This window comes from Eubacterium sp. AF19-12LB (genome assembly GCF_003479125.1).
In the GTDB taxonomy this organism is placed as follows: Bacteria; Bacillota; Clostridia; order Lachnospirales; family Lachnospiraceae; genus Eubacterium_U; species Eubacterium_U album.
In genome coordinates, this window is the sequence record NZ_QUGP01000001.1 from 115,343 (window position 1) to 173,013 (window position 57,671).

Below are 57,671 nucleotides of genomic sequence, written 5' to 3' on the forward strand. Positions count from 1 at the left end.
TGGTAGGACTTGCGGTACTTATGGCATTTTTGACATTTGTAATAAAAGTTGATTTTGGAGAAAATCTTTTGTTAATTATTTTACTTTCCATGGTAGGAAATCTGGCAGGAATTGCACTAGGGGTAGTAATTGCTTCAATATTCAGAGTGTCAGAAGGTGCTAAGACAGGAATAACTATTGCTGTTACAATGTTCTTTTCTGTTTTTTCAGGAATGATGGGAGTTACATTAAAATATGTAATTGATAAAAATGTGCCTATAATTAATCTGATAAATCCAAATAACTTAATAACTGATGGCTTTTATTCATTATACTATTACGATACTTTAGACAGATATTTTAGAGATATCATTTATTTGATTATATTTATTATAATTTGTCTATTGGTTTCGTTTGTTAGCTTAAGGAGGGAAAAGTATGACAGTATTTAAGACTATTTTAAAGATATTAAATAAATTAAAGGGAATGATTATTTTATATACTGCCATACTTGTTGCAATAACAGCGCTTAATCAGACATCAGGTAATAATATGACAAATTTTGAAGATTCAAAACCAAGTGTGTTAATTGTAAATAAAGACAGTGAAGATAATATTGCTAAAGGCTTTGAGGATTATATAAGTAAACATTCAGAAATAAAAGATATAGATACAAAAGACGAAGACAAAATAAATGATGCAATTTTTTACAGAGACGTAAATTATGTAATTTATATACCAAAAGATTTTGGAAAAAATTTATTAGATGGAAAGAATCCTTCGTTGGAATATAAATCATGTGGTGATGAATATTCTTCATATGCCCAAATGATGGTGGAAAAATACATAAAAACCGTGCTTATTTACAAGGATTATTATAGTGGAGTTGAGTTAATTTCAAAAGTAAATAAAGTTGTGGACAAAGATACAAAGGTTTATATGAAAACGACTTTAGATACATCAAAGTTAAGCAGCATGACACAGTATTTTAATATCCTAAATTACGCCTTGCTTGCAGGATGTGTGTATTGCATCAGTATGATTTTAGCAAGTTTAAATGATGAGACTGTAAGAAAGAGAACAATTATAAGCAGTTTCAATTACAAAAAATATAATAGAATCGTACTATTATCAAATTCCATAGTAATATTTGCAATGTGGATTTTATATATGATTTTGGCATTGATTTTGTTTAAAGACTTAATGTTTAGTTCAAATGGTTTAGGCTATGTTATAAATTCATTTGTATTTACGATATGCAGTCTGACCATAGGATTTTTAATTGGAAATATTACGCAGAATAAGAATGCTATTGGTGGAATAGTAAATGTAATAGCACTCGGCACATCATTTCTTTGTGGATGCTTTGTGCCATTTGAATACATGCCTGATTATGTATTGAAAATAGCACATATATTGCCAACATATTATTATGTAGCAAATAACCAACTGATAAAAACTATGGAAGTTTTTAATTTTGAAAGCATTAAACCATTGTTAATAAATGGGGCAGTTATAGTAATTTCCAGTTTTATATTTGTCGCAGTAACAAATTATGTAAGTAAAAGAAAACAGATAATAAATTAAGAATTTTAAAAATGCTATTTTATAGTTTTTTATCAAAAATACCCGGTTGTGAAAATGGTTCACAACCGGGTATTTGTTTTTATTATTTGCTACATTCTAAAACAAAGGCTTTAGCAGCAGCTTCGGAATTTTCATAGACACCTGCTCCTAAATAATTAGCCTCCATTATTAAAGTTTTTTAAAATTTATAGTCCTTCTTTAATACAGTTATTAAAACTGATAATATCTGTTTCATATTAATAGGCTTTGGTATATGAGCATTCATTCCGGCTTCTTTACATGCCTTTATGTCTTCAGCAAATGCATCAGCAGTCATTGCTACAATAGGAATATTTCGTATATACGCATCTTCGTTTTCCCTGATTTTACGTGTAGCTTCTTTTCCGTTCAGTACAGGCATTTGGATATCCATTAAAATTAAGTCATAAAAGCCTTTGGAAGAGGAAGTCAAAGTGTTTATGCATTCAAGACCATTTACGGCACGGTCACATGAAACTTTATATTCGGAAAGCATTGTTTTAATAATTTCCCAATTTAAATCATTGTCTTCTGCAACAAGTACATGTAATGAAGAAAAATCATAATTTTTTTCATATAATGAATCCGGATTTACTGTATCTAAATGCTTGTGTTCGTTAAGTACTGCTAAATCAAGGTAAACAGTAAATGTAGTTCCTTTCCTTAATTCACTTTTACAATCAATTGAGCCGTTCATTAAATCTACAAGCTGTTTAATAATGGCAAGGCCTAAACCGGTTCCCTGAATTTTATTAGTTCTACTGTCAAGAGCTCTGGTAAATGAATTATACATTGTTTCCTGAAATTCTTTAGTCATACCGATTCCGTTATCAGAGACAACAATTTTTAGTCGTATTTTTTCGTCATCATCCGGTAATCGTGACTGACTTATATCAAATAAAACTTTTCCACCATTGTCAGTATATTTTACGGCATTAGTTAAAAGATTAGTTATTATCTGATTAAGTCGTAAAGGATCAGCTGACAAAGTTTCGTAAATAATGTCATGCATATTAACCTCAAGCGAAATGCCTTTATATTCAGCCTGAGGGCGAATAATACTAACAACTTCATTTACACAGTCCTTAAGTGAAAAAGGTTCTATAGAAATAGCCATTTTCCCACTCTCAATTTTTGAAATATCTAAAATATCATTTATTAATGTTAAAAGATGATTTCCGGCAAGAGAAACTTTATCCAGACATTCGCCCATATATTCAGGATCATTTAAATGTTTTTTCGCAATTTGAGTCATTCCCAAAACGCCATTCATTGGAGTACGGATATCGTGGGATATAGTGGACAAAAATTGTGTTTTTGCCTGACTTGCATGTTCAGCTTCACTTGCAGCTTTTCTTAAACTATGATTAATTGATAATATGTAAAATGTATCAAGAATTGTTAAAAACAATACTGTTCCACATATAATTGCAACAATACTCCAGTTCATATTAACTGAATTAATATCCTTTACAGGAATATATCCTATGATGTATAAATCTAAATTTTTTCCAAAACTTGAATAGTACCAATAGCAATTTTCGTTACGATAGTCTTTGTATTGAAGCAAGCCACTATCGGACGATTTAATTTTGTTAGCAAGCTCGTCGACTTTATTGTAATCATTTTGAAAATTGTATCCGCGAATATAGTCATAAAAAGTTCTTGATTTCATCGAAGGAGACTGAATAACATATTCACCGTTAGAGTTAATAAGACTGATTTCTGCTGATTTATATTCAGTTGGAAATGCACATGCATTTTTTAGGTAATCAACAGGAAGCAATCTTAAAAGCAGGTAAGGCTTTGTCTTATTGTTACCAATATTTAAATAAACTCTAGTACCAACACTGATGACAGTCTGTTGTAGTCCGTCAACGCGATATTTACCAAGAACATAAACCTGACCGGATTGTGATTTAAACATATTCTGCATTTTTTTAATCATTGCATGACATGCATTGGTATCTGTATCATAAAATGTTTTGTAACAGTTAACAGAGTAATTTCCATTTTTATCTGCAATAGTAGAAATAGCTGAGAAGTCATCCATATCAACGAAGTGTGCATAGCGGTTGCCCTGTGTGTTAATATTCTGCACAAATTTTATTGCTTCATCTATAGTCATATTATTGCTGGAAATGTAGTGAGCCCAGTTATCGACATATCCTTTTTCTGCATGTAAATAGCTTTCAGTAAGCTGTTTCATAGAGTCAGTAGAGTCGCAGAAATTATCTAAACGTAAGGCGACGCTTTTGTTTTCCGTAGTAATAGAATAGGAGTAGGAAGATAAAAGTGCCACTACAATCATAATAATATTGCATAAGAGTAAAAGAAATTTTTGGATACTAGTTTTTTTAGTATACTTATTTGTATATTTATTAGCTGAGTTATCTTTTGAATTATCTTGTGCCACAATAATCTCTCCTTTCGCAAAATTTAGTAATAATTTGCTTACAAAGAAGCAATAAAAGTATTAATTTTCCGAACCAAATTACATTATCTAATTATAACATATTGAGTAAAATTTAACTATAATAATCCCTATAATGTGATACAATATTTAAGGTATGACTGAAAAAGGAAAGGATAAAAATTAATGGAAAAAAAGAGGGACGGGTTTAAGAGTAGAACAGGCTTTGTAATTGCATGCATAGGGTCAGCAGTAGGAATGGGAAATATTTGGAGATTTCCTTATATGGTGTCAGACTGGGGAGGTATGACATTTTTAATCCCATACGTTTTATTTGTTATTTTAATTGGGGCAACAGGGCTTATCGAAGAAATGGCGCTTGGAAGAGCTGCTAAAGGTGGACCTATTAAAGCATTTGGCAAATGTACTGAAGTTAGGACAGGTAATAAAAGAATCGGAGAAGTGATTGGTGCACTTCCGGTTATCGGTTCATTAGCATTAGCAATAGGATATACGGTAGTTGTAGGATGGATATTTAAATATACATATTTAGCAATTACAGGTCAGCTTTCAGATATGGGACATGATATGGATGCTATTGGCGGAATGTTTGGAAGTACAGCTACAAGCTATGGAAATAACTTATGGCTTGTAATCGCAGTAATTGTTACAGCCGTAATTATGGCATTTGGAATTGCCGGTGGTATCGAAAGGGCAAACAAATTTATGATGCCACTTCTTTTTGTATTATTTTTGGGATTAGGAATTTATGTATTTACGCTTCCGGGTGCAAGTGATGGATATAAATACATATTTACAATAAATCCTAAAGGATTGCTTGACCCGAGATTGTGGATTTATGCATTTGGACAGGCATTTTTCTCATTATCAATAGCAGGAAATGGAACAGTAATTTATGGTTCATATTTAAGTGAATCAGAAAATGTAGTAAGTTCTGCAAGAAACGTAGCAGTATTTGATACAGTAGCAGCATTACTTGCAGCATTTGTAATAATTCCGGGAATGGCTGTTGGTGGAGCAGAATTGTCTTCAGGCGGACCGGGACTTATGTTTATCTATCTTGTAAATGTATTTAATGGAATGCAGGGTGGAAAGATTGTAGGAATAATTTTCTATATTTGCGTTTTATTTGCGGGAATGAGTTCTCTTGTAAATTTATATGAGGCACCGATAGCAACATTGGAAGAAAGATTAAAATTTAAAAGACCGGTAGCTGTTTTGAGTATAGCGGTAGTTGGCTGCGCAGTTGCGCTTGTTATTCAGGGGATTGTTTCAGGATGGATGGATGCAGTATCAATTTATATTTGTCCATTAGGTGCAATGCTTGCAGCAATTATGTTCTTCTGGGTTGCAGGGAAGGATTTTGCAATTAGTGCAGTAAATAAAGGCAATAATAAGCCGATTGGCAAATGGTTTATGCCACTTGGAAAATATGTGCTTGTACCATTAGCGTTTATAGCACTTGTGGCTGGAGCAATGCTTGGAGGAATAGGCTGATAATGTTAAAAAAAGAAACAGCATATTATCATCTTCCCGGATTATTTGAATTTTACGGGTTGTATAGTGAGTTTTTACCATTATTTCGTGAGCATAGAGAATATTTTTATGACTGGTGCGATATTGGTTCTATATATGGAGCTCCGGCAGATTGTGTTTGGGGCGGAGGCCGTGTCGGATTTGGAGAAAATAATCCAAAAGAAGTTTTAGCATTAATGAAGGAATATGGCATTTCAGCAAGACTGACATTTAGTAATTCATTGTTAAGAACTGAACATCTTTCAGATAAAAAATGTAACTACCTATGCTCTATGTTTGGAGAAAAGAATGAAATACAAAATGGTGTAATAATTCATTCAGATTTGCTATTAGAGTATTTAAAAAATAAATATCCGGAATTCTATTTTGTCTCATCAACAACTAAGGTGTTAATTGATTTTGAGCAATTAAAACATGAGATGAATAGAAATGATTTTCTATATGTTGTTCTGGATTTTCGGTTAAATAAAGAATTAGATAAATTGAATAGGTTATCAGAAAAGCAGAAGGATAAAGTTGAATTTTTATGCAATGAATGCTGTTGGTTTGGTTGTGCTGACAGAAAAAAATGTTATGAAACTGTAAGTCGCAAAAATCTAGGAGAAAAATTTAAAGAGTATCGTTGCGTGGCTCCTGATGCAGAGAGTGGCTATAAATTTTCTAAAGCAATGACAAATCCCGGTTTCATTGGTATAGATGATATAAAAAATATTTATATGCCTATGGGCTTTTCAAATTTTAAAATTGAAGGACGAAGCTTAGGAAGTGCTTTGATTCTGGAATTTTTACTTTATTATATGACTAAGCCTGAGTATCAGATTCATGTCAGAGAAAGAATTTACTTGGACAACATGTTGGATTTATTTTAAAAGTAGCATAGTAGCCTGGTATTTGGTTTGTGACTTGGATTTTATCCCAAAAAGATGTTATGTATTTAAGCAAATTTTATTTATATAAATCTGAGCGAGGAAATGGATATGCACATTAAATGTTGAAATTTGTCATTAAAAATGCAAAAGAACTTAAATTAAATGGCATAGTTAATAACTATATGTTATTAGGAATAAGGAGAAGGACATGAAAATAGCTATCGTTGATGATAATGAGGATGACAGAAAGAGACTGCAAGAGGAAATTACAAAAATTTGCGATAACAAATCAAGAAAAGATTTTGAAATCACAGAATTTTTTAGTGGAGAAGATTTTATAAATTTAATAGAGAAAAATGAAAACAAAAAATATTTTGACATTGTATTCTTAGACATTTATATGAATGGAATTACAGGAATTGAAACGGCAAAGAAACTAAGAGAAACAGACAATCAGTCAAAGATAATATTTATCACAACAAGTAATGAATTTGCCAGTGAAAGCTATGAAGTTAAAGCATATGATTATCTGATAAAACCATTTAGTAAAGAGCGTATACTTAAAACTATAGAAAGAATATCTGAGGATGAAAAGAAAAATAAAAAAATATTAGATTTACCGGATGGACAGATTATACCAATTGATTCTTTATTATATACAACTTTTTCAGGGCATTATGTAACAATTTACCTTATTGATGGAAACAAAATCCAATTAAGATGCACACAGAAAAATTTTGAAGCATGTATACAAGAACATAAGGAACTTATTCAATGCTTTAAAGGAATAGTAGTTAATATTACAAAAGTAGATGGGCTTGAGGAAGACAGATTTAAACTGATAAATAAAGAATATGTTCCAATTAGCAGGAGAAAATATGCAGAAGTAAAGAAATCTTACACAGATTATCTGATAGAGAGATTAAGACAAGGGGAGGATATATAAATGTCTAATTTAAGAATATTTGAGATAATATTATATTCGTGTCTTAATTTAATTCCATACTTAGGACTTGCAATTTATCCCTTTATTGATAAACTACGTTTTTCAAAGAAAACAACAATGTTTTTTGCAATTATTCTTACAATATTTCAAAATGCGATGGGGATATATGCAACAACCTGTTCGCAAAGTCAGAAAGGACTTATTTCCCTAATAAGTACGGTAAGTTATGCAGCGTTCTATTTTATTGCCATAAAAGATTATTTTGGAAAACTTGTATTTGTGCTTCTTATAGTATCAAATTTTGCTAATTTTATTGTAATGGCAGGAAAATGCATGGAAGGTCACATATTCCCACAAATGGCCATACAGAATAACCGTTGGACATTTTCATTATGCACAACAATTGTGCAGATAATATTTGTACCAATTATATTTATATACTTTAAAAAATATATAAAAGGTCTTGCAGACATTAAAATTAATGGAAAAATGTGGAGATACCTATGGATGATACCTGCCACATTTTATTTATTCTGGTATCACGGTCTGTATTTTAACTCTAAATCTTCATTGGAACTTGCTTTAAATTATGTCAGTCTAATATTTACATTTTTAGTAAATGTAGGTGCGCTTCTGGTATATGGAGTATTAATCAGTGCAATGTTTGAATTTGAACACAATTTAAAACTGCGTGATGAAAATAAGCAGCTTGCACTTCAGAATCTTCGTTATGACGAAATGAAAAAACAGATGGATGCAACAAGAAGGGCAAGACATGACTTGAGACATCACATAAGTGTTGTACATGCAATGGCACAGAATAATGAATGCAAAAAAATAGAAGAGTATCTGGGAAAATATCTTAAGCATTCATATTTGAAAAATCCAATTGTATATTGTGGAAATTTTGCATTAAATACGGTGCTTGTATATTATGTGCAGGAGGCTGAAAAATCAGATATAAGTATAAATGTAGATGTTTCTATTCCAAATGAAGTAAATATCAGCGATTCAGATTTGACAGTGTTATTTGGAAATTTGCTCGAAAATGCTATTGATGCATGCAAAAATATAGAAATAGAAAAAAGAAAAATTGATTTAAAAATACATAAACCAAATGCAGAAGCAATAGTATTTTCAATAGATAATACATTTGACGGAAATATAAAAATGAAAGGAAACAGATTTTTGTCAACAAAAGAAAATGGTAGTGGAATAGGAATTGAATCCGTAAAATATGTTGTAAATAAATATGAAGGGGACATTAAAATAGAAATTAACGAAAAGAAATTCTGTGTTAGTGGAGTATTATTGCAACCACCTGAAATATAAAGAAAATATAGACAATAAAAAGGATACCGGCTTTATATGAGTCAGGTATCTTTTTTATTACAACCACTTGATGCCTAAAATTAACCGTTTGACGCCAGAACATAGAATTGAAATATAGTCTTATTCTATAATAAAACATGAAGTAAATTGGAAAAATATACATATCTAAATGGGAGGGCAAATATGAGAAAAAAAGTGACACGATTTTTAAGTATGACACTATCGTTGGCAATGATTTTTACTAATAATTTCATGCCTGTCAGTACATATGCAGCTACTGATAATAGTGAAGAAAACGTAATGTATGCAGACAATATGGCATATGACAAGACTACAGGACACTTGTATAAATTGACAAGTGAGGAAGGAAATTATGAGCGGGTTTTGGCTTTGGCAAAAGAAAGCGGAGGCTATCTTGCATGTATTTCCAATGCAAGGGAAAATGACATTGTTGCGAATGTTATTTCAGAGCAAGGTGATAATACATCATCTTATATTGGACTTATAAGAAATGAAGAAAATCTTGATGAATGGCTGTGGGCAGATGGAAGTGAAGTAAGTTATACTAATTGGAATGATGGCGAACCAAACAACAAGAATGAAAAAGCAGGAGAGGTTTACGATAATAAAAGATCAAATGGTGCAGGAAAGTGGAATGACTGCAATACGACTTCACTTCGCACAGGTGTTATAGAATATGATTCATGTATTCATCCTAAATCACAGAACGTTATAAAGAATAGAACTTTAGCTGACTGTGAACAGGGAGGGTATACCGGAGATGTTTACTGTGGATTTTGTAATGAAAAAATAAGTGACGGCGAAGAGATTGAAGCTAGAGGACATTCTGATGCAGTATTAGATGAAAGCACAGTTAAAGAAGCTACATGTACTGAAACCGGCTATTCGGGTGATAAGATTTGTCCTGTTTGCGACAAGGTATTAGAGCAGGGCGAAGTGCTTAAGGCAAATGGACACAAAGAGGCTGAACAGGTTAGAAATGCCAAAAAAAGCAGTTGCTATCAGAAAGGCTATACAGGAGATAAATACTGTGAAGTATGTGATGAAACTTTGCAGGAAGGAGAGGCAATTCCTAAGCTTGAGCATGAATACGAAAATGATGTATGTAAAAACTGCGGAAGAGTAAATAACGCTCAGGTAGACGTAACATATAGCTTAACGAAAACAATAGATTATCCATATACAGTATTTCAATTTACGGCACCTGAAAGTGGGGGATACACATTTACAGGAGATTCAGAATGGGATAGCTATGGATATCTTTACAAGGCAGATAAATTTAATGATTCCGTAATCAGTGCAGGAATGGAAATGTATTATGCCAAATTAAAGGACAATAATGCATCAACACCACGATTAAAAGATTATTGGAAAAGTGATGATAGCGGAATTGGTCCATCGCCTAAGATAACTGCAGAACTAACAAAGGGAGAGACATATTACTTTGTTTTTGGACCTTATATAACAGAATATGGAGATTTTAAGCTGACAATAACGTGTGCGCATACAAAAACGCATGTTGAAGGAAGAACACTTGAAAGCTGTGAGCAGGGAGGCTATACCGGAGATGTTGTGTGCGATATATGTGGAAAAGTAATAGAAAATGGCACTACAGTTGAACCTTCAGAGCATACGCCGGGTGATTTAGAGAATGCCAGAGAGAACAGTTGTTATTTAGACGGCTATACAGGAGATAAATACTGTACGGTATGTAATACGCAACTTCAGCAAGGAGAAGTAATTCCTAAACTTGAACATGAATACGAAGATGATGTATGTAAAAATTGTGGAAGAGTAAATAATGCTCAGTTAGATATAACATACACTTCAAAGACAACAGAAGATTATCCGTATACAGTATTTCAATTCACGGCACCGGAAAGTGGAAGATACACATTTACAGGAGATTCAGAATGGGATAGCTATGGATATCTTTACAGGGCAGATAAATTTAATGATTCCGTAATAAGTGCAGGAATGGAAATGTATTATGCCAGATTAAAGGATAATAATGCATCAAGACCACAATTAAAAAACTATTGGATAGGTAATGATGGTGGTAATAACCTGGCACCGAAGATAAATGTAGAACTAACAAAGGGAGAGACATATTACTTTGTTTTTGGACCTTATTCAACAGAATATGGAGATTTTAAGCTGACAATAACGTGTGTGCATACAAAAACGCATGTTGAAGGAAGAACGCTTGAAAACTGTGAGCAGGGAGGCTATACCGGAGATGTTGTATGCGATACATGTGGAAAAGTAATAGAAAATGGCACTACAGTTGAACCTTCAGAGCATACGCCGGGTGATTTAGAGAATGCCAGAGTGAACAGTTGTTATTTAGATGGCTATACAGGAGATAAACACTGTACGGTATGTAATATGCAACTTCAGCAAGGAGAAGTAATTCCTAAATTCGAACACGAATATGAAAATGATGTATGTAAAAACTGTGGAAGAATAAGAAATGTACAGAAGAATAAAGTATATGATACTCAAATAACTAAAGACTTACCAATTCAGGTAATAGAATATACTGCAGATAAGGATGAATATATTAGTTTTTATTGTAGTAATAAAACCGGTTGGGACAGTTATGGATTCTTATTTGATTCAGAGAATTATAGTGATGAAATGATAAGAAATGAGCTTGATAAATTCTTTGATGAAGACGAATACAAAATACGATTTAATAATGCTCTTGACTCTGATGATGATGGTGGAAACAATGGAGCTCCACAGGTTGAATACGAGCTTACTAAGGGTGAAAAATATTATTTTGTAGTTGTACCTTATGGCTATAATGATGAGTATGAATATGGCGAATTTACCATAACTGTTGGTTGTGCACATTATAATATTCATGTAGAAAATAAAACAATTAATAGTTGTGAAGAAGGAGGTTATACCGGAGATATTATCTGTGATGATTGTGGAGAAACAGTAGAAGAAGGAGTAACCATAGAACCTCACAGTGAACATTCTTATTATGAATATAACAGAAAAGATGCAACGTGTAATGAATATGCAAAGACTTATTACAGATGTAGGTATTGCAATGCTAAGAAAACTGAAATAGATACTAATGCAGGATATGGTTCACATAAATATGAATTTGTAGGTAGCATAGAAGCAACATGTACAACAGACGGATATCTTGGAGATTACAAGTGTATATATTGTGGAGAAGAAAGTGAAAATCAGCCTACAAATAAAATTATAAAAGCATATCATGATTATCCGGAAGGAAGCAGAAATCAATATTTTATATATGATTATAATATGGTCAAGGCAACATGTGAAAAGGATGGTTATACCGGCGATGTATACTGCCCAATTTGTAAAGAAACAATAGAAAAAGGCAAAGTAATAAACAAATTAGGTCATTCATTTAAAGATGGTGTTTGCGAGGAATGTGGTGCAGAAGAAGAATTCGTAAAACAACAAAAAGACGGATATTTTGAAATTACTACATTTGAAGACCTGATATTATATTTGAAAAATATTTACAGTGGTATTAATGGAAAACTTATGAGTGACATTACATTCCCTGAAAACTATGAGGATGAAGATGATCTTATAGGAAATGTGAATGCAGTAAATATTATTTTTGATGGTAATGGCCATTCGATATCAGGAATCAACCAAAGAGGAGAAAACAGACCATTATTTAATTTTGTTTATTCTAGTGAAATAAAGAACATTAATATTAAATATGTAAATGAAAACTTTACAAGTGGAATGGCTACAGACATAGCAATTGGAGCAAAAAATTCAGTTTTTAGAAACTGTAGTGTTAGTGGTAACAAAAATCTTAATAACCTTAATGACTGTTTATCAGCAATGGTTTGTTTTGCGGATAATTGTAAATTTATCGGTTGCACAAATAATGCTAATGTTACAGGTACGGGATCAGGTGGAACAGCAGCAGGAATTGCATATATAATAACTGAAAATACTATTGTAGAAGATTGTGTGAACAATGGAAAATTATCTATGCAAAATGGCATGGCAGCAGGAATTGCAGTCAATGTATATTCAAGCACAATTAAGAACTGTATAAATAATGGTAGTATTAATGGCTATAATATAGCAAGCGGAATAGTAATTGATGTTCAGGGAGACCTTATTCCGGGGACAACTGAGATATCAGGTTGCATAAATAAGGGAAGAATAGAAGCAAATAGTTACTATGATTATTATGCATCCGGAATCTGTTCTAAATATAAAGGTAATTTTGATTCACCGGGGAAACTAATAATAAGTAATTGTGTAAATGAAGGATATGTCAAAGGTGGTACAGTAGCCGGAATTATTTGTGAAGCCAATGGAAAGTTAGAAATAACAAGTTGTGAAAACAATGGAAATATTGATGGAGATGATAGCGCAGCAGGAATCTGTGAATATATAAATAATGCACAGAATCACAACAAAATAAAAATTAGTAATTGTAAAAATAACGGAGATATATCAGCAGAAAGTGCAGCCGGAATAGTTGATTATGGATATTACTTTGATATTAACAATTGTATAAATAATGGAAATATTTTATCTGACAGATATGGCGGAGGAATATTAGCATATGTATATGGTGTAAATGGTTCTGAATTAATTAATAATGGCGATATAAATGCATACGAATATGCCGGAGGAATTTGTGCATATGATGAAGGAAAATCAACGTATGATAAATTATACAATTCAGGAAAAATTGATACTAGAAATATTGCAGCAGATAAGAATAGTCTTGTAAATTCTGATGAAGAAATAAACGTAACTAACTCAGAAGAAAAACATGTACATAACTATGATAGCGAAGCAAATATTATTAAAGCAACATTAGAAGCTGACGGTTACAGGGAATTTAAGTGTTATTGTGGTGACAGTAAAAAAATTGCAATAAGCAGAATTGATAGTGTTAATATTTCAAATGAAAAATATGAATACACTGGAAATTCAATTGCATTACCAACAGTAACAGTTACTGATGCAGCTGGTGAAATTGTATCAGACCAGTATTATACAGTTACATTTAAAAATAAAACTACAGGTGCTGTGGTTACTGAAATTAAGGACACAGGAACATATGAGGTTATAGTAACATTTAATACATTATATGAAGGTGAAGTTGCAAAAGAAATTACAGTTGTAAATAATTCCGGAACAACTCCGGCAGATACAACACCGGGAGGTACAAATAATTCCGGAACAACAAATGTAAGCAATTCTGATACAACAAACAAAACAGACAATGATAACTCTGTTACAAAACCGGGCAAAGTTAAGAAGGTGACAACAAAGGTTAATAAGAAAAAGAGTGTTATCATTAAATGGAGAAAACAGAAAGCTGTTACAGGATATCAGATTAGATATTCAGTTAACAAAAAGATGAAAAAAGCAAAAATTAAAACTATTACAAAGAATAATGCAAAAGCTGTTCTTAAAAAATTGAAACCTGGAAAATACTTTGTTCAGATTCGTGCATACAAAGTGGTGAACGGAAAGAAAGTAGCAGGAAAATGGAGCAGCAAAAAGGTTGTAAAAGTAAGTAAATAATGTATAATTTAGAAAGAGGGTCAGATTTATCTGGCTCTCTTTTAAAGTAAAATTTGCAACTAATAGCCGTCGATTAAAGAGAGGGCAAATATCATATTATTAAGGGAAAAAGCAAATTAGATTATAATTACATAAAAATTAGAACAGCGTAAATAACATAATATTAGGAGAGAAAGCATGTCAGGATATTTAATAAAAGATACAACAAGAGAAGAAAGAAAAAAGATAGTTGAGGAGTCGCTTGGAAACATAGAGGCTAACTGTGACGGATGTATGGCCGGACTTGCTGAAATGTATAATGATTACATTGATGGAAAGAGAGAAATAAGAGATATCAATATGGAATTTAATGCAAGATATGTTAAAGGCGATATGGAAAAAGATAATGGAAGAAGTTGCCCAATGTAGATGGGCAAACTACTCCGTTATTTAAAATAATTATTACAATATTTACAATTTTTTCTGAAGTAAAAACAAGCGGTTCATACCATCCTGCCACGGATAAGGAAATTCAAGATAGCGAATAATCTCATAATGTTTTTCAAAACTTTGCTTCCATGAAGCAGTATCTAACTCACGATATCTAAGAACGCCATTCTCCTCGAAAAGATTATCCTTTATCTGAGTGAATCCCCATGCCTTCATATCAGATTTCTCATAATATGGATTGAGTTTAACGAACATAAGTCCTGAAGGAACAAGCAAATCCGTAAGCCGTCTAAAAGTCTTTAAAGCAACATCCTTAGGCATAACATCTAAAACGTTAGACAAAATAATACCATCAAAACTATTACTATTATAATTATCAAAAAAAGAAATATCGCCAATTTGGAAATCAAGATTGTGATAATTGTTTACGGAAGCAAATTTTTTTGCAAATTCAATTCCGGTTTCTGACAAATCAATACCAAGCCCTGAATCTATATTCCCAAATTCATAGCATTGAAAAATAACATCTCCTGTTCCACAACCAAAATCTAATACCTTTTTGCATTCGCTGGCAAAAATATCAAGACAAATATCAAACATAGGCTCAACAGATAATGATTTTCCCTTTAAATCTACAATTTTACAATTAGAATAAACATCATTCCACATGTTTATTGAACGATCGTAATCACGCTTGATAAAGTCTCCATTATTAGCGGTATTGTCAGAAGAATCGGATAATTTGTTGATATTTTTTTGAAATTTTGATTCCATTTTAATTCACCCCACTTCTAAGAAAAAAATTGATTGATAATAGAATAATTATAACTTATTAAAAAATATTTTGTTATTTTTATTTTTACAAGTATACAATTTTATTTTTATTTTTGATATAGTGAATAGTGAGATTGTAGAGGAACTAATGATGAAAATGGGGAGAAGAAAAAAATTATGACATTACAGGAATTTATTACCAAATTCAATGTAAAATTAAATAAACAACAGTTAGAAGCAGTGCAGAGCGTTGAAAAACCTACACTGCTTTTGGCTGTTCCCGGAAGTGGAAAAACCACGGTTTTGGTTACCAGATTAGGATATATGATTTACTGCTTAGGAATTCGTCCGGAAGAAATCCTAACAGTTACATATACTGTGGCTGCAACAAATGATATGCGAAAAAGATTTGCATCTATATTTGGAGACAAACTTGCTGCAAGACTTGAGTTTAGAACCATAAACGGAATATGTGCAAAAATAATAGGATATTGTGAAATATGTGTTGGGAAAAAAGCATTTGATTTGTTGACTGATGAGGGATATAAAACAAAGCTTTTGTCTGCAATTTACACAGAACTCGTTCATCAATATCCGACAGAGAGCGATTTGAAAAACATAAGCACATTAATTACGTATATAAAAAATATGCAACTTTCAAAAGAAGAGATAGATAAAGCTGGTAACGAACAGGATATACCACTTTTAAAAATTTATAGCGCATATTGTGATGAAATGAAAAAGCAATCACTTATGGATTATGATGACCAAATGGTGTATGCCCTGACTATGCTAAAAGTATCGCCACAGATTTTAGAATATTTTCAGGAAATGTATAAATATATTTGTGTCGATGAGGCACAGGATACCTCTAAAATTCAGCATCAGATTATTGCAACACTTGCAGGCAAATATAAAAAAATATTTATGGTAGGAGATGAGGATCAAAGCATTTATGGGTTTAGGGCAGCCTATCCTGAGGCACTTCTTTCATTTGAAAAAAATTATAAAGACGCAAATGTATTGCTAATGGAAGAAAATTTCAGGTCAAATGCAAAAATAGTTTATGCTGCGGATAAATTTATACAGAAAAATAAATTCAGACATGAAAAACATATGAAAGCATTTAGAGAATCAGGGACTGAAATACAGAAAATTCATTTGAAAAACCGACGTGCACAATATAGTTATCTGGCAAAAGTAACTGAGAATACAGATGTAGAGACAGCGGTGCTTTACAGGGATAATGAGAGCATTATTCCGGTGGTTGATTTGTTAGAAAGAAAAGGAATTGCATATAGAATTAAAAATGCTGACCTGACTTTTTTCTCGCATAGGGTTGTGATGGACATAAAAAATATTATCAGATTTGCAATGGAGCCAACGAATACAGAAATTTTTATGCAAATGTTTTACAAGATAAATACTTATATGAGTAAAGCCGTGGCAACACAAGTATGTAAAATAAGTCAGGAAAGAGGAATTACAATTTTGGATGCAGCCATTGATTATGGAGATGTTCCCGCGGGTACACGTAAAAGTGTAAAATCGATGCAGACACATTTGAAAAGAATGCTTGAAGAAAGTGGAGGTAAGGCAATTTATAGAATTATACATTCTATGGGATATAAGGAATATTTAGACAGGTCAAATATAAAGGATAGCAAATTAAGTATAATTCAGGCAATCGCATATAATGAGCCGTCTGCATTAGCTTTAATAAACAGATTAGATGAACTTGCGATGCTTATAAAAGAAAAGCCTTACGATAATGGATGCAAATTTATTTTATCAACAATTCATTCAAGCAAAGGTTTAGAGTATGACAAAGTATACATAATGGATGCAGTTGATGGAATTTTTCCTGAAAATGTTATAGCAAATTATGAAACATGCAAAGCAAAAGGCGAAGAGGCAAAAGAGTATGAAGAAGAAAGAAGACTTTATTACGTAGGTGTAACCAGGGCAAAAAATGAACTTTGCATATTTGAATTTGACGACGGTTCTACATTTACAAATGAGTTGCTTGGAATCGAAAATAAAAATAGTGCAAATTCTAGTGATATATATGGAATAACAGGTATATCGTCAACCCGAAGTATGTCAAAATCATCGTCTTATAAAAATAACATAGATTTAACTAAACCAACTTCTTATCAGAAAACGGAAACGAAACGCAAAAAAATTACGGAGTCTGAATATGCCGATAAAATAGAAGAAATTTATTTGACAGGAACAGTTATGCATAAGAAGTATGGTTTAGGTAAAGTACTTAAAATATCCGGTGATTTGCTTGAAATCGAGTTCGATGGAAGAGTAACAAAATGCAAATTAAAGTTTATGATGGAACATTCGCTGATTGAGTAAATTACGCAGGTTGTCTTGTGGAAAAGAAAATAATTGTATATAATTGTGAGAGTGCTTGGCACGGAACAATCCGTAGGAATCAAAGTCGGGGAAGTTTGCCACGACAACATATAATGATGTCGGCACAATTTAGTTAAAATAAACATTTGGAGAATAAAATGGACGAAAATTTGAAAAAAGAAATAGAAAACAGAAGAACATTTGCAATCATTTCCCATCCTGATGCAGGTAAGACTACATTAACAGAAAAATTCCTGTTATACGGAGGAGCAATAAATACAGCCGGTTCAGTAAAGGGAAAGGCAAATTCAAAATATGCGGTTTCTGACTGGATGGGAATTGAAAAGGAAAGAGGAATTTCAGTTACTTCATCAGCATTGCAGTTTAATTATGAAGGATATTGCATTAACATTTTGGATACTCCGGGACATCAGGATTTCTCGGAAGACACATACAGAACTTTAATGGCAGCAGACTCAGCAGTAATGGTAATTGACGCTTCAAAGGGTGTTGAAGCACAGACAATTAAGCTTTTCAAAGTTTGTGTAATGAGACATATTCCAATTTTCACGTTTATCAATAAGATGGATTTGGAAGCAAGAGACCCATATGAACTTTTAGAAGAAATTGAAAATGTTTTAGGAATAAAGACTTGTCCCATAAACTGGCCAATAGGTTCAGGTAAAAGATTTAAAGGTGTTTACGATAGAGATACAAAGAAAATATCAATGTTTCAGGCAGTATCTGTCGGTGGTGCAAAAAGTGCAGCAGAAACAACTTATGATTTAGAAGACGAAGCGTTCAAAGGTGAAGTTGGGGATGAATTATATGACCAGCTTATGGATGATGTAGAATTGTTGGACGGAGCAAGTGAACCATTTGATCAGGATTTGGTTGATAAAGGTGAATTATCTCCGGTATTCTTCGGTTCAGCTTTAACTACATTTGGTATTGAAACATTTTTGGAACATTTCTTAAAAATGACAGAATCACCACTTCCAAGAATGTCAGATATAGGATTAATTGATCCGATAACAGAACCATTTTCAGGATTTGTATTTAAAATTCAGGCAAATATGAATAAGGCACATCATGACAGAATTGCATTTATGAGAGTATGTTCGGGCAAATTTGATGCCACAAAAGATGTGTTCCATGTACAAAGTGGAAAGAAAATGAAATTATCAAGACCACAGCAGATTATGGCACAGGATAGAAAAGTAATTGATGAGGCTTATGCAGGAGATGTAATCGGTGTATTTGATCCGGGAATTTTCTCAATTGGTGATACAATTTGCACTCCGGGCAAAAAATTCACTTACGAAGGAATCCCTACATTTGCACCTGAACATTTCTGCCGACTTGTAGCACTTGATTCCATGAAGCGTAAGCAATTTATGAAAGGTGTAACGCAGATCGCGCAGGAAGGTGCGATACAGATTTTCCAGGACTACAATCTTGAAATGTCTGAAATTATCGTGGGTGTTGTAGGAACACTTCAGTTTGATGTGTTAAAATACAGAATGGAAAATGAATATAGCTGTGATGTAAGACTTGAGCCATTACCTTATGGTCATATAAGATGGGTAAAAGACCCGGCTACAGATTTAAACAGCATAAAATGTCCAAGCGACACAAAGCGAGTTAAGGACATGAAAGGAAATCCTTTGATTTTATTTACAAATGAATGGTCAATAAGACTTTTATTAGAAAGAAACGAAGGAATCGAGCTTACAGAATTTAAGAAGAATTAGATTGATTGGAAAACCGGTTCTGGAAACTTGTAATTTAATTTATAAATGAGTTAAGGAAACTGTTTCTGGAAAACTTGTAATTTAATAAAATCGAATTAAAGAAAACATAAAAAGGATGGAATCTTTGTTATGGGATTTCGTCCTTTTTATATGTTAAAGTCTGGTCGCGGATTATGTAGATTAGAAATAAAGGGGGAATTTGTTGCTTTAACGGTATGTAAAATAAAAGCAGGCTTGAAAATTTCTCTTTTGAAAATTCCCAAATGAGTAATAAAAAAATGACATAATACAAGTTAGAGAATAAAACAAGCCTGTGCAACAGGATAAACAGGCAGGCACAGCCCGGCCAAAAAAAATGTGATATTATTCTTTCCTGAATTGTTATATTATTAGAAAGATCTTTCAAAGCAACAAGGAGGAAAGCAGTGGAAACGCAAAAGTACAAAGAATTTGTATCGGAATATGCAAATATGGTATTTAAAATTGCTTATAATTATTGCCGAAACAAATATGATGCCGAAGACATAGTCCAGAATACATTTTTAAAACTTTTACAATATAAAGGCGAATTTGCTGATGGTGAACATGCAAAAAGATGGCTTATAAGAGTGACTGTAAATGAATCAAAAAACATGTGTACATCATTTTGGCACAAAAGAATAGTTTCGCTGGAAGAATCCAAATCAGATGCCGAATTTTCTTTTGAAAATGATGAAGAATCAGAACTATATGATGCAGTAATGAAGCTTGGCGAAAAATACAGAATAGTAGTTCATTTGTATTATTACGAAGAATATTCAGTAAAAGAAATCGCAGAAATATTAAATATAAAAGAGACTACAATTCAAACAAGACTTATGAGAGCTAGAGCAAAAATTAAAAGTATGGTCAAAGGAGATTGGTTAGATGAATAAATATAAAGAAATGTTTGACAAAATAAATATTTCAGACGAGTGTTTAAGAAAGGTGGAACATATGGAAAAGAATAATCACAAAATAAAGAAATTCAGAATACGTTATGTGGCGGTTGCAGCAGTTATGCTTGCTATATTCGCAATGACAGATGTTGTGTCTTATGCGGCAACCGGAAATGGAATAACAAAGCATGTCCATGTATTTTTGGAAAACAATAGCGATAAAAAAGAACTTAAAGAAAATGGCAAAGGAAAATACATTTACGAGGGCGAAGACAAGAAGTATGAGCTCGAAATGAATGAAGATGAAATGGAAAAAGAGGGCATAAATGCTGAGGTAAGTGTTGATGAAAGTAGCGGAGAGGTAAATATAGAACTAAAGGCAAATTAATCAAAAAAATAAATTTAAAAATAAATATATGTCGACAAACAAAAACAAACAAAAGAAGTCCACAGGCGAACTAAAATTATGAAATTCTCTTGTGGGCTGTTTTTATGCTTTAAAATAAGTGAAAACAGAACAGAGTTTCGAAAAAATAGCAAAATCGAGTCCTGAAAAAGGGACAGTGAATGTGAGAAAATGGATTCATAAAAGGAAAAAGAAAAATAGCAGCTATAAAGGAGGAAAAAAAGATGGCAGATAAGATTTATTTTACAATTACAGGAACAGGATTTTTTGAAGGTGACGAATTTTTTGAAAAGGATATGGAAGTGTTTCTTGAGAAAGAACCGGACAACAAATATGACCACGAAGCAATTCTTGTAAAAATGCCGGGAATTGGAAAAGTAGGGCATGTGGCAAATAGTTGTAGTACAGTCATTGGCGAGTCATATAGCGCCGGACGTATTTATGACAAAATTGGCGACACAGCAGTTGGAAAAGTGCTTTACAAAATGCCAAGAGGAATTTTGTGTGAATTAGTAAAACCAGTAGATGAAATTAAATTTTAAAGAAGAGATATTTCAAATAGAAATGAGTTAAAGAAAAACAAATCAAATTATGCAAGAAATAAGACTTATGTGGTAGAATATCTTTATGTGCTTAAGTGCAATTATATTACGAAAATAAAGCACAGGAGGAGTTTTAGAAATGAACAAACAACAGTTAGCAGCAAAGATATGGGAGTCTGCCAATAAAATGAGATCAAAGATAGAAGCCAATGAATACAAGGACTATATTTTGGGCTTTATTTTCTATAAATATCTTTCAGACAAAGAAGAAAAATGGTTACACGAAATTGACTATCAGGATGAGGACATTAAGGAGTATGTTAATGAAGAAGATGAAGAATTGGTTCATAATGCACATACAAAACTTGGATATTTTATAGCATATGAAAATTTATTTTCCACTTGGATAAATATGGGGGCAGATTTTAGTGTAGATAATGTAAGAACAGCATTATCATCATTTTCCAGATTAATATCACCTTCACACAAAAAGGTTTTTGAAGGTATTTTTGCAACACTTGAAACAGGACTTAGCAAATTAGGTGACAATACAAAGTCTCAGACCAAGGCAATTAGCGATTTAATACATTTGATTAACGATATCCCTATGGATGGCAAACAAGACTATGATGTATTAGGATTTATTTATGAATATTTGATTAGTCAGTTTGCAGCAAATGCAGGAAAGAAAGCTGGGGAATTTTATACTCCACATGAAGTATCTTTAATGATGTCAGAAATTATAGCAAATCATTTAAAAGGACATGACAAAATTAGAATTTATGATCCAACATCAGGTTCAGGTTCTTTGTTGATTAATATTGGACGAGCTATTTCAAAATATATGAATAATAAAAATAATATTCGATATTATGCACAGGAATTGAAGGCTAATACATATAACTTGACAAGAATGAATTTGGTAATGAGAGGAATTATTCCAGATAACATTGTCACTAGAAATGGTGACACATTGGAGGATGACTGGCCATATTTTGAAGAGTCGGATCCGGTTGCAACTTATGATCCGTTATATGTAGATGCAGTAGTAAGCAATCCGCCATATTCTCAGCAGTGGGATCCATCAGGAAAAGAGAATGATCCACGTTATTCAAGGTATGGACTGGCACCAAAATCAAAAGCAGATTATGCTTTCTTATTGCATGATTTATACCATTTAAAACCGGATGGTATTATGACAATTGTTCTTCCTCATGGTGTTCTCTTTAGAGGCGGAGAAGAAGGAGAAATAAGAAAGCAATTAATTGAACAGAATAATATAGATACAATTATTGGATTACCTGCAAATATTTTCTTTGGAACAGGTATACCAACGATTGTCATGGTACTAAGACAGAAAAGGGAAAATACAGATGTATTAATAATAGATGCATCTAAAGGATTTACAAAAGAAGGAAAAAATAATAAATTGCGTTCTTGTGATATAAAAAAGATTACGGATACTGTAAAAGGACGCTTAGATATTGATAAGTATTCAAGAAAAGTAAGTAGGGAAGAAATCAGGGCAAATGATTATAACCTGAATATTCCAAGATATGTTGATTCATCTGAAGTTGCTGAATCATGGGATATTTTTTCAACAATGTTTGGAGGAATACCTACAAATGAAATTGAGCAGCTAGATAATTATTGGAGAGAATTTCCAACATTAAAAGACGAATTGTTTGAAATTAATGGCAGTCACGGCTCAGTAAAGGTTGAAAACATTAAGAAAGCTATTGAGAATAATGGAGATGTAAAAAAATTCCTAATTGAATATAAAAATGCATTTTCAAGTCTTAAGGATGAGTTAAAGAAGAAATTAATAGATAATTCCAGTGAAATTCAGGTAATGATGGAAGAGGACAGAATAGCAGAAGATATACTTGGAAGATTTAATAACATGAAGTTGGTTGACAAGTATGAAGCATATGAAATCTTTAAAAATGAATATGATTCAATATCAGGAGACCTTGAATTAATACAGGGTGAAGGAAAAGAGGCTGTTAGACAGGTTGATCCTAACATGGTTATCAAGAAGAAAAATGGAAAAGATACGGAAATTCAGGAAGGATGGAAAGGACACATTATTCCATTTGAACTTGTTCAGGATACATTGTTAAAAGAGGATGTAACTAAGATTGAAAACATGAAATCTCAGTTACAGGAAATATCATCTTCATATGAATCAATTCTTAGTGAATTATCAGAGGATGATAAAGAGTTATTAGGTGATGCAGTTAATGAAAACAAAGATGAATTTGTTTTCAAAAATATTAAAAATACAATTAAAGCTTTAAAGGCAGACGGTGATTCTGAATATAAGACGTTAATTGATACACTTAAAAATGTTGAAAAAATGAATAATGAAGAAAAATCATTAAAGAACAGTATTAAAAAATCAGAGGATGAACTGCATAACAAGTCAAAAGAAACAATTGAGAACTTAACAGATAGTGATATTGAGTATCTTCTTGAATGTAAATGGATTAATCCGATAATATGGGGAATTGAAAGTTTGTCTGAAAATATGATAGCGCAACTAGAAAAGAAACTGGACGAGTTAGCTAAGAAATATCAGGATACATTTGAAGACATAGAAAATGAAATAAGAGATACAGAGAGAGAACTTGTAAAAATGCTTGATGAGTTAACTGGGAATGATGCAGATATGGCAGGAATTGCTGAATTAAAGAAATTCTTTGGAGGTGATTTTTAATGAAAAACGACAAAAAACCACAAGTTAGATTCAAAGGATTTAATGATGATTGGGAACAGCGTAAGGTTGGTGAATTTTTAACGGAAAGTAGAGAATCTGGCCACAAGGGTGATGTTGCTCACAAGATGACAGTGAAACTTTGGGGTAAAGGTGTTTATGAAAAAAATGAAACTGGAAGCGCAAATACTCAGTATTTCACAAGACATGCGGGTCAATTTATTTACAGTAAATTAGACTTCTTAAATTGTGCCTTTGGAGTAGTGCCTGAGGAACTGGATAGCCTTGAAACAACTGCGGATGTACCTGCTTTTGATTGTGATGGAGTAAATCCATATTTTATGTTTTACACTGCAATACAACCTATCTTTTATGAAAAGAATGGGATGATTGCCGATGGTAGTCGAAAAGCAAAAAGAATACATGCAAACACCTTCTTAGAGATGCCATTTTTTGTACCGAGTCTGACAGAACAGAACAAAATTGTAAACTTGTTGAGTGAATTGGATCACCTCATCACTCTTCATCAACGAAAGTGTGATAAGTTACAAAAAATAAAAAAATCGATGTTGGAAAAAATGTTTCCTCAAAATGGAATGAAAAAGCCAGAAATTAGATTTAAAGGGTTTAATGACGATTGGGAACAGCGTAAGGTTTCTGAAACTGCTGAAATTGCGGCTGGAGGAACACCTAGTACTTCAGTTTCGGAATATTGGGAACCTAAAGAAGTTCCATGGTTGTCATCTGGTGAAGTGCATAAAAAATACGTAACATATACTGATGATATGATTTCAAAATTAGGATTATCCAATTCTAGTGCAAAAATGATAAAGGAAAATTCAATTTTAATTGCACTTGCTGGACAAGGAAAAACGCGTGGAACAGTGGCTATTAATCGTATTTCCCTTAGTACTAATCAGTCAATCGCGGCAATGACTTTTAACGATGATATTATTCCAGAATTTGTGTTTAGTAATTTAGAAAATAGATACGATGAAATTAGAGCAATGTCATCAGGAGATGGTTCAAGAGGTGGGTTGAATAAACAATTAGTAGGAAATATTGTCATTCCTTATACAATTATAGAAGAGCAAAGAAAAATTGGTGCTTATTTTGAAAATCTTGACAACCTTATCACTCTTCATCAACGAAAGTTAGAAAAATTGAAATATATTAAAAAGTCTATGCTTGAGAATATGTTTGTGTAAGGAAAGAAGATAACAAATTGAAATTCAATAATATATAAAATTACTGAAGTACAGTATTAGTGGAAAAATAGATTTACAATATTATATAATTATTTTTGCACTTAGTATTTTTATTGAAATAGAGTATATATCTTGGGAACAGCGTAAGTTGTCGGACGTAGCAGATGTTAGGGATGGAACACATGCTTCTCCGAAGTATATTAGCGAAGGACATCCGCTTGTGACATCGAAAAATGTTAAAGACGGTTTCGTGAATTATGATGATATTCAATATATATCAGATGAGGATTTTGATGAGATAAATAAGCGTTCAAAAGTGGATGTTAATGATGTTCTTATTGGTATGATTGGAACTATTGGAAATATAGCTTTAATCCGTAAAGAGCCTGATTTTGCAATAAAAAATGTTGCTTTGATAAAGGATGCCAAGAAGATAAATTACTTGTATATTTATCACTTTTTACAATCCAATAGCACGATAAAGCAACTTACTAATTCGATGGATGGCGGTACACAAAAATTTATTGCATTAGGTAATATAAGGAACCTTGATATCGATATCCCAAGTGATCAAGAACAGGCAAAGTTGGGACAGTATTTTGAGTCCCTCGACAACCTTATCACCCTTCATCAGAGTAAGCATTATAAAGTGATTTTTATTAAAGAATTATATCTTGGGAACAGCGTAAGTTGGGGGAAATGGGTTCAACTTTCACAGGACTATCTGGAAAAACGAAAGAAGACTTTGGACATGGAGATGCAAAATTCATAACTTATATGAACGTATTTTCTAATCCTATTGCCAATTTAGATATGACAGAATATGTTGAAATCGATTCAAAACAAAACTGTGTTAAAGCTGGGGATGTATTTTTTACTACGTCATCTGAAACACCAGAAGAAGTAGGAATGTCGTGTGTAATGTCTGAAAATGCTGATAATATCTATCTTAATAGTTTCTGTTTCGGGTATAGACCAACTGTAGAATTCGATTTGAATTATTTAGCATATGTACTTCGAGCAGAATCTTTCAGAAAAAATATGACTTTTTTGGCACAAGGAATATCGAGATATAACATTTCTAAAAACAAAGTAATGGAGATAAAAATTTCAGTGCCTTCATTGGATGAACAAAATCTGGTTGGAGCCTATTTTTCAGATCTCGACCACCTTATCACTCTTCATCGGAGTAAGCAAATAACAACAAAAAATATAGAAAATAGGAGAAAAAGTATGAACGGATTTAATAAAGAATTAGAATTTGAAGAAGCGCTTATCACTGCACTTCAGAGTAATGGATGGGAGAATCAGGTTATTAAGAATCCTACCGAGGAAGATCTTATTCAGAATTGGGCTAACATTCTTTTTGAGAATAACAGAGAGATTGACAGGCTTAATGATAAACCATTAATTAGAGAAGAAATGGACGAATTGATTGAACAGATAAAGAATTTGCGTACGCCATTAGCTTTAAATGGATTTATTAATGGAAAGACTGTATCAATCATCAGAAAAAATCCAGAAGATACTTTACATTATGGAAAAGAAGTTAGTTTAAAAATTTATGATCGAATGGAGATAGCTGCAGGGCAGAGCAGATATCAGATTGTTGAACAGCCTATTTTTAAAAGACATGATAAGGTGCTTCAAGACAGACGTGGTGACATTATGCTTTTAATAAATGGAATGCCGGTATTTCATATTGAGTTAAAAAAGACAGGGATTCCTGTTTCGGAAGCAACTAATCAGATAATGAAGTATGCACATGAAGGTGTGTTTACCGGAATTTTTTCTCTTGTACAGATTTTCTTTGCAATGAATCCGGAAGAAACTTTATATTTTGCAAATCCCGGTCCGGATGGCAAGTTTAATTCTGATTTCTTTTTTCATTGGGCAGATTTTAATAATGAACTGATTAATGATTGGAGAGTTATAGCTTCAACTATTTTGTCTATTCCATTGGCTCATCAATTGGTAGGCTTTTATACTGTTGCAGATGATTCTGATGGAGTACTTAAAGTTATGAGAAGTTATCAGTATTATGCAGCAAATAGAATTTCAGACTGTGTTTCAAAGAAAGATTGGAAGGACGGAAATCAGTTAGGAGGATATATTTGGCATACGACTGGTTCAGGAAAAACAATGACATCTTTTAAATCAGCACAATTAATAGCCAATTCTAAAGATGCAGATAAAGTAGTGTTTTTGATGGATAGGATTGAATTGGGAACTCAGTCATTAAAAGAATATAGAGCATTTGCAGATGATGTTGACGATGTTCAGGAAACTGAAGATACAATTATGCTTATTGGGAAATTAAAGAGTATAGATCCAAAAGATACATTAATAGTTTCATCAATACAGAAGATGAGCAATATAAAGAAAGACGCTGCAGTAAAAATGCGAGCAAAGGATCTTGAAGAAATACAGTTGAAGAGAATAGTTTTCATAATAGATGAATGCCACAGATCAACTTTTGGTGAAATGCTTAGTACAATTAAAGAAACTTTTTCAAATGCGTTGTTCTTTGGATTTACAGGAACACCTGTATTTACAGAAAATGAAAAAGTTATGAGCACCACAGCCGATATATTTGGCAATGAATTGCATAGATATAGTATTGCTGACGGAATTAGGGATAAAAATGTTTTGGGATTTGACCCATCTATGGTAATGGTTTATAAAGACAAAGAGATAAGAAATGAAGTTGCGTTATATAAGGCTAAAGCTGAGTCTGTTGAAGATGCATTAGGAGATCCTGAAAAGAGCAAAGTGTATTATCATTATATGTCCGATCAGGAAGTATCTATGGCAGACACATATTTAGAAGACGGAACGATTGTAAAAGGAATTGAAAGTTATATCCCTAATAAGCAGTATGAAACAAATGACTATCAGTATGCAGTTGTAGATGATATAACAAATAATTGGCTTGTAATGAGTAGAAATAACAAGTTTCATGGTATTTTTGCAACGAGTAGTATTCCGGAGGCAATCAGTTATTATAAAAAGTTTAAAGAGAGAATGCCGCAGCTTAAAGTAACAGGAATCTTTGATTCAACAATTGATAATGCAGGTGGCCAGAAATCTTTAGATAAAGAAGATGGCTTAAAGGAGATGCTTGAAGATTATAATAATATGTATGGTCAGCATTTTGATATAGGTAGTTATGCAACTTTTAAAAAGGATGCTTCTGCCAGATTGGCACATAAGAAACCGTATGAAAGAATTAAACCGGAACAACAGTTAAATTTATTAATTGTTGTGAATCAAATGCTTACGGGATTTGATTCTAAATGGATTAATACTTTGTATTTAGATAAAATATTGGTGTATCAAAATTTGATACAGGCTTTTTCACGAACAAATAGATTATTTAATATTAACGAAAAACCATTTGGTTCTATACGTTATTACAGAAAGCCACATACAATGAAGAAAAATATAGAATTAGCAGTTAAGCTATATTCAGGTGATAGACCAGCAGGATTGTTTGCTGACCATTTGCCTGAAAATGTTATGCATATGAATTTGGCATTTAAGGAGATGATGGCTGTATTTGAAGGGGAAGGGATTGATAATTTAGAAAAACTTCCAGATGATACGATACCAAGAGCTAAGTTTGCAAAATTATTTAGACAATTTTCAACATATTTACAGGCAGCAGAAATTCAGGGGTTTAATTGGAAAGATATAATGGAAGTTACGGAAGATGATAAAGAAGAGATTTATATAAAAGTTTTGCCTACAGAAGAAGAGTATAATATTTTGTTGCAAAGATATAAAGAATTAAGAACTCCTGGAGATAACGGTGGAGACCCAAAGGATGACATTAAATTTGAAATAGATCCGTACTTAACTGAGTTGAAGACGGAAGCTATTGATTACAACTATATGAATACCAGATTTGAAAAATGGTTAAAAGCATTAAGTCAACCAAATGTTTCTGAAGAGGAATTAAACGAGACTTTAGAACAATTACATAATTCATTTGCATTTTTGTCACAGGAAGACCAAAAGATGGCGAATCTGTTCTTACATGATGTTCAGACAGGTGATGCTATATTGCAGGAAGGATTAACATTACAGGATTATATTTATCGATATTCAAATAATGAAAAGCGTTCACAAATTACAAGATTGTCTAGATATTTTGGGGTAGATATAAATCTTGTTACAGCATTGTTAAATGCTAATGTAACAAAAGATAATATTAATGAATATGGTCGATTTGATGCATTGAAAGCATCGGTTATAAAAGAAGATGCACAAAAATATTTTGCACTTACAGAGGGAGAAAAAATGCCAATGTTTAAGGTTAATAATAGAGTTAATTCTTTTTTAGAAGATTTTATTCTTTCAGGTGGAAAAGACATAGAAGAACCTGAAAATTGGGATAAATAGTATAGAAGAAATAAACTACTACATTATAAAATATAGTTGCTCTTCATCAGTATTAGAAAACAGGAGGCTAATATGCTAGATGAAATTAAAGCAACAGATTTAGTAATAGATTACTATAAACAATGGATGAGTGTTTACAAGGAAGGAGCAATCAGAGATGTTACTTTTGCAAAGTATAAAATGACGTTAAAATGGTTGCAACAACTTATCCCTACAGTTAAATTGTGTGATTTGTCTAGAATTGTATATCAGCAATTAATAAATGATTATGCAATACATCATGAGAAACAGACAACGATGGATTTTCATCATCAATTAAAAGGAGCTATTCTTGATGCAGTTGATGAAGGACTTATACCTAGAGACCCGACCAGAAAAGTAATAATTAAGGGAAAAACACCTAGAGAGAAAAAGGTTAAATATCTTAATCAATTTGAACTGCATAATTTATTAGCAGGATTGGAATTAGGAAAAGAAGTTAGTTGGGATTATTTTATTTTGCTGGTTGCAAAAACAGGATTGAGATTTTCAGAAGCTTTGGCTCTTACACCAAGTGACTTTGATTTTGCACATCAAAATTTATCAATTAGCAAGACATGGAATTATAAGTCAGGAGGGGGATTTACGTTGACTAAAAATAAATCATCTGTTAGAAAAATCCAAATTGATTGGCAGACAGTAATGCAGTTTGCAACATTGACGAAAAATTTAGAAACGGACGAGCCTATTTTTGTCAAGAAAATTGATGGAAAATATGAGCAAATTTATAATTCAACTATAAATGGAATTCTAAGCAGATATTGTAAGAAAATTGGAATTTCAGAAATTTCAATACATGGACTTAGACATACTCATGCATCTATTCTTCTGTATGCAGGTGTTTCAATAGGAAGTGTGGCTAGAAGGCTAGGACATGCAAGTATGACTACAACGCAAAAAACGTATTTGCATATAATACAGGAACTTGAAAACCAAGATATTGATTTGATTATGAAATCACTTTCAAATCTTAATTAAATAAAAATGCTGGTGAAGAGTGGATAAGGAAAGGAGAAAGAAGAGAAAGAAGAAAAAAGAGAAAAAAGAAAAAAACTACAAGTCCCATCTATTGGACACCAAATATGAGATAATTACCTCAATAAAAGAAAAACATTCTTTTACCACACAATTTGTAAAATATTTATAACACATGATTGGAGGTTAATTATGGGAATTTGGAATGGAAAGGCAGATGGACCGTTAGATAAGTTTTTTGATTTTAATAAAGATGGTAAATTAAATACATTTGAAAGAGGCATGGAATACCGCTTTATGAACGAAACAAGAAATCAGAATAGCCAGAGAAAACAGTATGGAGATTATGAAGATAGTAGTTCCAGATATCATAACAATGAGGAAAACAATGGCAGGACCTACAGCAAGAATAATGATAAGAGTAATAGCAACAACAATAAAGCTGACAACAATGATGACAAGAGCAATAGCAACAACAATAAAACTGACAACAATGATGATAACCATGGCAAATACAATCGTGGAGGTGATTCAACAATGAAAAACAACAAATCAACTTCAGTTATAAAATTTGTTATATTAATAGTAGCCATATTTGGATTAATATACGGCTTTAAATCAATTTACACTAACATAAAAACATGCGCAGAGCCCGGTTGTAATTTTAATAAAGAAAAAGAATTTGATTATTGCTATCGTCATATGAAAGAGCATGGGCTTGATTATGATTTTTCTGATTTGGAAAATGATACAACAGAAAATGATGAAACCTACGAAGAAGAGACAACCCGTTATGACATCATAAATAATATTCAGAAACCAACTAGCAACAGCAACACATATGAAAGAGAGACAACAAGAAAAACTTATAATTATTCAAATAGCTCTAAAAAACATTATTATTATGATGACTCATACGACGATGGATATGATGATGTAATATCAGATGACGACTATGATTATGACCGCTATGATGAAGATGATGATTATGCAGATGGTGTTGACGATGCAATAGATGAAATGATGGAAGAGGGAGAAGGCGATTGGTAGATTTGAAGAAAGTGCTTAAGTTTTATTGAATTAAATCCCAAGTTTACCCGCTTAATATAGAAACACAAAGTGCTACAACAACACAAAAAATGTCATAAAATTTTGCCATAAAAATCCATAAAATCTTTGCAAATAAATTTCAAATCTATTCCCTCAACACCCATTTTATGCTATAATACTAGTAAGAAATCGAGACAGGCTAGGACGGTGGCTTGCTCATATGGAAACTCAGGATTGCATTGACGAAGGTATGTAATTCTGGGTTTCTTTTTTGACAAAATTTATTAAAAAAATTACGGAAAATGGAGTAAGGTCGCAACTTAAATAGTAAATAATTGTGACCGTAAGTTTTGCATATGGATTTGACGCAGGGAAATATAACAGGAAAATTAATTAAATTTGCATTGCCTCTTATGTTAGGAAATATTTTGCAGCAGTGCTACAACATTGCGGACACATTGATAGTTGGAAGGTATGTGGGAAATGATGCTCTTGCCGCGGTAGGGGCATCTTATACATTGATGATTTTCTTAACATCAATAATATTAGGGTTAAGTATGGGAGCCGGTGCTTTTATATCTATGGAATTTGGGAAAAAAGATTATGACCGAATGAAAAATGGAATTGTATTAGCATTTGTGTTAATAGGCAGCATTACTTTGTTAATAACTTTTGTATTTTTTGCGGAAATTAATAATATAATTAAGTTTTTGCAGATTCCAACTGAAATAACGAAGCTTACAAAACAGTATCTTCTTATTATTGGAATAGGAATAATTGGTACATTTTTTTACAATTTTTTTGGAAATGGGCTTAGGGCAATCGGAAACTCACTAATGCCACTTATTTTTCTTGGAATTTCAGCGGTGCTTAATATTGTGTTGGATCTTGTTTTTATAATTAATTTTAAAATGGGAGTGGAAGGAGCAGCTCAGGCGACTGTAATTTCTCAGTATGTTTCAGGAATGGGAATAACCATCTATGCACTTTTAAAATCTACACATTTTAGAATTAAACGCAAGCACTTAAAATTTGATATAAATATTGTTAAGGAGTTAGCAAATCTTTCTATATTAACAGCTTTGCAACAGTCGGTTATGAATTTTGGCATTCTTCTAGTACAGGGATTGGTAAATAGTTTCGGAACGATAGTTATGGCGGCATTTGCGGCAGCAGTAAAAATAGATACTTTAGCATATTCACCGGTACAGGATTTTGGCAATGCAGTATCGACTTTTGTTGCACAAAATTATGGAGCAGGTAAACACAGAAGAATAAAGGATGGCCGGAAGCAGTCTATGATTGCAGCATCTGTTTTTTGTGTGTGCGTGAGTGCAGTAGTGTTTATATTTGCTGAAAGATTTATGGGCCTGTTTGTGTCTGATGGAACTGAAATTATAAAAGTGGGAGCAGGATATTTGAGAATTGAAGGAAGTTTTTATATTGGAATTGGCATATTATTTTTGCTTTATGGATTTTACAGAGCAGTTGGAAAGCCGGAAATGTCCTTGATTCTTACAATCATTTCACTTGGAACAAGAGTTGTGCTTGCATATGCATTATCAGCGATTCCAAAGATTGGTGTCATTGGAATATGGATATCTGTACCTATAGGATGGTTTTTGGCTGATATGACAGGGCTTTTATATATGAAAAAATTACCACTGTTAAAAAGTAGATTTAGAAAGAAATATGACTTGCATATATGAAATATTATCGAAATATATGAAAAATAACCAAAAACTCAATTGACAATTTGGCTATTTATACTATACTTAGATTGTTGTAAGGGATTTAAGGGGTAGATTCTAATGTAATTATTGGTTGAGGTGAGAAAGGATGGGAGTATGGCTAAAACACTTACGGAAAAATTTGAAAGCGAAAGAAAAGAATGCGTAACATCTGAAGATTTTTTAAGATTAATTAACAGATGGAGAAACATTCAGGGAGAGAATGTAGCAGGAGTTGAGTACTCAAGAAAAGCAATGCAATGTCTGAAGAAATGTTAGTTTACATTTTTGGAGGCATTTAAACTACTAGTTGATATCGCGGAGAATATTAATATGTCGATTAACATTACATAAAATGTTTAAAGTCATCTTATTATTGATAAATAAGAGGGCTTTTTTTATTGATATAATTTGATAAAATAAAAGCATAGATTATAGCAGAGAAGGAGACGGGATAATGATTAAACATTTTGTTATATTTACATTTGAAAAAGATTTTTTTAAAGAAGAACATTACAAAGAATATTGTGAGGCATTTGCCAAAATAAAGAATGCATTTGATGGAATAAAGGATGTAAAGATTCATAAAAATTGCGTGGACCGTCCGGCAAATATGGACCTTATGATTGAGATGGATTTGGAAGACGAAAGCGTTCTTGGACAATATTTAAGTTATCCTGAGCATGTGAGAATGGGTGAAAAATATAATCCACATGTAACAAATAGGGTTTCATTTGATTATAAAATGTAATTTGATATGTATCAGGCGGATATTTATTAAGAGCGAAAGAACGATGGAATATTAGCCATGAGTTTTTTAGCTGTATCAGACAGATATAAAATAAGAGCGAAAGTTATATTTATATCATGTGGGCAAAAATAATTGCCGGAAAATTATGAATTTTGATGGGAGGTAAAATGGAGTTAAAGAAGGAACAGTCAAACGACAATTTAAAATACGACCAGTTAAGTATAGAATTGCAGGAACGAATTAAAGACGACAGAAAGCAGGGAAAAATTAATCCTTACAGATGCAATGATGATATGGTAATCAGAAGAAATATGGAACACGACAATCCTAATTTATGGCGACCGGCATTTGTGCGTGATATTGAGAAAATTATTCATTTGCCATATTACAATCGTTATGCGGATAAAACGCAGGTGTTTTCATTTTATAGCAATGATGATATTACAAGAAGAGCTTTGCATGTTCAGCTTGTGTCAAGAATTGCGAGAAATATAGGCGCGGTGCTTGGACTTAATCTTGATTTAATTGAAGCCATTTCTTTGGGACACGATATTGGGCATACACCATTTGGCCACGCAGGCGAAAGATTTTTAAGCGAATTGCTTCAGAATGAAACCGGACGTTTTTTCAATCATAACGTACAGAGTGTAAGGGTTCTTGAAAATATGTTTGCAAGAAATGTCTCACTTCAGACTTTAGATGGAATTCTATGCCATAACGGTGAATTTGAGCAACAGGAATATCGTCCGCACTTTGGAAAAACATTTGCTGAATATGACAGGGAAGTAGAGGACAGTTATGTAATCGGTCATGATGCGATTTCACGTCTTGTACCGCTTACACTTGAGGCATGTGTGGTAAGAATATGTGATATTGTTGCATATCTTGGAAAAGACAGACAGGATGCAAGAATTGCAAAAATAATCGACAAAAATTATCAGTTTAAGACTAATAAAATAGGTGCGGAAAATGCCGCAATAATTAATAATATGACTGTTGATATTTTGGAAAACAGCTACGGAAAAGATTACATATTGTTAAGCAAATCTGTATATAATGATTTGAAAACTGCAAAAAGAGAAAATTACGAAGTTATATATAACAACAAGAAACTTGAAGAGCAGTACAATGAAATTATTAAACCAATGTTTAAGGAAATGTATTATAAATTATTGGATGATGTTCATAACAAGAGCACAGATTCAATAATTTACAAGCACCATATTAAGTTCATAAATGAAAATTTAAAGTACTATAAGCATAAAAATTATCTTGATGAAGAGGAAAATCAGATTGTTGTAGATTTTATTGCCAGCATGACTGACGATTATTTTATAGAGCTGCATAAATATTTGTTCCCTGACAGCAAATATAAAATAGAATACAAAAGCTATTTCCAGTAAACAAAAGAATATTTATGAAAACATAGATTACCGGAAAAATAATTGATTGGTTAAACGTGGATTAACCATTAGATACTTTGTTTATCAAATACAGAATATCCGATAGATAGAAAGGTTATTTTCAATAAACAAAAATTATTAAGAAAAAATTTACTTTTATTAGAAACACTGCTGTACTATAATGAAGAAGTTGTGTAAAAAGATAATTAAAAATATCTACAGATTTATTTAGTCTGATTTAAATAGAGGAAATATTTTATTTAAAAAAATGCCTTCGTGAACTGTAGGTATAAAATTTTTTTTCAAATTAACAAGTAAATAAAATTGGAGGACTTTATATGTTGGAGTTTATTGAATGGCTTAAAGTTGTTTTCTTAGGAATTGTAGAAGGAATTACGGAATGGCTTCCTATCAGCAGTACAGGTCATATGCTTTTGGTAGATGAGTTTATCAAGTTAAATGTAAGTGATGCATTTAAGGATATGTTTTTTGTTGTAATTCAATTGGGAGCAATTTTAGCGGTTGTAGTAATTTTTTGGAATAAAATGTGGCCTTTCCAAATGCCAAAAGAATCTCAATCTATAATTAAAAAAGACAGATTCTCATTATGGTTTAAGGTAGTTGTTTCATGTATTCCGGGTGCAGCGGTTACATTGTTGTTTGATGATTATGTTGAAGCACATTTTCATACACCTGTAGTAATTGCAATTGCATTAATTTTCTATGGTATAGCATTTATCATTATTGAAAATAAAAACAAAAATAAAGTTGCAAGAATTAATACATTAGAAGAAATTGGTTATAAGGACGCATTTTTAATTGGTGTATTTCAGGTGCTTTCAATTGTTCCCGGAACATCCCGTTCAGGCTCAACAATCATCGGTGGTTTGTTGATGGGAATATCAAGAGTTGCTATAGCGGAATTTACATTTTTTATGGCAGTGCCTGTAATGTTTGGCTTAAGTGCAATCAAAATAATAAAATTTGGATTTAACTTTACACATACTGAGCTTGCAATTCTCATATGGGGAATGGTAATAGCGTTCGCAGTATCAATCATTGTAATCAAATTTTTAATGAGCTACATAAAGAAACATGACTTTAAGGTATTTGGCTGGTATAGAATTATATTGGGTATAGTAGTGCTTGCATATTTTTTATAAAATATCTACATAGAAATATTTGTTTTATAATAAATTTTGCACTTTTGTCCTGAGATTGAAAATGATTAGAAGTTAATGACTATAGATTTGAAGCATATTTAATGCCGGAGTCATAAATAGTTTATGGATAAAAGAATCTTGACATAACAAATAAACAATATTAATATATCAAAGGATTAAAACCTTTAAGGGGTGGATTTTTAGAGAGAAATCTTTTTTCGCCACACAATTACAGAAGTAGTTGTGTGGCTTTATTATTGTTATAAACAATTAGCAAAAAAGAAAGGTAGGATAAAATGGATCAGAGTTTTATGAAAGAAAAGAAAATTTTGCCATTAGTATTGTCGATGTCGCTGCCTATGGTTATTTCAATGGCAGTAAACTCGATGTATAACATAGTAGACAGTTTCTTTGTGGCAAAATTAAGCGAGAATGCGATGACATCATTGGCACTTGTATACCCTGTTCAGAACATAATAACATCAATTGGTGTCGGTATAGGAATTGGAATAAATTCGACAGTTGCGTATTATCTTGGAGCAGAGGATAAAAAAATGGCAAATAAAGCAACTACACAAGGTGTTGTCTTGAACTTTATACATGGATTGCTATTGACAATTTTATGTACAGCGTTTATGCCAACGTTTTTAAAGATGTTTACAAATAATCAAAATATAATTTCCATGTCATTAGAGTATGCAAACATAGTATTCATGTTTAGTGTGGCAAGCACTGTAGGTATTACATTGGAAAAGATTTTTCAGGCTGTGGGACAAATGAAAGTTTCCATGTTTAGTATGATTTGCGGATTTGCAACAAATATAATTCTGGACCCACTAATGATTTTTGGAATTGGTCCGTTTCCTAAAATGGGGATTTCAGGTGCAGCCTATGCGACAGGAATAGGACAGGTTATTTCGATGTTAGTTTATATAATTGTATATTTTGCGAGACCAATTCCTGTAAAAATAGAAAGAAAATCATTAAAGCCTGATTTTAAATTGTTAAAGAGATTATATGGAATAGGAATTCCGGCAACATTAAATATGGCATTACCGTCATTTTTAATATCTGCGTTAAACGGAATCCTCGCAGAATTTTCAGACAAATATGTACTTGTACTTGGGGTCTATTATAAACTTCAGACATTTATCTATCTTAGTGCAAATGGAATTATACAGGGAATCAGACCACTTGTTGGATACAACTATGGAGCAGGTGAGCATAAGCGTGTAGAGAAGATTTATCGCACGACATTAAAATTAACAGCTTTAATAATGGCGCTCGGAATGTTGCTCTCATGGACTATTCCATCTCAGCTTATAGGTTTGTTTACCACAAATCCTGAAACAATCCGAATTGGTGTCTTGGCACTTCATATAATTAGTTTTGGATTTATAATTTCTGCAGTATCAGTTACTTCCAGTGGAGCATTAGAAGGCTTAGGAATGGGAAATCCTTCATTGATGATATCATTACTTCGTTATGTGATAGTGATTATACCGACAGCTTTTATTTTAAGCCGGTTTATGGGAGCAAACGGAGTGTGGATGTCATTTGTCATAGCAGAATTTGCAACAGGAATTATTTCGTATTTTATTTATCAGAAATATGCTAAGAAAACTATTGAATAGATATACAATGATAGAATATGCGGTTATGAAATTAGATATTTAGATGCAAATCGAATTTGATAATTTGAGATTAGAAAATTAGAAGGTGAAAAATCTAACAAGTATAGACAATAATTAGCCAAGAAAATTCAATTATTTTGCAAAGCATTATAGTATAATGTGTTCATATATTTTATAAAGGGGGTTAAAAATGAATAGAAAAAGAATAATTGCTTCAACAATTGCTATTTTAATAATTTCAGGATTGCTTGTTGGATGCAATGAACCAAAGAATAAAATGAAGATGAGTAACGTAAGATATATGGAAGACGATGAAAGTCAGAATGAAATAAGGACATTAAAGAAATGGCCGGATAATAGCTTTACAGAAGGTTTTCCGGAACTCAATAATGCAGACTCATATTCTTATACGGAAGATAAAGAGAATAAAATGTATTCACTGTTTATAGATGGTATAAGCAAGAAAGAGATTGAAGAGTACATAGAAAAATTACAAAGTTCCGGAGTCGAAACTGTAGGATATATTCATGATGATAAAAATAAATATGAAATGATAGAATACACGGGAACAAAGGATAATGTTTCAATATCAATCTCATTTTCTGATAATGGATGTGTAATTGGTTTTATGGAACAGTAATGCAACATAATGATGCCAGGATAAAAAGACCTAAGAACACATGAACTTGCTCATAAATGGGTGAAAGACTTTGGAACTCGTCACGATATGAAAATCAAAGTTGTGGCTTTTGACCACAACATCATAAAATATAAAATTTATAAAGAGTTAAAAAATTACCTTAAGAAAAAGTATTTGAGCTTAGTCTTAAGGTAAATTTTTTGTTATGGAATTATAAAAGTAAAATAACATTAAAATATAAATATAATATTTGAAACCGGACCAAGATTAATCTCAAGGTTTAAATATCAGGAACCAAAAAGTTTATCAAAGATAATACTTAAGTATAATATTTAAAATAAAATCTCAACCCTTAACATCCATAATTGTTAATTAATAAACAAAGATAATATGCTAATTGTGCAATATTACTAAAATCAGTAACGTTTTTATTAAAAAATAGGGCATAAATATTAGTTAATCTGCTTTCACTGTAAATATTGACAAATAAATTAAACAATGTTATTATTAGTTTAACGTTAAACGATATAACAAACTTACAAAGAAGTTAAAGACTCTTTTGATTGGGGAATTTGTAGAAGGTACGTAGGTATATTATGTTCTTAATTAAGTTTAACGTTAAACTTAACGTAATATATTATTATATAATGTAGAAGGGAGTATTTATATGAGAAAGAAACAGTTACTTAGTTTGGCATTGATTGCCGCGTTGACAACAACAATGTTTGCAGGATGTGGAAGTTCAGGAAACAAGGATTCAGCCAAGAAAAAGGCAGAGAAAGAGGGAAAGACAGTTCTCTCATTAGGAATCTGGCCGTCAGCAGATTTGGTTGATGATGTTAAGAATTTTGAAAAGTATGCTAAGACAATGAATGAACAGCATAGTGATGTATATGTTGAACCTGCAAGTTATACATATGCAACAGACACATTTGTATCATTAGCGGAATCAGGAAACTGCCCAACAATTTTTGAAACATGGTTTACTGAACCTCAGAAGTTAATTAAACAGGGATTGGTGGCAGATGTTACAGACATTCTTAAAGAAAGAGGATGGATTGATGATATGAGTCCGTCGGTATTATCTCTTTTATCAGATGAAAACGGTCACGTATATGGTGTTCCTAGAGATGCTTACGCATTAGGACTTATGTGCAATGTAGAATTATTTGAAGAAGCAGGACTTGTTGATGACAAGGGTATTCCAAAGTTCCCACAGACATGGGATGAACTTGCTAAGGATGCTAAAATTATTAAAGATAAGACAGGAGCTGCAGGACTTTGCTTATTAGCAAAAGACAATTCAGGAGGATGGCATTTTTCAAATATTGCATGGTGCTTTGGCGCTACATTATGTACAGATAATGGCGACGGAACATACACTTCACATTTAGATTCAACAGAAGCTGTTGCAGCTATGGAATATGTATATGATTTGAAATGGAAATATGATGTTTTAACAGCTGATCCAACAGCAGAAGATTGGGCATCAGGATTCCAGCAGTTAGGAACAGGAGCAGCAGCAATGTACATCGCAGCTAACGATGCAGTTGCACAGCCAACACAGGTTAATGGATTGCCAACAGAGAAATTGGCAATGGGAGCAATTCCAGCCGGACCAAACGGCGATCAGTATTCATTAACAGGTGGTACACCTTATATGTTCTCTAAAGATGCAACAAAAGAAGAAATTAATGCAGCTTTAGATTTCCTTGAAATTATGGGTAAATCTCCTGTAGTTAATGATACAAGTATTGAAGGTAAACAGGCAGATGCAGCTAACCGTGTATCAAACGGAGTTCCTGTAATTAAATCATTCCCATGCTGGATTAATCAGGATTATGTAGATGCTGAACAGAAGGTTATTGATGAATACAAGAATGTTGACTCAGCGCTTTACGATTCATACTTTGAAAAGACAGGAGCTGAAGGCAACTTAAGAGCGGAAGAACCTGGTGATACACAGTCAATGTACAAGGAACTTACAAAAGTTCTTCAGGAAGTTGTTACAAAGAAAGATTGTAATGTAGAAGAACTTATGAAGACAGCAAATGAAAATTATCAGAAAGTTTTAGACAAATTAAACAAATAGAATATTACCAAGGAAGGGTGGGCGACTAGTCCGGTTGCCTGCCCTTTTTCTAAAAACAGGAGAAGGTTTTACTATAAAATTAAGGAAACAGAATTGTTTTCTACAAATGTTTCAGAAAATTAGCTACTGACTAAAGGTGAGGGCAATACATATTATGTGAGGAGGTTTCCAGGTGAAAAGTAAACAACAAGTTCAAACAAAACAAACAAATTATAAACCTAAAAAACATAAATTTTCTAAGAGAGATTTACTGGGATGGTGCGTAATGCTCCCATCAATATTGTTATTCACATTCTTTGTTTGGGAACCGCTACTTGAAAGCGTGAGATTATCGCTATTTTCAGCAAAGGGAGTTCAGCTCCAGGAGTTTGTTGGGTTAGACAATTATATAACAGTAATTAATAACGTTAGTTTTAAAGCAGCGTTTCTAAACACATTTAAGTACATAGGATGGTCCTTGATTATAGGATTTTTTGTACCGATTATTTTGGCAATATTCATCAGTGAGACCGTTAGAGGAAAGAGCTTTTTCAGATTTGCAGTTTATTTTCCAAATATGATTCCGGGAATGGCTGTTTCACTTCTTTGGGTTTATTTCTTCAAACCGGGTCCTACAGGTGTTTTAAATATTTTACTATCTAAATGTGGTATAGAGCCACAGGTATGGTTAAACAATGCAGCGTTGGTTATCCCGTTGATTATTATAGCAATGACATGGAAAAGTGCAGGCTCCACATCCCTTATTTATATGGCGGGAATAAGTGGAATTAATCCGGAATATTACGAGGCTGCTGCAATTGATGGAGCGGGTGTATTCCAAAGAATTTTCCATGTAACTCTTCCTTGCATCTTAAGCTTAGGAAAGACAATGCTTATTCTTCAGGTTATTTCCGTATTCCAGATTTTATATGAACCATTAGTTTTGACAAATGGTGGACCAAATAATGCAAGTTTATCAATAATGCTTTTGGTTTACCAGTATGCGTTTACTGAATTTAATTATCCATGCGCAGCAGCGTTGTCAGTAATGATTTGTATAGTATTAATTTTGTTGAGTGGATTATATATGTACTTAACAAGAAAGAAAGATGATTAGGAGGAAAGGCTGATGTATTTTAATAAGTATGCAGACAAAACAGACGGTGCCATCAGAGGCTTTGACGTTAAGTCGACAAGAGTAAAGATAATCTGCCTATTCTTCGTGGCAGTATGTATCTTATTTGCAATAATTGCAATGTTCCCTGCAATATGGGTATTTTTATCAGGATTTAAAGATTTAAAAGAGTTAACAAGAGAAGCAACATTGTTCCCTAAATCGTTTAATTTTTCAGGATTTAAGGAAACATGGGATAAATTGAATTTCGGATTGTATTACAAGAACTCATTTATCATGGTTATCGGTTCAGTTATATGTGCAATTATTTTTAATGGAATTTTAGCATATGGACTTGCCATTTTAAAACCAAAGGGATATCAGATTGTAAATGGTCTTGTAATGTGGAGCCTCTTGATTCCTGCAACAACAAGTGTAGTTGCTTTGTTTGTAAATATTAACAGAATTGGTTTAAATAAATCATTTATTCCATTGTGGCTTGCATATGGAGCAAATGCCTTTTGGGTAGTTTTATTCAAAGAATTCTTTGAAGGGCTTCCACCTGAACTTATTGAAGCGGCAAGGTTGGATGGATGTAATGTAGTACAGGTATTTTATAAAATTGTATTACCTTTATCAAAACCAATCATTATGGTAATCGTAATTTTTGCGGTTACGGCAGCGTGGTCAGATTTCCTTCTTCCATATTTGATTTTAAATGGATCAGGAAAAGAAACAGTTATGGTTAAGTTGTATACATATTCAACTTCAAGAACAACAGCGATAGATATGATTAGAGCAATCTTCTTCTCGCTGATTCCACCTACAATTCTGTTTTCTATATTCCAGAAACAGATTACAGATGGTGCAGCCGGTGGGGCTGTAAAGGGTTAAGATATTTGGATACTAACATCCCCTTACGTTAGTAAAAAATATATTTGATAAAGATTATTTCTGTATAAAACTGACAGTAATAATCTGAAATGATGTGAGCTGTCGGCAATTTCCTCCGTGGTTTAGAAAGACCATGTTTCTCATATTGTCGACAGCAGGAAAAGATGGAGAAGAATTATGGCGAAAATAGCAGATAAATATTTTAAAGTGGATTCTTGGAAAATAATTGAAGAGGGTTTTAATCCGGATTACGGAGAAGTATCAGAATCTATATTTTCATTAGGAAATGAATATATGGGAGTTAGAGGATATTTTGAAGAAGGATATAATGGACCAAAGTTAATCGGAAGTTATTTTAATGGAATATATGAAAGAACAAAACCGGATTACGGACATTATAAAGGTATTGTAGATTTTACTGAATATATGGTTAATTCCGTTGACTGGTTATATACAAGAATATGTGTTGATGGGGAAGAATTAGAAATTTCCAAAGCAGATATCTCAGAATTTGTTCGTGAATTAGATATGCGAAACGGAGTATTAACCCGTTCATTTATATGGAACTTATCAAATGGAAAAAAGTTAAAAATTTCTTTTGAAAGAATCCTTTCAATGACTGATGTACAGGTTGGTGCACAAAGAGTTAAGCTTACGGCATTAAATTTTGATGGAGATGTGGAAATAAAATCAGGACTTGATTTTTCCAATCCACATTGTATGCAGAGAATGAACATGTGGGAAATAAAAGATACATTACATAAGTCAGGAAAGAACGCATTTGTCGGAATAGAAGGTGAAACACTTCATACACAGCAAAGAGTATTTAGCGCATGTGCAATAAAAGCGGATGTGAATGAGTTTGACAATGTTAAGGAACAAAAAAAGGCAGTTGTTAAATTTAATCTTTCATTAAAACAGAATGAAGAAAAAATATTTGAAAAGATAGTTAAGAATTTTACATTAAAGGAAGAAAAAGAAGAAAATAAATTCCGTGAAGATGTAAAGGCAGTATATGAAGAATTTGAAACAGAAAAGGAAAATGACATAAGTGCTATGTCATTTGAACAGATAAAAGAAGATAGCACTAAGTGGTGGAAAGAAATCTGGGAAACATCTGATGTCACAATAGACGGAGATGAAGAAAACCAGCAGGGAATCAGATTCTGTATTTTCCAGTTATTCCAGACTTATCACGGTGCAGTAAAAGGCACAAATATTGGTGCAAAAGGATTAACAGGCGAAGCATACAATGGAAATGCTTTTTGGGATACGGAAACATATTGCTTACCGTTCTTCCTTTTTAATAACAAAGAAGCAGCTCAGAATCTTCTTTATTTCAGATATAAGACATTAGATGAAGCGAGAGAAAGAGCAAAGGCATTAGATTGTGAAGGCGCATTTTATCCAATAGCGACAATAAGCGGTAAGGAATGTTGTAATTTATGGCAACATGCAAGCTTACAGCTTCAGGCATCTACAGCAGTTGCGTATGGTATTTGGTTCTATGAAAAACTGTATCAGGATGAAGAGTTTATGACACAGTATGGATTAGAAATGTTAATTGAAATATCGAGAATGTTAGTTACCCGTGGTGATTTCTCGCAGGATGGCAAATATGGTTATTACTGCGTAATGGGACCTGATGAATTTCAGATGATGGTTCATAACAATTGCTACACGAATTTTATGGGTAAATTTACATTAGATTTTACACTTAAAGTAATTGAAGATATTAAGAAAAATGATAAGAAGGCTTATGACGAAATAGTTGGAAAAATTAACTTCGATGAGTCAGAAATGGACAAATGGAAAAAAGTTAGTGAATGTATGTACATTCCTTACCATGAAGATAGTCTTTTGTACGAACAGCATGAAGGATTCTTTAAACTTCCTCATTTGAATATTGATTCAATTCCAATTGAAGATTTCCCACTATATAATCATTGGTCTTATGACAGAATATATAGAAATGACATGATTAAACAACCGGATGTTTTAATGTTTATGTTGTTATTTAATTCTCATTTTACAGAGGAACAGTTAAAGGTAAATTATGAATATTACGAACCTAGATGTATACATGAAAGTTCATTGTCACCTTCAGTACATTCAATTTTAGCATCACAACTTCATAAAAAAGATGAAGCATATGATTTCTTTGGATTTGCTACAAGAATGGACTTGGATAACTATAACAGAAATACAAGAGAAGGTATACATACAACAAGTATTGCAGCAGCATGGATGAATATTATTTATGGATTTGGCGGACTTAGAACAGATGGAGATATTATTCATATTACACCTTCAATCCCACAAAACTGGAATAAGTACACTTTCAAAATCCATTATATGGGAGAAGTTATTGAAGTGATGGTTACTAAGGATAAAGTGGAAATCAGTACTAAATATGGCAAAAATATTTTAGTTCAGGTTTATGATGAAAAAATTGAACTTGGAGAAGAAGCATATATTTGTGACGTCAAATAAAAATAAATTTAATGCCGGGGCAGAATACAAAGTGTTTTGTCCCCGGACAAAAATGGGAGGTAAATAAATGAATTGGGAGTTGACAGAAAACGGGTTTAATTCAGAAAAGATTGCTCATTTAGGAAATAAATTTCTGACAGGTAATGGATATATGGGAATTAGAGGCACTCTCGATGAATTTGATTCCCGGGATTTAGTAGCTGTTAATTTGGCAGGAATTTATGATCAGGTAGGTAATAGCTGGAGAGAACCGTTGAATGCTCCAAATGGTTTTTACAGTTATCTGATTGTTGATGGAAATGTTTTAAAGGTTCAGGATAATGCGCCTAAAGAACATTTTATAAAATTAGATTACAGACATGGAATATTTAAAAGACATACAGAGTGGACAACGAAGAGAGGAAACATTGTACTTGAATCAGAGCGCTTTGTAAGTATGGATGATGTTCATATTGGAGTAGAGAAATACAAAATTACGGCGGATTTTCATGCAGACATTAATTTTTTAACAGGAATTGATGGCGATGTATGGGACATTAACGGACCGCATTATGATGAAATTATTATGGATGAAGATGACTGTATAAGCATAGTTGGAATATCTCATGAAAAGAAATATCATGTGGCGGTAAGTGTAAGTGAAGATGAAAATTTTCCATGTGAAAAGAAGATAATATTAAAAAAAGAGGACAAAAAGATAATAAAATCATTAAATTTTGTCTCAGATATTAATAAGTGTTACGAAATTCACAGATTTATGGCAATTTATACATCAAAAGATTGTGAGAATCCTTTAGATAATGCAAAAGAAACGGCTATAAATATTAGAAATAAAGGATATTACGAATTGCGCGATGAACATTGTAAATGCTGGGAAAGCATTTGGGACAATTCAGAAGTGGAAATTGAAGGCGATGATGATGCGATGGAAGCATTGAATTATTCCTGCTATCATTTGAATAGCATTTCGCCAAGACATGCAGACAGTCTTTCCATTGCAGCCAGAGGTTTATCGGGACAGACGTATAAAGGTGCTGTTTTCTGGGATACGGAAATGTTTATTTTAGACTTTTTACTTATGACAAACCCAAAAGTAGCAAGAAATGTAATGAAATATAGAATTGATACTTTAGATGGTGCAAAGGAAAAAGCAAAAAGTTATGGATATGATGGTGCATTTTATGCATGGGAAAGTCAGGAAGGCGGATATGACGCCTGCTCAGATTATAATGTTACAGACGTTTTTACAAAAAGACCGATGCGAACATATTTTAAAGATAAACAGATTCATATTTCAGCAGCTATTGTATATGGAATTGGCAGATATATAGACCTTACAGGTGATATGACAATTTTATCTGAGGGTGGAGCAGAAACAATAATTGAATGTGCGAAATTTTATTATGATTTACTTCTTAAAAAAGTGTCAGGAGGATATTATGAACTTCATGATGTTATAGGACCTGATGAATACCATGAAAGAGTTAATAATAACGGTTATACAAACCGAATGGCAAAATATACATTTGAACAGGCTGTTAAAGTAATTGATTCAATTGATGAATTAAACGAACAGTATGCAATAAAGTTGTGTAAAGAATATAACTTAAAACAATTAAAAGAAAAATTTGAAATGGCTGAGCGTAATATTTATATTCCACAGCCAAATGAAAATGGAATCATTCCACAGTTTGACGGTTATTTTGATTTAGAAGATGTAAGCGTAAATACTGTAAGAAGCAGACTCTTAGACCCTAAGGAATATTGGGGAGGAGCAAATGGAGTGGCAGCACATACACAGGTTATAAAACAGGCAGACGTAGTAACATGGCTTACAATGTTTCCGGATGATGTAAGTGATGAAATAAAACTCAAAAACTGGCAGTATTATGAACCGAGAACAGAACATGGTTCATCATTGAGTGCATGTATGTATGCTTTGTTAGCCTGCAAGTGTGGAATGAAAGAAAAAGCCTATCCGCTATTTATGAAATCAGCTTCGGCAGATTTGAATGAAGGTGGAAAGGAATGGGCAGGACTTGTCTACATCGGAGGAACACATCCGGCGGCAGAAGGTGGAGCCTATATGGTGGCAATAAAAGGATTTGCGGGAATTTATTTTGAAGATGGAAAAATTAAAGCAAAACCTGATTTGCCAAAAGCATGGAAAAAAATGAGATTTCATATTTGTTATAGAAACAAAAAATACAAAATTGAAATAGAAGACAATAACGCAAATATTGTGGAAATATAGGAAATGAATACAAAGCAAAACAGTGCAAGTGTAGAATTTAAAATTTATATGACAATATAAGTAGCATTTATAAGATTGTTAGGATTCATTTGAAATCTCCTTAAATAAGAAAGAAGCGTTAGAAAATACTTCTAACGCTTTCTCTTTCTACAATAGAAGTTGGAAGTGATACTTCGCATGGATTAGGCATTCTGTGTTCTAACAATTCCAACATAAATTTAACGGCTGTACGACCTTTAAGGTCCATATCCTGATGAACAGTGGTAAGAGCCGGAGTTGTAATGTTACATATATTTAAATCGTCGAATCCTACTATTGATATATCTTCAGGAATACGAACACCTTCTTTATGAAGGTTAGCCATAATATTTCCTGCAAGAAAATCGGCAGTAGTAACGAGTCCTGTTATTTCAGGATGAGAAGATAAATATTTAGCGATATGTTTTGTATTTTCAAGGTCCATACCACATTCAAAAACAAGGGAATCATCAAATGGAATACCGGCTTCTGTAAGGGCAGCCTTATATCCGAGGAAACGCTCCATTAAAACGCCACCTTCTTTTATGTGAAGAGAGGCAAATGCAATTTTACGATGACCTTTGCTGATTAAATACTTGGTTGACTGGTTGCTTCCACCAAAATCTTCTAATCCGACATTACAAATGTTCTTTTCATGAACGTAACTGTCAACGAGAACGATAGGAAGCTTTTTAGCACAACTTGCAATGGCTTCAAAAAAGTCATCGCGGAAGATACCTGCTAAAAACAAACCGTCAAGATCCCATGTTTTTAAGAAAGCTTTAAACTGTTCAGGCGTCTCAACAGTACGCAACATTAAAAAATAACCATTTTCACGAAGAACCTGTTCGAGAATTCCGATAAATCGGGAAAGAAAAGGGTCTTCCATGAAATTTGAGTCTTTATTAGTAACAATATGGTTTACGAAACCAATAACTTTTGATGAACGTGAAACCAATGATCTGGCAGACATATTAGGTACATAACCTAAATCATCAATTGCTTTATTAATTTTAGCGACGGTTTCAGCAGAAACGCGACCGGTTTTTCCATTGATAACATTGGAAACGGTTGTTGCACTTACGCCTGTAGCCGAAGCAATATCTTTAATAGTAACCATATAATAAATCCTTTCTGTTTTTAGAATAGGTAAAACGTAAAACCTATATAGAAATAGTAACACTAAAATATGATTTTGAAAACAAAAAAATGTAAAGGAGAAGAGAAAAAATGAAGGGTGTAATTTTTGATTTAGATGGAGTTTTAGTTTCTACAGATGAACTTCATTATCAGGCTTGGAAAAAATTAGCTGATGAACTGGGAATTACTGAATTTAACAGAGAGGACAATATGCGACAGCGAGGAGTAAGCCGTATGGCTTCTTTGGAAATTGTTCTTGAAAAAGGTGATAAAACATATACACAGGAAGAAAAGATGGAGCTTGCAGACAGAAAAAACGGATACTATGTTGAAATGCTCCAAAAACTGGATTCAGGTGCTGTACTTCCGGGAGCAGTAGAAACTTTGAAAATGCTAAAGGAAATGGGAATTATGTCAGCAGTTGGTTCGGCAAGTAAAAACGCACCAATAATACTTGAAAGGACAGGTCTTGCACCTTATATCGACAAAATAAGCTGTGGATTAGATGTAACTAAATCTAAACCTGACCCTGAAGTATTTTTAGTGGCTGCAAAGAAATTAGGACTTAATCCGGCGGATTGTCTTGTAGTTGAAGATGCAGCAGCAGGAATAGAAGCAGCAAAGAGAGGCGGAATGAAATCCCTCGGTGTAGGACCGTTTCATGAAGAACTGGGAGCAGATTTTCATTCCGAAACACTTGCAACAGTAGAAAACTGGAGGGAAATTTTATGTTAAAAGGAAAGAAACAAAAAACAGGGGAAAACAATAATTCAAAGCCAATGGGCAAAGGATTTTTTGTAGTTGGATGTGTAATAATTTATTTCCTTATTGTAGGAATAGTAAGCGCGGCAATTCATTTGCCTGTAGCAATAACAAAAATTTCAGACAATAGTGAGATAAAAAACGCCAAGGTTGTATTGTATGATGGACCTAAATCACTTAAAGATGCTACAGATGCTGATTTGGAAAAAGCATCAGAAGAAAAAAGAGATATTTCATTAATGCATTGTGTTGATACTAAAGTTGCGGTAAACGGCAAAGACTGTTATGTATACGATACAAATGTAAATAACACACATACATGGATGGGTGATTATATGCCGGCAGAAGACAGAACACCTATTACATATTTTGATTTTGAAGGAAAAGTTAAAATAACAGTTACAGTTCCTAATACAGATATTGAATATGTAAATATCAGACCATTAAAATATAACATTAAGCCGGAAATTAATACTAAAAAGCATACGGTGACATTTACAATTGACACACCTGATGCCTACACAGTTGAATTTAATAAAAAAGTAGAACGTGCAGTACATATTTTTGCAAATGAAATAGAAAAAGATGTTCCTGACAAAGATGCAGAGGGTGTTAAATACATTGGACCTGGTGAATGGAATATCGAAGACATGGTATTAGAAGATGGAGATACAATTTATATCTCAGGTGGAGCAGTTGTACATGGAGCAGTTACAGCATCATTTGCTAAAGATGTAACAGTTAGAGGAAGAGGCATTATTGATAATTCTAATTTAGAAGGTTGGAAAGGTACAAGTGCTACAGTTCCACTTAGGTTTGATAACTGCCAGTACGTAACTGTTGAAGGAATTATTTCATTAAATGCAAATGCATGGTGCTTCCAGGGTTACAATTCAGTAGCTGGAGATATCAGTAATTTAAAGATTATTACAGCAAGACCAAATGGTGACGGAATTTCATTACAGTCATGTAAGAGTTTTGATGTAGAAAATTGTTTTGTACGTACATGGGATGATTCATTAGTAGTTAAGAATTATGATGTAAATTCAAACAATATCAAGTTCAAAAATGTTCAGGTTTGGACAGATTTGGCACAGTCAATGGAAATAGGTTATGAAACAAATAAAGGTGACAAAGAAAACTCGACAATTGAAAATGTTACATTTGAAGATATAACAGTACTTCATAACTTCCATAAGCCGGTATTATCAATTCACAATGCAGATAATGCAGCAATTTCTAACGTGACTTATAAAAATATTGTAGTTGAAGATGCATGCATGGGACTTGGAGATGGAACAAAAGAATTAATTGATTTACAGGTATTAACAAATTCAGGATGGTCAACAACTTCTGACAGAGGAACTATTTCAAATGTTACAATTGACGGCTTTAAGGTACTTTATGGAAATGAATCACTTCCTTCACAGATTAAAGGATTTGACGAAGAACATGGTATTGATGGAGTTTCAATTTCAGGATTAAATATTAAGGGTAAAGATATTAAATCATTTGAAGATGGTGAATTTGAAGTAGATGAAGACACAGTGAAGAATGCGGAAATAAAGTAGGAGGAGCATTATGAAGAAAAAGTTTATAATTATAATGGGATGTCTTGCCGTAGTATGTGCAGTAATGTCAGCTGTTGTAGCTGTAGGCAATTCATCAGTAAAAATGTCAAATAAAAATTTGACGGTAGTAACAGCTCCTGACCAGAAAGAAGCGATGGAGAATGATGCTTTTAAGGAAGAAGAATATGTTGCACCTGAAATTGATGGTACAAACGTAGCGTTAGACGGAAGAGCAGATGCAAATGGATTTAACGATGTTTACAGAGCACCGAATATAATTGATGGCAGCAGATTAACATACTGGGAAGGTTCTCCAAATGAAGATAGCCAGATTGTTTCTGTAGATTTGAAGAATTCATATACAATTCATACAGTTGTAGTTGGATTAAATCCGGCTCAGATTTGGGGAAAGAGAACTCAGACATTTACAATTGAAGCAAGTGATGACGGACAAAATTATACAGAAGTAATACCATCTACAGATTATGATTTTGATCCAAAGACAGGCAATCAGGTCGTTATTGACATTGATAATGTTAAAATGCAGTACATAAGACTGACGTTTACAAAGAACACAGGTGCAGTAGCCGGACAGATAGCTGAACTCGAGGTTTATACAAACGACAAATAAAATTGTGTGCAGTTTAAAGAGTTTAATTAAATATAATGTGTTTAAAAGATACTTCGCGTAGAACCAATATATGTTGAAATATAATTTGAAACACAGCAAATAAAAAGAATCATACTTGTTATTATCGGTTTATATGAAATAAATCTGATAAAAGTATGATTCTTTTTTGTTTAAATAGTACAGGTTCATGTTTAAGAATCAGCAGAATGTTCTTTATGTTTGAATACATTGTCAGACTAAATTTAAGAATCAGCAGAATGTTCTTTATGTTTGAATACATTGTCAGACTAAATTTAAGAATCAACAGAATATTCTTTAAATTTAAACGTATTGTCAGGAACACACTTGTTAATTAGTTTTATGTATGCTTTAGACATGCTCTTAGGTACTTTAAATTTGGCTTTAATATATATTTTTGCGAAAGCCTTTTCTCCTATAGAATCTAAAGTATTGCTCCTTATTTTAACATATTTTAAATTTGGAAGCTTATAGAAAACTTTTTCTTCGATTGTATTTACGCTATCGCCAATAATGACTTCTTCAAGTTTTGTGCAATTTACAAAAGCCTTCTTCGGTATAATCTCAACTTTATTTCCAATTTTTAAATGCTTTAATTTTGTTAAATTATCAAATGCTTTTTTAGAAAGTGCTGTCACATCAAAAACTCTTCCCTGAAACTCGATAGTTGATGGAATTTCTAAAGACTTAATACTATAGTCTTTAACTCCTTCAAAAGATACAGTTGAATCAGATAAAATTTTATAATTACAATCGTCAATTTCACAGGTTTTATTAATTGAGGATTCAATCTCAAGCGAGCCGTCATACCAATCAATTTCATTAAATGACATTGCATTTTCAAATGAAGTTACGGTTGGTTTATCGCCACCATATTTTTTATACCAGCTTGATGGATATAAAACATTTTTATTATAGTGAGCTAAACTTGTGTCTACATCCGAGGATTCATTTTTTCTGACTTTTCTGCAAATGACTACCGTTCTGTAATCATGTACTTCATACGAGCATGTTGATAACATTAAAAGTGAATCTTTTTCATTTACATCGACAGGACATTTGTAGGATGAACGAACCTCTATCTGATATAAAAAGTTTAAAAACTGCTCTTTCGTCTGAAATGTGCTTTGCAGATAATTGAATCCATCACTGCTTTCAAAATCTCCTGAAACTCTCATGTATCCTATTATTTTCCATTTGCTTTCTTTATATAAGGTGTCAAATGTAATTACAGGATGTTGTTTGTAAAATTCGATATCTTTATATTTTAACAACTGATGAAACATCATTCCTGTCGAATCCATATTATGTCCATGTATGACAAGATTCTTTGAACGAGGTTTGATTTTTGAATTGCTTTGTATGTAAAGGCAACCATTTTTATCACGACCACCTTCAAAATCATGCTTTAAATAAAATTCTGAGTTGCCGGTTGACTGCATTACCGGATAATCGATATTAGTTCCGGGAACTTTTAACCAACCTCGTATGTCCGAGTTTATCTCTATAAGTTTTGAGAACTTTAATAATATTCCATCAGAGCCTTTAGCCCCTTCTTCATATGATTTGTCCAAATTAATGTCAACAGGGGTATTCTCGGACGAATCGTCATCTATAACTTCATTGTTGCCGTCAGATTCAGGAGAATCTGAAACTGAATAATATAATGATTTATATTTATTGTTAAGCTGTTTGGAATGATAAGGCTGTATGCCTAAGTAATAAATCAAAAAAATAACGCATCCAATTAACAATAAAACAGAACAAATCATTACCGTAAGTCTGATTTTTTTCTTGATTTTAATACTAATCATAAACATCTCCTATTGGATTTGGAAAAGTAAAATAAAGATAATAATGACAAAATATATTTATTTAATTTTCATTATAAAGAGTGTTTAGGGGGGATTTTAAAATAGTGTTGAAATATAAAAATGCTTTCGGATTGTTCTGTATTATGTAACAGGAAAATCCACATTTAACTTTAAAATAATTATAATTGTAATAATAAAAAAAAGCAATAAAACATAAAATTAATAGTAGGAAATAAAGTCAGGTTATATATTGGTAAAACCGTTCCCAAAACAAAGCAGAAGACACAAGCGTAAACATAAAAAATATAGACATAAAATACAAAATAATTGACAATTGAAAGGTTTTTTTGTGCAATAATAATAAAAAAATGGGTGGTTTTTGGTTAAAACGCACCCACCAAACAGATTGACAAAGGCATGGTGCCATGTTAATATTAGTTTAACGTTAAACGGATGTGGGAAAAGTGATTTATTGGGGTGTGTCCGGGGGGACAATTTTCAAAAAAATCTTTTATTTTACCCAGGAAACAAGAAACAATTAAATAAGTGAAATTCTTTAAACCGTTACAAGTTTAACGTTTAACTTATTCGAAGAAAGGAAGAGGTAGAGAAATGAAAAAAACATTTAAAAAGTTATTAGTTATGGTAAGTGCTATAGTTCTCATATTTAGCATGAACGTAGCAGCGGCAGAGGACATTGTATTGAATGATAGTGGAAGTCCATTTATTAAATCATTTGATCCGGGAACAAGTGGAGAATACAAATATTTAGGATATGCTTACTGTTTTGAAGTAGGACCTGAATATAAATATTTACAGATTACATATACAGGTGATCCTACAGCATTTGATGAATTAAGATTAGAATTTGTAGTTAACTCAGACCCATCAGAGGAAAAGAAATTAACTCCTGTATGGTTCAGAGAAAATGACGAAGGTACAGTTAGAACAACAGACGGCGGATTAGTTCCTAATCCTTCAGATAAAGAACAGACAGCAGTAATCGATTTAGAAAAATCAGGAATTGACTTATCAACAGGTATCAGAGCGTTCCATATACATGATACACCTGGTAAAGGTAAGTTTACAATTACAGATGCAAGATTAATGACTAGTGCACCAAAGGGTGGAGCATCAGCAAGTGCAAGCGACGTTAAATCATCTTCAGATGATAAGAAAGCAAGCAGTGATTCAAAATCAAGCTCAAGCACAGAAAGTAAGAGTTCGGATTCATCTTCAAGCAAAGACAGCTCAGCATCATCAGCTTCAGCATCTTCATCAAGCGATAGCTCAGAATCAGTAGGAGGTGGCGCAACAGCAGCACCTACAACAGGTTCAGCAACATATCCAATTGCTATAGCTATAGGAGGTATTGTAGTAGCAGGCGCAGCATTAGTTGCATCAAAGAAAATGAAAATCCAGTAGTTTTAAGAAAGGAAGAAGGTTCATATGAGATTAAAGAAAATTAGTAACAAAGCAATAGCTTACGCATGCGTCGGAACATTAGCAGTAAGCAGCTTAGCAGGGGTGAACTTGGCATCAGTAAAAGCGGATGAAGAGAGCGGAACAGAAGCAGAAGTTAATTCGTATAAGGAAGTTAGTATTCCATGGATGGTTAAGGAATATGATCCGGGCACAGATGGTGATTACAAATATCTTGCAGGAATTGATCTTGCAGCACTAGAATTGACTAGTGATTATAAATATTTACAACTCACATATACAGGCGATGCTACGGCATTTGATGCTTTAAGATTTGAAATGGCAGGAGCAGATGGCTCTTTAGGAACATATTGGTTTAAGGAAAACCCACAGGGAACAATTAAGACATCTGATGATACATTAGTTGCAGATCCTTCAGAAGAGGAACAGACAGCAGTAATTGATCTTGAAAAATTAGGAATTAGTGGTGCAGACTTAATTACTACGATTCATATGCATGATTCACCGGGAAATGGTAAGTTTACAATTAAGGAAGCTAAGTTTACAAACAGTCCAAAAGAAGTTAAGTCGATTAGCATTCCATGGATGGCTAAAGAATATAATCCTGGAGAGGGAGAAGGATATCAGTATCTTGCAGGAATTGATCTTGCTGACCTAAATGTAACAAAAGATTACCAGTATTTACAGTTATCATATACAGGTGAATCTACATCATTTGATGAACTTAGATTTGAAGTAGTTGGAACAGATAAAGGATTAGGAACATTCTGGTTTAAAGAAAATCCACAGGGAACAATTAAGACAGTAGATGACACATTAGTTGCTAATCCAACAGAAACAGAGCAGACAGTTGTAATTGACCTTGCAAAATCAGGAATTACAAATGCTGAAGGAATTGCTACAATCCATATGCATGACACAAAGGGCAAAGGTGCATTTACAATAACAGACGCTCAGTTTACAAACACACCACTTCAGGTAGCTAAGACACCGGTAGAACCTGAAGAAACAACTTCAGAGGAAACAACACCTGATAATAATGGGGAAACAACACCGGAAACGACAACAGAAAAAGTAATTGCAGATGGAACAAATGATATTATTTTAAATGGTGATGATCAGGGTAAGAGTGCTATGATTGGAACTTACTCAATTAAGAAAGGCTCTGTAGAAAAACCAAATTACAAATATCTTGGATGGGCAACATTTAAAGACTTTGCAAACGAATCATACAAATACTTAAAGATTACATATACAGGTAATATTAAATTACTTAGATTTGAATTTGAAGGCAAAGGTGGAGAAAAACAGGGACCATTCTGGTTTGATCCTGAACAGGCAACTCATTTTGTAACAGAAGATGGTAGTGCAATTCCACTTGTTGGAAACAACACAACAGTAGTAATTAATCTTGCTAAATCAGGCGTTGATATGAGCAAATATAATTCAGGTGTACATATGCACTGCTCAGCAGAAGACGAAGATGTAAATATTTCAATTACAGACGCAGTGTTATATGGTGGAAAGAAGAGTGAACCACAGCCAACAACAACTGCAGCACCAACAACAAAACCAACAACTGTAGCACCAACAACAACTCAGGCAGCAAAAGTTTCAGTTGGAAAGACAGCTGTTAAGAGTGCAACAAAGAAAAAATCAGCAAAGAAAGCTTCTGTAGTACTTAAGAAAGTTAAAGGGGCAAAAGGATATCAGGTTAAAATTTCTACATCTAAGAAATTTAAGAGTAAAGCAACAAAGACAATCACAACTGCAAAAGTTAAATTTGTTGTTAAGAAATTAAAAGCAAACAAGAAATACTATGTTAAGGCTAGAGCATACAAAGTAGTAAACAAGGCTAAAGTTTATGGTAAATGGTCAGCAGTTAAACAGGTAAAAAATAAATAATAATAACAGTTAATTACTAGAAAGCCCTCACGTAATAAACATGTGAGGGCTTTCGTTTTAAAAGAAAGGGCAAATGAAAGTGAAGAAGGGAAAAGTTTTTACAGCTATATTGATGGGAATAGTAATGACAACAGGGGGAAATATGACAGAATTTAATACAGAAGTAAAGGCGGATATAAGTTCAGAATTTGAAATTCCTCAAGCAGATGAGGCAGGAAGAATTGGTGCAAGCATGCCCTATCTTAGATATGATTCAAAAGATGCAGAGATTGGAAATGGCGCAAAAATAGAAGAATCAGTAAAATCTGAACGAACAAAGATTGCAAGTCAGGCGTCACAACAGTCGTATGTAAGTCT

The 57,671-nt window shown here is 32.7% G+C and carries 41 protein-coding genes (2 of these 41 running past the window's edge); 37 read left to right on the top strand and 4 right to left on the bottom strand.

The annotated features are described in order from the left end of the window. A protein-coding gene (locus DWX29_RS00545; RefSeq protein ID WP_118564915.1) for an ABC transporter permease crosses the window boundary here: on the top strand, nt 1-431 show its final stretch. 751 nt of this gene lie to the left of the window's left edge; 431 of the gene's 1,182 nt are visible here — the last part of the coding sequence; its start codon lies off the left edge, out of view; the stop codon is at nt 429-431. Further along, on the top strand, nt 418-1,566 hold the full coding sequence (locus tag DWX29_RS00550; protein ID WP_118564916.1) for an ABC transporter permease: 1,149 nt from the start codon (nt 418-420) through the stop codon (nt 1,564-1,566). The genes DWX29_RS00545 and DWX29_RS00550 overlap by 14 nt, the downstream gene beginning before the upstream one ends. Before the next feature lie 178 nt (nt 1,567-1,744). Here the strand turns inward: DWX29_RS00550 and DWX29_RS00555 are convergent, their stop codons facing one another. Beyond that, on the bottom strand, nt 1,745-4,000 hold the full coding sequence (locus DWX29_RS00555; RefSeq protein WP_118564917.1) for an ATP-binding protein: 2,256 nt from the start codon (nt 3,998-4,000) through the stop codon (nt 1,745-1,747). Between the two features lie 183 nt (nt 4,001-4,183). On the opposite strand from DWX29_RS00555, the gene DWX29_RS00560 reads away from it, so the two are divergent. The 6 genes from DWX29_RS00560 to DWX29_RS00590 all read left to right on the top strand — a co-directional run bounded on the left by DWX29_RS00560 (nt 4,184) and on the right by DWX29_RS00590 (nt 14,692). Further along, nucleotides 4,184-5,515: a sodium-dependent transporter gene (locus tag DWX29_RS00560; RefSeq protein WP_022088989.1), complete on the top strand. Its 1,332-nt coding sequence runs from the start codon at nt 4,184-4,186 to the stop codon at nt 5,513-5,515. Between the two features lie 2 nt (nt 5,516-5,517). Beyond that, nucleotides 5,518-6,423 (top strand): hypothetical protein, encoded by a 906-nt coding sequence (locus DWX29_RS00565; RefSeq protein ID WP_118564918.1) that lies wholly within the window; start codon nt 5,518-5,520, stop codon nt 6,421-6,423. Between the two features lie 208 nt (nt 6,424-6,631). Beyond that, entirely contained in the window at nt 6,632-7,369 is a 738-nt protein-coding gene (locus tag DWX29_RS00575; protein WP_118564919.1) for a LytTR family DNA-binding domain-containing protein, read from the top strand. After that, nucleotides 7,370-8,701, top strand: coding sequence for a sensor histidine kinase (locus DWX29_RS00580; protein WP_118564920.1), 1,332 nt, complete (start codon nt 7,370-7,372; stop codon nt 8,699-8,701). A gap of 183 nt (nt 8,702-8,884) precedes the next feature. Next, nucleotides 8,885-14,284: a lectin-like protein gene (locus tag DWX29_RS00585; RefSeq protein ID WP_118564921.1), complete on the top strand. Its 5,400-nt coding sequence runs from the start codon at nt 8,885-8,887 to the stop codon at nt 14,282-14,284. A gap of 177 nt (nt 14,285-14,461) precedes the next feature. Continuing rightward, nucleotides 14,462-14,692 (top strand): purine biosynthesis protein PurH, encoded by a 231-nt coding sequence (locus DWX29_RS00590; protein WP_117908290.1) that lies wholly within the window; start codon nt 14,462-14,464, stop codon nt 14,690-14,692. 42 nt (nt 14,693-14,734) lie between these two features. Here the strand turns inward: DWX29_RS00590 and DWX29_RS00595 are convergent, their stop codons facing one another. Then, the gene (locus DWX29_RS00595) at nt 14,735-15,487 is read right to left on the bottom strand and encodes a class I SAM-dependent methyltransferase (RefSeq protein ID WP_118564922.1); all 753 of its coding nucleotides are present in this window, start codon (nt 15,485-15,487) and stop codon (nt 14,735-14,737) included. 177 nt (nt 15,488-15,664) lie between these two features. Between DWX29_RS00595 and DWX29_RS00600 the strand changes: the two genes are divergently transcribed. The 23 genes from DWX29_RS00600 (at nt 15,665) to DWX29_RS00705 (ending at nt 48,012) form a co-directional block, all read left to right on the top strand. Continuing rightward, entirely contained in the window at nt 15,665-17,854 is a 2,190-nt protein-coding gene (locus tag DWX29_RS00600; RefSeq protein WP_118564923.1) for an ATP-dependent helicase, read from the top strand. A gap of 158 nt (nt 17,855-18,012) precedes the next feature. Then, a complete protein-coding gene (locus tag DWX29_RS00605) occupies nt 18,013-19,608 on the top strand; it encodes a peptide chain release factor 3 (RefSeq protein ID WP_117908296.1) in 1,596 nt (531 codons plus the stop codon). 425 nt (nt 19,609-20,033) lie between these two features. Continuing rightward, nucleotides 20,034-20,522 (top strand): sigma-70 family RNA polymerase sigma factor, encoded by a 489-nt coding sequence (locus DWX29_RS00610; RefSeq protein ID WP_118564924.1) that lies wholly within the window; start codon nt 20,034-20,036, stop codon nt 20,520-20,522. Then, nucleotides 20,515-20,913, top strand: coding sequence for a hypothetical protein (locus DWX29_RS00615; RefSeq protein ID WP_118564925.1), 399 nt, complete (start codon nt 20,515-20,517; stop codon nt 20,911-20,913). Before DWX29_RS00610 ends, DWX29_RS00615 begins: the two co-directional genes overlap by 8 nt. 242 nt (nt 20,914-21,155) lie before the next feature. Further along, the gene (locus tag DWX29_RS00620) at nt 21,156-21,473 is read left to right on the top strand and encodes an HIRAN domain-containing protein (RefSeq protein ID WP_117908302.1); all 318 of its coding nucleotides are present in this window, start codon (nt 21,156-21,158) and stop codon (nt 21,471-21,473) included. A gap of 139 nt (nt 21,474-21,612) precedes the next feature. Beyond that, nucleotides 21,613-24,192 carry a type I restriction-modification system subunit M gene (locus DWX29_RS00625; protein ID WP_118564926.1) on the top strand — a complete coding sequence of 860 codons (2,580 nt, stop codon included), beginning with the start codon at nt 21,613-21,615 and terminating at the stop codon, nt 24,190-24,192. Next, on the top strand, nt 24,192-25,397 hold the full coding sequence (locus DWX29_RS00630) for a restriction endonuclease subunit S (RefSeq protein WP_118564927.1): 1,206 nt from the start codon (nt 24,192-24,194) through the stop codon (nt 25,395-25,397). Before DWX29_RS00625 ends, DWX29_RS00630 begins: the two co-directional genes overlap by 1 nt. A gap of 127 nt (nt 25,398-25,524) precedes the next feature. Then, entirely contained in the window at nt 25,525-26,169 is a 645-nt protein-coding gene (locus tag DWX29_RS00635) for a restriction endonuclease subunit S (RefSeq protein ID WP_279218142.1), read from the top strand. Next, complete coding sequence (locus tag DWX29_RS00640) at nt 26,097-29,801, top strand: HsdR family type I site-specific deoxyribonuclease (RefSeq protein WP_118564929.1); 3,705 nt, start codon at nt 26,097-26,099, stop codon at nt 29,799-29,801. The genes DWX29_RS00635 and DWX29_RS00640 overlap by 73 nt, the downstream gene beginning before the upstream one ends. Nucleotides 29,802-29,873: 72 nt before the next feature. Then, the gene (locus DWX29_RS00645) at nt 29,874-30,818 is read left to right on the top strand and encodes a site-specific integrase (RefSeq protein WP_118564930.1); all 945 of its coding nucleotides are present in this window, start codon (nt 29,874-29,876) and stop codon (nt 30,816-30,818) included. Nucleotides 30,819-31,007: 189 nt separating this feature from the next. Then, nucleotides 31,008-31,865 carry a hypothetical protein gene (locus DWX29_RS12755; protein ID WP_199663666.1) on the top strand — a complete coding sequence of 286 codons (858 nt, stop codon included), beginning with the start codon at nt 31,008-31,010 and terminating at the stop codon, nt 31,863-31,865. A gap of 356 nt (nt 31,866-32,221) precedes the next feature. After that, nucleotides 32,222-33,574, top strand: a complete 1,353-nt coding sequence (locus tag DWX29_RS00655; protein WP_347497635.1) for an MATE family efflux transporter — start codon at nt 32,222-32,224, stop codon at nt 33,572-33,574. Between the two features lie 138 nt (nt 33,575-33,712). Next, a complete protein-coding gene (locus tag DWX29_RS12595) occupies nt 33,713-33,874 on the top strand; it encodes a hypothetical protein (protein ID WP_158562614.1) in 162 nt (53 codons plus the stop codon). Between the two features lie 178 nt (nt 33,875-34,052). Next, on the top strand, nt 34,053-34,346 hold the full coding sequence (locus tag DWX29_RS00660) for a Dabb family protein (RefSeq protein WP_117908314.1): 294 nt from the start codon (nt 34,053-34,055) through the stop codon (nt 34,344-34,346). Between the two features lie 167 nt (nt 34,347-34,513). Then, nucleotides 34,514-35,749 (top strand): HD domain-containing protein, encoded by a 1,236-nt coding sequence (locus DWX29_RS00665; RefSeq protein WP_118564932.1) that lies wholly within the window; start codon nt 34,514-34,516, stop codon nt 35,747-35,749. A gap of 338 nt (nt 35,750-36,087) precedes the next feature. Beyond that, entirely contained in the window at nt 36,088-36,912 is an 825-nt protein-coding gene (locus DWX29_RS00670) for an undecaprenyl-diphosphate phosphatase (RefSeq protein WP_118564933.1), read from the top strand. A 296-nt stretch (nt 36,913-37,208) separates the two neighbouring features. Next, nucleotides 37,209-38,546 (top strand): MATE family efflux transporter, encoded by a 1,338-nt coding sequence (locus tag DWX29_RS00675; RefSeq protein WP_118564934.1) that lies wholly within the window; start codon nt 37,209-37,211, stop codon nt 38,544-38,546. Nucleotides 38,547-38,736: 190 nt separating this feature from the next. Further along, a complete protein-coding gene (locus DWX29_RS00680; protein ID WP_118564935.1) occupies nt 38,737-39,186 on the top strand; it encodes a hypothetical protein in 450 nt (149 codons plus the stop codon). A 667-nt stretch (nt 39,187-39,853) separates the two neighbouring features. Beyond that, entirely contained in the window at nt 39,854-41,278 is a 1,425-nt protein-coding gene (locus DWX29_RS00685) for an extracellular solute-binding protein (protein ID WP_118564936.1), read from the top strand. 172 nt (nt 41,279-41,450) lie between these two features. Further along, nucleotides 41,451-42,374 (top strand): sugar ABC transporter permease, encoded by a 924-nt coding sequence (locus DWX29_RS00690; protein ID WP_022088830.1) that lies wholly within the window; start codon nt 41,451-41,453, stop codon nt 42,372-42,374. Between the two features lie 12 nt (nt 42,375-42,386). Next, nucleotides 42,387-43,265, top strand: a complete 879-nt coding sequence (locus tag DWX29_RS00695) for a carbohydrate ABC transporter permease (protein ID WP_118564937.1) — start codon at nt 42,387-42,389, stop codon at nt 43,263-43,265. Nucleotides 43,266-43,442: 177 nt separating this feature from the next. Continuing rightward, nucleotides 43,443-45,758 carry a glycosyl hydrolase family 65 protein gene (locus tag DWX29_RS00700; protein ID WP_118564938.1) on the top strand — a complete coding sequence of 772 codons (2,316 nt, stop codon included), beginning with the start codon at nt 43,443-43,445 and terminating at the stop codon, nt 45,756-45,758. 67 nt (nt 45,759-45,825) lie between these two features. Then, nucleotides 45,826-48,012: a glycosyl hydrolase family 65 protein gene (locus DWX29_RS00705; protein ID WP_118564939.1), complete on the top strand. Its 2,187-nt coding sequence runs from the start codon at nt 45,826-45,828 to the stop codon at nt 48,010-48,012. Between the two features lie 118 nt (nt 48,013-48,130). Here DWX29_RS00705 and DWX29_RS00710 read toward each other — a convergent pair whose 3' ends face one another. Next, nucleotides 48,131-49,150, bottom strand: coding sequence for a LacI family DNA-binding transcriptional regulator (locus tag DWX29_RS00710; RefSeq protein ID WP_022088834.1), 1,020 nt, complete (start codon nt 49,148-49,150; stop codon nt 48,131-48,133). A 110-nt stretch (nt 49,151-49,260) separates the two neighbouring features. Between DWX29_RS00710 and pgmB the strand changes: the two genes are divergently transcribed. The 3 genes from pgmB to DWX29_RS00725 are packed head-to-tail and all read left to right on the top strand — an operon-like array spanning nt 49,261 to nt 52,134. Then, a complete protein-coding gene (pgmB, locus tag DWX29_RS00715; RefSeq protein ID WP_117908332.1) occupies nt 49,261-49,905 on the top strand; it encodes a beta-phosphoglucomutase in 645 nt (214 codons plus the stop codon). Continuing rightward, on the top strand, nt 49,899-51,503 hold the full coding sequence (locus DWX29_RS00720; RefSeq protein ID WP_117908334.1) for a glycosyl hydrolase family 28 protein: 1,605 nt from the start codon (nt 49,899-49,901) through the stop codon (nt 51,501-51,503). Before pgmB ends, DWX29_RS00720 begins: the two co-directional genes overlap by 7 nt. 10 nt (nt 51,504-51,513) lie before the next feature. Further along, complete coding sequence (locus DWX29_RS00725) at nt 51,514-52,134, top strand: discoidin domain-containing protein (RefSeq protein ID WP_118564940.1); 621 nt, start codon at nt 51,514-51,516, stop codon at nt 52,132-52,134. 293 nt (nt 52,135-52,427) lie between these two features. On the opposite strand, the gene DWX29_RS00730 is transcribed toward DWX29_RS00725, so the two are convergent. Further along, nucleotides 52,428-53,966 carry a leucine-rich repeat protein gene (locus DWX29_RS00730; RefSeq protein WP_158574477.1) on the bottom strand — a complete coding sequence of 513 codons (1,539 nt, stop codon included), beginning with the start codon at nt 53,964-53,966 and terminating at the stop codon, nt 52,428-52,430. Between the two features lie 612 nt (nt 53,967-54,578). Between DWX29_RS00730 and DWX29_RS00735 the strand changes: the two genes are divergently transcribed. From DWX29_RS00735 to DWX29_RS00745, 3 genes are all read left to right on the top strand, one after another. Then, nucleotides 54,579-55,391 (top strand): hypothetical protein, encoded by an 813-nt coding sequence (locus DWX29_RS00735; RefSeq protein WP_118564942.1) that lies wholly within the window; start codon nt 54,579-54,581, stop codon nt 55,389-55,391. Between the two features lie 24 nt (nt 55,392-55,415). Continuing rightward, a complete protein-coding gene (locus DWX29_RS00740; RefSeq protein ID WP_118564943.1) occupies nt 55,416-57,314 on the top strand; it encodes a hypothetical protein in 1,899 nt (632 codons plus the stop codon). 73 nt (nt 57,315-57,387) lie between these two features. Then, nucleotides 57,388-57,671, top strand: partial view of a glycosyl hydrolase family 28-related protein gene (locus tag DWX29_RS00745; protein WP_199663667.1) — the 5' portion only. 2,011 nt of this gene lie beyond the right edge of the window; the window shows 284 of its 2,295 coding nt (coding positions 1-284); the start codon lies at nt 57,388-57,390; its stop codon lies beyond the right edge, outside the window.

Coding starts and splice junctions, on each gene's coding strand:
- DWX29_RS00590 (WP_117908290.1), top strand. CDS start 14,462: ATGTCAGGATATTTAATAAAAGATACAACAAGAGAAGAAAGAAAAAAG.
- DWX29_RS00655 (WP_347497635.1), top strand. CDS start 32,222: ATGGATTTGACGCAGGGAAATATAACAGGAAAATTAATTAAATTTGCA.
- DWX29_RS00630 (WP_118564927.1), top strand. CDS start 24,192: ATGAAAAACGACAAAAAACCACAAGTTAGATTCAAAGGATTTAATGAT.
- DWX29_RS00730 (WP_158574477.1), bottom strand. CDS start 53,966: ATGATTAGTATTAAAATCAAGAAAAAAATCAGACTTACGGTAATGATT.
- DWX29_RS00660 (WP_117908314.1), top strand. CDS start 34,053: ATGATTAAACATTTTGTTATATTTACATTTGAAAAAGATTTTTTTAAA.
- DWX29_RS00710 (WP_022088834.1), bottom strand. CDS start 49,150: ATGGTTACTATTAAAGATATTGCTTCGGCTACAGGCGTAAGTGCAACA.
- DWX29_RS00615 (WP_118564925.1), top strand. CDS start 20,515: ATGAATAAATATAAAGAAATGTTTGACAAAATAAATATTTCAGACGAG.
- DWX29_RS00740 (WP_118564943.1), top strand. CDS start 55,416: ATGAGATTAAAGAAAATTAGTAACAAAGCAATAGCTTACGCATGCGTC.
- DWX29_RS00575 (WP_118564919.1), top strand. CDS start 6,632: ATGAAAATAGCTATCGTTGATGATAATGAGGATGACAGAAAGAGACTG.
- DWX29_RS00685 (WP_118564936.1), top strand. CDS start 39,854: ATGAGAAAGAAACAGTTACTTAGTTTGGCATTGATTGCCGCGTTGACA.
- DWX29_RS00680 (WP_118564935.1), top strand. CDS start 38,737: ATGAATAGAAAAAGAATAATTGCTTCAACAATTGCTATTTTAATAATT.
- DWX29_RS00580 (WP_118564920.1), top strand. CDS start 7,370: ATGTCTAATTTAAGAATATTTGAGATAATATTATATTCGTGTCTTAAT.
- DWX29_RS00600 (WP_118564923.1), top strand. CDS start 15,665: ATGACATTACAGGAATTTATTACCAAATTCAATGTAAAATTAAATAAA.
- DWX29_RS00675 (WP_118564934.1), top strand. CDS start 37,209: ATGGATCAGAGTTTTATGAAAGAAAAGAAAATTTTGCCATTAGTATTG.
- DWX29_RS00665 (WP_118564932.1), top strand. CDS start 34,514: ATGGAGTTAAAGAAGGAACAGTCAAACGACAATTTAAAATACGACCAG.
- DWX29_RS00725 (WP_118564940.1), top strand. CDS start 51,514: ATGAAGAAAAAGTTTATAATTATAATGGGATGTCTTGCCGTAGTATGT.
- pgmB (WP_117908332.1), top strand. CDS start 49,261: ATGAAGGGTGTAATTTTTGATTTAGATGGAGTTTTAGTTTCTACAGAT.
- DWX29_RS12595 (WP_158562614.1), top strand. CDS start 33,713: ATGGCTAAAACACTTACGGAAAAATTTGAAAGCGAAAGAAAAGAATGC.
- DWX29_RS00550 (WP_118564916.1), top strand. CDS start 418: ATGACAGTATTTAAGACTATTTTAAAGATATTAAATAAATTAAAGGGA.
- DWX29_RS00700 (WP_118564938.1), top strand. CDS start 43,443: ATGGCGAAAATAGCAGATAAATATTTTAAAGTGGATTCTTGGAAAATA.
- DWX29_RS00735 (WP_118564942.1), top strand. CDS start 54,579: ATGAAAAAAACATTTAAAAAGTTATTAGTTATGGTAAGTGCTATAGTT.
- DWX29_RS00620 (WP_117908302.1), top strand. CDS start 21,156: ATGGCAGATAAGATTTATTTTACAATTACAGGAACAGGATTTTTTGAA.
- DWX29_RS00595 (WP_118564922.1), bottom strand. CDS start 15,487: ATGGAATCAAAATTTCAAAAAAATATCAACAAATTATCCGATTCTTCT.
- DWX29_RS00585 (WP_118564921.1), top strand. CDS start 8,885: ATGAGAAAAAAAGTGACACGATTTTTAAGTATGACACTATCGTTGGCA.
- DWX29_RS00705 (WP_118564939.1), top strand. CDS start 45,826: ATGAATTGGGAGTTGACAGAAAACGGGTTTAATTCAGAAAAGATTGCT.
- DWX29_RS00565 (WP_118564918.1), top strand. CDS start 5,518: ATGTTAAAAAAAGAAACAGCATATTATCATCTTCCCGGATTATTTGAA.
- DWX29_RS00695 (WP_118564937.1), top strand. CDS start 42,387: ATGTATTTTAATAAGTATGCAGACAAAACAGACGGTGCCATCAGAGGC.
- DWX29_RS00625 (WP_118564926.1), top strand. CDS start 21,613: ATGAACAAACAACAGTTAGCAGCAAAGATATGGGAGTCTGCCAATAAA.
- DWX29_RS00560 (WP_022088989.1), top strand. CDS start 4,184: ATGGAAAAAAAGAGGGACGGGTTTAAGAGTAGAACAGGCTTTGTAATT.
- DWX29_RS00605 (WP_117908296.1), top strand. CDS start 18,013: ATGGACGAAAATTTGAAAAAAGAAATAGAAAACAGAAGAACATTTGCA.
- DWX29_RS12755 (WP_199663666.1), top strand. CDS start 31,008: ATGGGAATTTGGAATGGAAAGGCAGATGGACCGTTAGATAAGTTTTTT.
- DWX29_RS00640 (WP_118564929.1), top strand. CDS start 26,097: ATGGGTTCAACTTTCACAGGACTATCTGGAAAAACGAAAGAAGACTTT.
- DWX29_RS00645 (WP_118564930.1), top strand. CDS start 29,874: ATGCTAGATGAAATTAAAGCAACAGATTTAGTAATAGATTACTATAAA.
- DWX29_RS00670 (WP_118564933.1), top strand. CDS start 36,088: ATGTTGGAGTTTATTGAATGGCTTAAAGTTGTTTTCTTAGGAATTGTA.
- DWX29_RS00720 (WP_117908334.1), top strand. CDS start 49,899: ATGTTAAAAGGAAAGAAACAAAAAACAGGGGAAAACAATAATTCAAAG.